49 protein-coding genes and 1 pseudogene are annotated in these 57,069 nt (G+C 65.3%); 28 read left to right on the top strand and 22 right to left on the bottom strand.

What is annotated here, in order from left to right:
• Positions 1-98: 98 nt before the first annotated feature.
• The 3 genes from U4Y90_RS06580 to U4Y90_RS06590 all read left to right on the top strand — a co-directional run bounded on the left by U4Y90_RS06580 (position 99) and on the right by U4Y90_RS06590 (position 3,162).
• A complete protein-coding gene (locus tag U4Y90_RS06580) occupies positions 99-1,631 on the top strand; it encodes a CoA-acylating methylmalonate-semialdehyde dehydrogenase (protein ID WP_321793473.1) in 1,533 nt (510 codons plus the stop codon).
• Between the two features lie 12 nt (positions 1,632-1,643).
• Entirely contained in the window at positions 1,644-2,528 is an 885-nt protein-coding gene (mmsB, locus tag U4Y90_RS06585; protein WP_321793475.1) for a 3-hydroxyisobutyrate dehydrogenase, read from the top strand.
• 277 nt (positions 2,529-2,805) lie between these two features.
• Entirely contained in the window at positions 2,806-3,162 is a 357-nt protein-coding gene (locus U4Y90_RS06590) for a hypothetical protein (protein WP_321793477.1), read from the top strand.
• A gap of 70 nt (positions 3,163-3,232) precedes the next feature.
• Here the strand turns inward: U4Y90_RS06590 and U4Y90_RS06595 are convergent, their stop codons facing one another.
• Genes U4Y90_RS06595 through glgC form a run of 4 tightly spaced genes read right to left on the bottom strand, consistent with a single transcriptional unit; the run spans position 3,233 to position 8,351 of the window.
• Entirely contained in the window at positions 3,233-4,669 is a 1,437-nt protein-coding gene (locus U4Y90_RS06595; protein WP_321793479.1) for a dihydrolipoyl dehydrogenase, read from the bottom strand.
• 32 nt (positions 4,670-4,701) lie between these two features.
• Positions 4,702-5,502: an SDR family oxidoreductase gene (locus U4Y90_RS06600; RefSeq protein WP_321793481.1), complete on the bottom strand. Its 801-nt coding sequence runs from the start codon at positions 5,500-5,502 to the stop codon at positions 4,702-4,704.
• Between the two features lie 56 nt (positions 5,503-5,558).
• Positions 5,559-7,022, bottom strand: a complete 1,464-nt coding sequence (gene glgA, locus U4Y90_RS06605) for a glycogen synthase GlgA (RefSeq protein WP_321793483.1) — start codon at positions 7,020-7,022, stop codon at positions 5,559-5,561.
• A gap of 54 nt (positions 7,023-7,076) precedes the next feature.
• A complete protein-coding gene (gene glgC / locus U4Y90_RS06610; protein WP_321793485.1) occupies positions 7,077-8,351 on the bottom strand; it encodes a glucose-1-phosphate adenylyltransferase in 1,275 nt (424 codons plus the stop codon).
• 484 nt (positions 8,352-8,835) lie between these two features.
• Between glgC and pdxY the strand changes: the two genes are divergently transcribed.
• A complete protein-coding gene (gene pdxY / locus U4Y90_RS06615; protein ID WP_321793487.1) occupies positions 8,836-9,717 on the top strand; it encodes a pyridoxal kinase PdxY in 882 nt (293 codons plus the stop codon).
• Here pdxY and U4Y90_RS06620 read toward each other — a convergent pair.
• Positions 9,714-11,263: pseudogene (locus U4Y90_RS06620) on the bottom strand (IclR family transcriptional regulator). The gene pdxY and the pseudogene U4Y90_RS06620 sit on opposite strands and share 4 nt — an antisense overlap.
• A 183-nt stretch (positions 11,264-11,446) precedes the next feature.
• Here U4Y90_RS06620 and U4Y90_RS06625 point away from each other — a divergent pair.
• Complete coding sequence (locus U4Y90_RS06625; protein WP_321793489.1) at positions 11,447-12,406, top strand: MBL fold metallo-hydrolase; 960 nt, start codon at positions 11,447-11,449, stop codon at positions 12,404-12,406.
• 104 nt (positions 12,407-12,510) lie between these two features.
• Positions 12,511-13,854 carry an MFS transporter gene (locus U4Y90_RS06630; protein ID WP_321793491.1) on the top strand — a complete coding sequence of 448 codons (1,344 nt, stop codon included), beginning with the start codon at positions 12,511-12,513 and terminating at the stop codon, positions 13,852-13,854.
• Here U4Y90_RS06630 and U4Y90_RS06635 read toward each other — a convergent pair.
• Positions 13,848-14,327, bottom strand: a complete 480-nt coding sequence (locus tag U4Y90_RS06635) for a hypothetical protein (protein ID WP_321793493.1) — start codon at positions 14,325-14,327, stop codon at positions 13,848-13,850. The genes U4Y90_RS06630 and U4Y90_RS06635 overlap by 7 nt on opposite strands.
• 202 nt (positions 14,328-14,529) lie before the next feature.
• Positions 14,530-15,387, bottom strand: a complete 858-nt coding sequence (locus tag U4Y90_RS06640) for an alpha/beta hydrolase (RefSeq protein WP_321793495.1) — start codon at positions 15,385-15,387, stop codon at positions 14,530-14,532.
• 384 nt (positions 15,388-15,771) lie between these two features.
• Here U4Y90_RS06640 and U4Y90_RS06645 point away from each other — a divergent pair, with 384 nt between their 5' ends.
• On the top strand, positions 15,772-17,091 hold the full coding sequence (locus U4Y90_RS06645; protein ID WP_321793497.1) for a tetratricopeptide repeat protein: 1,320 nt from the start codon (positions 15,772-15,774) through the stop codon (positions 17,089-17,091).
• On the opposite strand, the gene U4Y90_RS06650 is transcribed toward U4Y90_RS06645, so the two are convergent.
• From U4Y90_RS06650 to U4Y90_RS06665, 4 genes are all read right to left on the bottom strand, one after another.
• Entirely contained in the window at positions 17,058-17,522 is a 465-nt protein-coding gene (locus tag U4Y90_RS06650) for a hypothetical protein (RefSeq protein WP_321793499.1), read from the bottom strand. The two genes, U4Y90_RS06645 and U4Y90_RS06650, sit on opposite strands and share 34 nt — an antisense overlap.
• A gap of 269 nt (positions 17,523-17,791) precedes the next feature.
• A complete protein-coding gene (locus U4Y90_RS06655; protein ID WP_321793501.1) occupies positions 17,792-18,619 on the bottom strand; it encodes a shikimate dehydrogenase in 828 nt (275 codons plus the stop codon).
• A 180-nt stretch (positions 18,620-18,799) separates the two neighbouring features.
• Positions 18,800-20,518: a SulP family inorganic anion transporter gene (locus U4Y90_RS06660; protein ID WP_321793503.1), complete on the bottom strand. Its 1,719-nt coding sequence runs from the start codon at positions 20,516-20,518 to the stop codon at positions 18,800-18,802.
• Between the two features lie 69 nt (positions 20,519-20,587).
• Positions 20,588-21,475 carry an NAD(P)-dependent oxidoreductase gene (locus U4Y90_RS06665; protein WP_321793505.1) on the bottom strand — a complete coding sequence of 296 codons (888 nt, stop codon included), beginning with the start codon at positions 21,473-21,475 and terminating at the stop codon, positions 20,588-20,590.
• Between the two features lie 143 nt (positions 21,476-21,618).
• Here U4Y90_RS06665 and U4Y90_RS06670 point away from each other — a divergent pair, with 143 nt between their 5' ends.
• The 8 genes from U4Y90_RS06670 to U4Y90_RS06705 all read left to right on the top strand — a co-directional run bounded on the left by U4Y90_RS06670 (position 21,619) and on the right by U4Y90_RS06705 (position 29,676).
• Positions 21,619-23,418: an FAD-dependent oxidoreductase gene (locus U4Y90_RS06670; protein ID WP_321793507.1), complete on the top strand. Its 1,800-nt coding sequence runs from the start codon at positions 21,619-21,621 to the stop codon at positions 23,416-23,418.
• A complete protein-coding gene (locus U4Y90_RS06675; protein ID WP_321793509.1) occupies positions 23,415-25,154 on the top strand; it encodes an FAD-dependent oxidoreductase in 1,740 nt (579 codons plus the stop codon). Before U4Y90_RS06670 ends, U4Y90_RS06675 begins: the two co-directional genes overlap by 4 nt.
• A complete protein-coding gene (locus U4Y90_RS06680; RefSeq protein ID WP_321793511.1) occupies positions 25,151-25,762 on the top strand; it encodes an NIPSNAP family protein in 612 nt (203 codons plus the stop codon). The genes U4Y90_RS06675 and U4Y90_RS06680 overlap by 4 nt, the downstream gene beginning before the upstream one ends.
• Before the next feature lie 14 nt (positions 25,763-25,776).
• The gene (locus U4Y90_RS06685; protein ID WP_321793513.1) at positions 25,777-26,601 is read left to right on the top strand and encodes a sugar phosphate isomerase/epimerase family protein; all 825 of its coding nucleotides are present in this window, start codon (positions 25,777-25,779) and stop codon (positions 26,599-26,601) included.
• A gap of 69 nt (positions 26,602-26,670) precedes the next feature.
• A complete protein-coding gene (locus tag U4Y90_RS06690) occupies positions 26,671-27,525 on the top strand; it encodes an IclR family transcriptional regulator (protein ID WP_321793515.1) in 855 nt (284 codons plus the stop codon).
• Positions 27,526-27,591: 66 nt separating this feature from the next.
• Positions 27,592-27,807 (top strand): stability determinant, encoded by a 216-nt coding sequence (locus tag U4Y90_RS06695; protein WP_321793517.1) that lies wholly within the window; start codon positions 27,592-27,594, stop codon positions 27,805-27,807.
• The gene (locus U4Y90_RS06700) at positions 27,804-28,088 is read left to right on the top strand and encodes a type II toxin-antitoxin system RelE/ParE family toxin (RefSeq protein ID WP_321793519.1); all 285 of its coding nucleotides are present in this window, start codon (positions 27,804-27,806) and stop codon (positions 28,086-28,088) included. The genes U4Y90_RS06695 and U4Y90_RS06700 overlap by 4 nt, the downstream gene beginning before the upstream one ends.
• Before the next feature lie 106 nt (positions 28,089-28,194).
• Positions 28,195-29,676: a cytochrome P450 gene (locus U4Y90_RS06705; protein ID WP_321793521.1), complete on the top strand. Its 1,482-nt coding sequence runs from the start codon at positions 28,195-28,197 to the stop codon at positions 29,674-29,676.
• A gap of 5 nt (positions 29,677-29,681) precedes the next feature.
• Here the strand turns inward: U4Y90_RS06705 and U4Y90_RS06710 are convergent, their stop codons facing one another.
• A complete protein-coding gene (locus tag U4Y90_RS06710; RefSeq protein ID WP_321793523.1) occupies positions 29,682-30,320 on the bottom strand; it encodes an XRE family transcriptional regulator in 639 nt (212 codons plus the stop codon).
• Between the two features lie 244 nt (positions 30,321-30,564).
• On the opposite strand from U4Y90_RS06710, the gene U4Y90_RS06715 reads away from it, so the two are divergent.
• The 8 genes from U4Y90_RS06715 (at position 30,565) to U4Y90_RS06750 (ending at position 38,950) form a co-directional block, all read left to right on the top strand.
• Positions 30,565-32,064, top strand: coding sequence for an aldehyde dehydrogenase family protein (locus U4Y90_RS06715; RefSeq protein WP_321793524.1), 1,500 nt, complete (start codon positions 30,565-30,567; stop codon positions 32,062-32,064).
• Positions 32,065-32,071: 7 nt separating this feature from the next.
• Positions 32,072-33,244, top strand: coding sequence for an FAD-binding oxidoreductase (locus U4Y90_RS06720; protein WP_321793526.1), 1,173 nt, complete (start codon positions 32,072-32,074; stop codon positions 33,242-33,244).
• A 266-nt stretch (positions 33,245-33,510) separates the two neighbouring features.
• Positions 33,511-33,702 carry a hypothetical protein gene (locus U4Y90_RS06725; RefSeq protein ID WP_321793528.1) on the top strand — a complete coding sequence of 64 codons (192 nt, stop codon included), beginning with the start codon at positions 33,511-33,513 and terminating at the stop codon, positions 33,700-33,702.
• A gap of 301 nt (positions 33,703-34,003) precedes the next feature.
• Positions 34,004-34,390, top strand: a complete 387-nt coding sequence (locus U4Y90_RS06730) for a PaaI family thioesterase (protein ID WP_321793530.1) — start codon at positions 34,004-34,006, stop codon at positions 34,388-34,390.
• 17 nt (positions 34,391-34,407) lie between these two features.
• Positions 34,408-35,325, top strand: a complete 918-nt coding sequence (locus tag U4Y90_RS06735; RefSeq protein ID WP_321793532.1) for a LysR family transcriptional regulator — start codon at positions 34,408-34,410, stop codon at positions 35,323-35,325.
• 126 nt (positions 35,326-35,451) lie between these two features.
• The gene (locus U4Y90_RS06740) at positions 35,452-36,645 is read left to right on the top strand and encodes a CaiB/BaiF CoA-transferase family protein (protein ID WP_321793534.1); all 1,194 of its coding nucleotides are present in this window, start codon (positions 35,452-35,454) and stop codon (positions 36,643-36,645) included.
• Entirely contained in the window at positions 36,642-37,580 is a 939-nt protein-coding gene (locus tag U4Y90_RS06745; RefSeq protein WP_321793537.1) for a hydroxymethylglutaryl-CoA lyase, read from the top strand. The genes U4Y90_RS06740 and U4Y90_RS06745 overlap by 4 nt, the downstream gene beginning before the upstream one ends.
• 32 nt (positions 37,581-37,612) lie before the next feature.
• Positions 37,613-38,950: an MFS transporter gene (locus tag U4Y90_RS06750; protein WP_321793539.1), complete on the top strand. Its 1,338-nt coding sequence runs from the start codon at positions 37,613-37,615 to the stop codon at positions 38,948-38,950.
• Between the two features lie 68 nt (positions 38,951-39,018).
• Here U4Y90_RS06750 and U4Y90_RS06755 read toward each other — a convergent pair whose 3' ends face one another.
• On the bottom strand, positions 39,019-40,317 hold the full coding sequence (locus tag U4Y90_RS06755; RefSeq protein WP_321793540.1) for a hypothetical protein: 1,299 nt from the start codon (positions 40,315-40,317) through the stop codon (positions 39,019-39,021).
• A 172-nt stretch (positions 40,318-40,489) separates the two neighbouring features.
• Between U4Y90_RS06755 and U4Y90_RS06760 the strand changes: the two genes are divergently transcribed.
• Positions 40,490-44,887, top strand: coding sequence for a DEAD/DEAH box helicase (locus U4Y90_RS06760; protein WP_321793542.1), 4,398 nt, complete (start codon positions 40,490-40,492; stop codon positions 44,885-44,887).
• Between the two features lie 43 nt (positions 44,888-44,930).
• Here the strand turns inward: U4Y90_RS06760 and U4Y90_RS06765 are convergent, their stop codons facing one another.
• On the bottom strand, positions 44,931-45,152 hold the full coding sequence (locus U4Y90_RS06765; RefSeq protein WP_321793543.1) for a hypothetical protein: 222 nt from the start codon (positions 45,150-45,152) through the stop codon (positions 44,931-44,933).
• Between the two features lie 468 nt (positions 45,153-45,620).
• Between U4Y90_RS06765 and U4Y90_RS06770 the strand changes: the two genes are divergently transcribed.
• Positions 45,621-47,762: a protein kinase domain-containing protein gene (locus U4Y90_RS06770; RefSeq protein ID WP_321793545.1), complete on the top strand. Its 2,142-nt coding sequence runs from the start codon at positions 45,621-45,623 to the stop codon at positions 47,760-47,762.
• A gap of 7 nt (positions 47,763-47,769) precedes the next feature.
• Here the strand turns inward: U4Y90_RS06770 and U4Y90_RS06775 are convergent, their stop codons facing one another.
• Together U4Y90_RS06775 and U4Y90_RS06780 are read right to left on the bottom strand one after the other, a co-directional pair.
• On the bottom strand, positions 47,770-48,582 hold the full coding sequence (locus tag U4Y90_RS06775; RefSeq protein ID WP_321793547.1) for a class I SAM-dependent methyltransferase: 813 nt from the start codon (positions 48,580-48,582) through the stop codon (positions 47,770-47,772).
• A gap of 69 nt (positions 48,583-48,651) precedes the next feature.
• Complete coding sequence (locus tag U4Y90_RS06780) at positions 48,652-49,074, bottom strand: phasin family protein (protein WP_321793549.1); 423 nt, start codon at positions 49,072-49,074, stop codon at positions 48,652-48,654.
• Positions 49,075-49,405: 331 nt separating this feature from the next.
• Here U4Y90_RS06780 and U4Y90_RS06785 point away from each other — a divergent pair, with 331 nt between their 5' ends.
• Positions 49,406-49,597 (top strand): DUF2964 family protein, encoded by a 192-nt coding sequence (locus U4Y90_RS06785; protein WP_321793550.1) that lies wholly within the window; start codon positions 49,406-49,408, stop codon positions 49,595-49,597.
• 16 nt (positions 49,598-49,613) lie between these two features.
• On the opposite strand, the gene U4Y90_RS06790 is transcribed toward U4Y90_RS06785, so the two are convergent.
• On the bottom strand, positions 49,614-49,988 hold the full coding sequence (locus U4Y90_RS06790) for a DUF3564 family protein (RefSeq protein WP_321793552.1): 375 nt from the start codon (positions 49,986-49,988) through the stop codon (positions 49,614-49,616).
• A 613-nt stretch (positions 49,989-50,601) separates the two neighbouring features.
• Between U4Y90_RS06790 and U4Y90_RS06795 the strand changes: the two genes are divergently transcribed.
• Positions 50,602-51,591: a zinc-dependent alcohol dehydrogenase family protein gene (locus U4Y90_RS06795; protein WP_321793554.1), complete on the top strand. Its 990-nt coding sequence runs from the start codon at positions 50,602-50,604 to the stop codon at positions 51,589-51,591.
• Between the two features lies 1 nt (position 51,592).
• Here the strand turns inward: U4Y90_RS06795 and U4Y90_RS06800 are convergent, their stop codons facing one another.
• Both U4Y90_RS06800 and U4Y90_RS06805 read right to left on the bottom strand, forming a co-directional pair.
• On the bottom strand, positions 51,593-52,312 hold the full coding sequence (locus U4Y90_RS06800; RefSeq protein ID WP_321793556.1) for a helix-turn-helix domain-containing protein: 720 nt from the start codon (positions 52,310-52,312) through the stop codon (positions 51,593-51,595).
• Between the two features lie 76 nt (positions 52,313-52,388).
• Positions 52,389-53,042: a glutathione S-transferase family protein gene (locus U4Y90_RS06805; protein ID WP_321793559.1), complete on the bottom strand. Its 654-nt coding sequence runs from the start codon at positions 53,040-53,042 to the stop codon at positions 52,389-52,391.
• A 223-nt stretch (positions 53,043-53,265) separates the two neighbouring features.
• On the opposite strand from U4Y90_RS06805, the gene U4Y90_RS06810 reads away from it, so the two are divergent.
• Complete coding sequence (locus tag U4Y90_RS06810; RefSeq protein WP_321793561.1) at positions 53,266-54,663, top strand: polyhydroxyalkanoate depolymerase; 1,398 nt, start codon at positions 53,266-53,268, stop codon at positions 54,661-54,663.
• A 2-nt stretch (positions 54,664-54,665) separates the two neighbouring features.
• Here U4Y90_RS06810 and U4Y90_RS06815 read toward each other — a convergent pair whose 3' ends face one another.
• From U4Y90_RS06815 to U4Y90_RS06825, 3 genes are read right to left on the bottom strand one after another with little or no spacing between them, the layout of a single operon-like run.
• On the bottom strand, positions 54,666-56,030 hold the full coding sequence (locus tag U4Y90_RS06815; protein ID WP_321793563.1) for an ATP-binding protein: 1,365 nt from the start codon (positions 56,028-56,030) through the stop codon (positions 54,666-54,668).
• Positions 56,027-56,740 (bottom strand): response regulator, encoded by a 714-nt coding sequence (locus U4Y90_RS06820; RefSeq protein WP_321793565.1) that lies wholly within the window; start codon positions 56,738-56,740, stop codon positions 56,027-56,029. Before U4Y90_RS06820 ends, U4Y90_RS06815 begins: the two co-directional genes overlap by 4 nt.
• A gap of 12 nt (positions 56,741-56,752) precedes the next feature.
• Positions 56,753-57,055: an EF-hand domain-containing protein gene (locus tag U4Y90_RS06825; protein ID WP_321793567.1), complete on the bottom strand. Its 303-nt coding sequence runs from the start codon at positions 57,053-57,055 to the stop codon at positions 56,753-56,755.
• Between the last annotated feature and the right edge of the window lie 14 nt (positions 57,056-57,069).

Here is a 57,069-nt window from a genome sequence, read left to right on the forward strand (position 1 = left end):
GACATGCTTTTCCCCTCGGCGCCGCACCGGCGCTTCGTCCGCGCGTCTTCGCTTCCTCTCCCAAACCCGGCGTTTGCAACTTTCCAAAGGAGTGACTCGTGAATATCGCTGCTGAACATCCGGCGCAGAGTGCGTCCGTCCGTACGGCCAAGCTGCTCATCGACGGCCGGTTCGTCGATTCGAAGACAACGGAGTGGCGCGACATCGTCAATCCCGCGACGCAGGACGTGGTCGGCCGCGTGCCTTTCGCGACGGTGGACGAAGTGAACGCTGCCGTCGCCGCGGCGCACAAGGCGTTTCAGACGTGGCGCACGACGCCGCTCGGCACGCGCATGCGCCTGATGCTCAAGTTTCAGGATCTCGTGCGCCAGAACCAGAAGCGCATCGCGCAGACGTTGACGGCGGAGCAGGGCAAGACACTCGCCGATGCCGAAGGCGACATCTTCCGCGGGCTCGAAGTCGTCGAACATGCGTGCTCGATCAGCACGCTGCAGCAGGGCGAGTTCTCCGAGAACGTCGCGGGCGGCGTCGACACGTACACGTTGCGCCAGCCGATCGGCGTGTGCGCGGGCATCACGCCGTTCAATTTTCCCGCGATGATCCCGCTATGGATGTTCCCGATGGCGATCGTATGCGGCAACACCTTCGTGCTGAAGCCCTCGGAGCAGGATCCGCTTTCGACGATGGAACTCGTCGAACTCGCACTCGAAGCGGGCGTGCCGCCGGGCGTGCTGAACGTCGTGCACGGCGGCAAGGAAGTCGTCGATGCGATCTGCACGCATCCCGACATCAAGGCGATTTCGTTCGTCGGCTCGACGGCCGTCGGCACGCACGTCTACAACCTCGCGAGCCAGCACGGCAAGCGCGTGCAGTCGATGATGGGCGCGAAGAATCACGCCGTCGTGCTGCCCGACGCGAACAAGGAGCAGACGCTCAACGCGCTCGCGGGCGCGGGCTTCGGCGCGGCGGGCCAGCGTTGCATGGCGACGTCGGTGGCGGTATTCGTCGGGGCGTCGAAGGAATGGGTGCCCGAACTCGTCGAGAAGGCGAAGACGCTCAAGGTCAACGGCGGCACGGAGCCGAATACGGATGTGGGACCGGTCGTGTCGAAAGCGGCGAAGGAGCGCATTCTCGGGCTGATAGGCAAGGGCGTGGAAGAGGGCGCGACGCTCGCGCTCGATGGCCGCGATATCGACGTGAAGGGCTACGAGAGCGGCAACTTCATCGGCCCGACGATCTTCACGAACGTCGATACCGACATGACGATCTACAAGACCGAGATCTTCGGCCCCGTGCTGTGCGTGGTCGAAGCCGAGTCGCTCGACGACGCCATCGCGATCGTCAACCGCAATCCGATGGGCAACGGCGTCGGCCTCTTCACGCAGAGCGGGGCCGCGGCGCGCAAGTTCCAGAGCGAGATCGACATCGGTCAGGTCGGCATCAACATTCCGATTCCGGTGCCGGTGCCGGCGTTCAGCTTCACGGGCTCGCGCGGCTCGAAGCTCGGCGATCTCGGCCCGTACGGCAAGCAGGTCGTCCAGTTCTACACGCAGACGAAGACGGTCACCGCGCGCTGGTTCGACGACGCCACCGTGAACGACGGCGTCAACACGACCATCGCGCTTCGCTGAGGGAGATTTCTCATGCACATCGGCTTCATTGGTTTGGGGCACATGGGTGGCCCGATGGCCGCCAATCTCCTGAAGGCGGGGCACGCGGTCACGGCGTTCGATCTCGTGCCCGCCGCGCTCGAAGCGGCTAAGGCGGCGGGCGCGACGCTCGCCGCGTCGCCGCGCGCGGCGGCCGAAGGCGCGGAAGTCGTCATCACGATGCTGCCCGCGGCGCAGCATGTGAAAACGGTCTATCTGAGCGATGACGGCGTGCTTGCGGGCGTCGCGAAAGGCGTGCCGCTCGTCGACAGCAGCACGATCGATCCGGCCAGCGCGAGGTTCATCGGCGAAGCGGCGGCGAAGCAGGGCAATCCGTTCGCGGATGCCCCCGTTTCCGGCGGCGTCGTCGGCGCGCAGGCGGGCACGCTGACCTTCATGGTCGGCGCGGACGAAACGCTGTTTGAAACGCTGCGCCCTGTTTTGTCCGGCATGGGCAAGAATATGGTGCGTTGCGGCGAAACCGGAACCGGCCAGATCGCGAAAATCTGCAATAACCTGCTGCTAGGGATTTCCATGATCGGCGTCGCCGAAGCGATGAAACTCGGCGAAACGCTCGGCATCGACCCGGCGAAACTCGCGAGCATCGTCAATACGTCGACGGGACGTTGCTGGAGTTCGGATACGTGTAATCCCTATCCGGGCATCGTCGAAACGGCGCCGGCTTCGCGCGGATATTCGGGCGGATTCGGCGCCGATCTGATGCTGAAGGATCTCGGGCTCGCCGTCGATGCCGCGCGCGGCGCGAAGCAGCCGGTTTTCATGGGCGCGCTGGCACAACAGTTGTATCAGTCGATGAGCCAGCAAGGACTCGGCGGACTCGATTTTTCGGGCATTATCAAGCTGTACGCGAAGAACTGAAGGCATTAAGCGGCACTCCAATACTTTAGGAAATCGGCACGCACGCGCGTGCCGATTTTAGGGCCGGGAAATAGCTGCTTTATTCAGTTGCACTGCACAAAGCGACGCGTAATCCCATACTGGGCGCGATCATCGGGAATACGATGATTCGCTTTCCAGAAAATTGTCCTATTCTGAAAGCACGACGCCCGTCTGCCGTTCAATCAGAACGCTCCGGTTGCGCCACGGTGCAGGTAGAACGCCCGTCGTTTTCGGGCAATCAGATGAGGAGTACGCGATGCAAGTAACACGTCACTTAAATATGGAATTGCGGCACGCCACGGTGCCGACTTATGTAGCCAGCTATTTCTTCCCGTTGCTGCTATTGGCATACGAAGTCTGGCGAGTGGGGTCTTGGGTCGCGGTGAACGGCTTCAACTTCATGAACTTTAACTCGATGGGTTATGAGTTCGCATTGATGATCGCCGTGTTTTGCATGCAGGTCATCGTGGAAATCGCGTTCCTCGCGGGTGCCGTTCTGACAAAGCACAAGGACGTCGGCCATCGGCTGGCGAATCTGCTGCTGGGGCTTTTCTGCTCGATGGTCGTGCTGGGTTTCGACCTTGCGCTGCAATATGGCCTGAGCGGAAGCTGATCGAAAACGGTTTTCATATCTGATTCGGAAGACGAAACGCCGGTTGCACGCAACCGGCGTTTTCTTTTAACTAGTAACCTGCGGCGCTCGGCAATGCGGGCGGCGTCTCCGACCGTTCCTCATAGCATTTTCTGTCCGCATCCTTCAGCGCGCTGCGCAAGCCTTCCTCCACGACCGGATGATAGAACGGCAGACTGAGCGCTTCATCGAGCGTCAATTCGAGTTGCAGCGCCCACGCGAGCAGATGCCCCAGATGTTCCATCGCCGGGCCGCAGCCTTGGGCGCCACGCAGCTTGCCGGTCTTCGCGTCGGCGTAGACATGCAGCAGGCCGCGATTCTGGCGCAACACGCGGCTTCTGCCCTGAGTCTCGAACGATGCTTGCCCGGTCACCGTCATCTGCTTGTCGAGATCGTCGTACGATGCGCCGACGCTCACCACCTGCGGCTCGCAAAACACGATCGAGAACGGCACCTTGCGCCGGATCGACCGCACGTCGGGAAAGCGCGCGGCGTTGTCGCCGGCGAGCTTGCCTTCGTCGGCGGCGTCGTGAAGCCACGGGCGCGTGCCGTCGCAATCGCCGGCGATGAAGATCGTGCTCTTGCCGCATTGCATCGTGGATTCGTCGAATAACGGCACGCCCTTTTCGTTCAGTTCGATGCCCGCGTTCTCGAGCGCGAGCGGCCTCAGGTTCGGCGCACGGCCCGTTGCGGCGAGCACGAGATCGAAGCGCTCCACGTGCGCCTGGCCATCCAGCGAAGTGAAGCGCAGCGTCGGCTGGCCGTCGTCGAGCGTCATCGCTTCGAAGTTGGCGTCAGGATCGAAATAAAACTCGTCGGCAAGTGCGGCGGCGAGCGCGTCGCGCACGGGCTTGTCGGTGAGCGCCGCAACGTGGCCGCCCCTGCCGAACATGAAGAGGTCGACGTCGAGCCGCGCAAGCGCCTGCCCGAGCTCAAGCGCGATCGGCCCCGCGCCGAACACGGCGATGCGCTTCGGCAGCGTGCGAAGCTCGAAGAGATCGTCGCTCGTGATGAGCTTGTCGCCGAACACCTTCAGCTCGTCGGGCACGTGCGGCGCCGTGCCCGTCGCGATCACGACACGTTTCGCTTCGACGCGCGTAGCGTTGCCGATCTGCAAACGCGTCGGCGTTTCGAAGCGCGCCTGGCCGCGCAGCAGCGCGCCGGCGGGCAAGGTTTCGACTTCGTCGAGCACGCTCCTGACGAAGTAATCGCGCTCGCGCCGCACGTAGTCGAGCACGTGGGCGTAGTCGGCTTCGAGCGCGTGCGTGCCTTCGATTCCGCGCGCGGCCAGCGCACGCGCGTCGTGAAGTCCGTTCGCCGCCGCGAGCAACAGCTTGGACGGCATGCAGCCGACGCGCGCGCAGGTGGTGCCCAATTCGCCGCTCTCGATCAGCACCGCGCTCACGCCCGCGAGCCGCGCCGCGCGAAACGCGGCCATGCCCGCGGTGCCGGCCCCGATCACGGCGACATCCACTTCGATATCGTTCATTCCGATTCCCGTCGTTGCGTGTCGATGCGCTATCAGCCGTTATCCGCGAATCCCGGATAGAGCGTCATGCCGCCATCGACGAAGAGCGTCGTGCCGACGACGTAATCGCTTTCGTCGGACGCGAGCCAGATCGCCGCGCGGCCGATATCCTCGACCTCGCCGACACGCCCGTACGGAATCAGCGTCAGCAATCGATCGAGCTTCTCCTGTGTATCCCACGCGTCCTTGTTGATCGGCGTGCGGATCGCGCCGGGCGCGATGCCGTTCACGCGGATGCGCTGCGGCGCGACTTCCTGCGCGATCGTTTTCATCATCATCTGGATGCCGCCTTTGGACGCCGCGTAATTCACGTGACCCGCCCACGGAATGACCTCGTGCACGGAGCTCATGCAGATGATCTTCCCGAGCGCCTTCGATACGTCGCGCATGCCGCGCCGCTCGAATTCGCGCACGGCGCGCTGCGCGGTGAGGAACTGACCGGTGAGATTCGTTTCGATCACCGTTCTCCAGTCCGCGAGCGTCAGTGCGGTGAACGGCGCGTCCTTCTGCAAGCCCGAATTCGCGACGACGATATCGACGGTGCCGTAGCGCGTCACCACGGCGTCGAACATCGCGTCGACCTGGGTTTCGTCGGACACGTCCGCGCCGACTGCGAACGCTTCGCCGCCTTTCGCCCGGATCGCGGCGGCGAGCTTCTCGGCGGGTTCCGCATGCGAGTGATAGTTGATGGCGACGTGCGCGCCCGCATCGGCGAGCGCGGTCGCGACGCCTGTGCCGATGCCCGAGCTCGCGCCCGTCACGAGCGCGATCTGTCCTGCGAGGGGTAAGTGCATTTGCGTTCTCGTGTGAGGTTCGCCGTGCGCGACGCAAATTGCGCGCCCGACGACCGTCACGTGCCGAGCAGCTTCCGATAAACCTCCGCGTACTGGAGCGCCGCGGCTTCCCAACTGAAGTTCTGGCCCATCGCGCGCTTGACGACGGCTTTCCAGTCCGTGCGCCGCGCCTTGAGTGCGAACGCGCGCCGGATCGCGCCGACGATGCCCGCGCGGTCGAAGGTATCGAACACGAAGCCGGTCGCGAGGTCGTCGGCGAGATTTTCGAGCGAACTGTCGACGACGGTGTCGGCGAGCCCGCCCACGCGATGCACGAGCGGCGGCGAGCCGTACGCGAGCGCGTAGAGCTGGGTGAGGCCGCACGGCTCGAAGCGCGACGGCACCATCACCACGTCGCTGCCGGCGATGATCGAATGCGACAGCGTCTCGTCGAAACCGAGTTCGACCGCCACGACGCCCGGATGCGCCGCCGCCGCGTTCTTCATGCCGGTCTCGAGCGCCGGGTCGCCCGTGCCGAGCACGACGAGCTGGCCGCCCCGCTGCACGATGTCGGGCACGGCCGAGAGCAGCAGGTCGAGGCCCTTCTGCTCGGTGAGCCGGCTGACGACGCCGAAGAGCAGGGCGTCGTCGTCGCGCGCGAGTCCCATGCGCTCCTGCAGCGCGGCCTTGCACTTCGACTTTCCGGACGGTTTCGCGGCCGTGTATTTCGACGCGATCGATTCATCCGTCGACGGGCCCCAGATCGAATAATCGACGCCGTTCAGAATGCCGGTGATGTCGTGCGTGCGCGTCTGCAACAGGCCGTGCAGGCCGGCGCCTTGCCCCTGTGTCTGGATTTCGCGCGCGTAGGTCGGGCTGACGGTCGTGATGCAATCGGCGTAATAGAGCCCCGCCTTGAGAAACGAGACGTGGCCGTAGAATTCGACGCCTTCCATCGCGTAGAAATCGCCCGGCAACTGCAGCGCGCCGAACTCCGACGCCGGAAACGTGCCCTGATACGCGAGATTGTGCACGGTCATCACGCTCGCGACTCGCGCCGCGCCGCCGCGCTCGAATGCGCGCAAATAAGCGGGCGCGAGACCCGCGTGCCAGTCGTGCGCGTGGACGATATGCGGCTTCCATGCCGGATCGGCGCCCGTCGCGATGCGCGCGGCGGCCCAACTGAGCAACGCGAAGCGGCGATCGTTATCGCCGTACGGGCGATGCGCGGCGTCGAGATACGGATTGCCCGGACGATCGTAGAACTGATCGGCGCGCACCACATACACGATTACGTCGTGCGGCTGCAGCACGCCGCGTTCGAGCCGGATGTTGCCCGCGCCGAACGCGCTGCCCAGATCGGCGACGGGCTGGAGGTCGTCGAGACCCGCCAGCACCGCGGGAAAGCCCGGCAGCACGACGCGCGCGTGCGTGCCCAGTTGAGATTGCGCGGGCGGCAGCGCGCCGACCACGTCGGCGAGGCCGCCCGTCTTCAACAGCGGAAACATTTCTGCTGCGGCATGCAGCACGCATACGGTCATCGGCGCTCCCGTCGATTGGATTCTTGTCGTCGTGTTCGTGCGGCGCGCCGCCGGCTAACCCTGCGGGAGACGCGCCAGCGCTTCTCGCGTGATCAGCGTGACGCCGGATTCCGTGCGGAAGAAACGCGCGGCGTCGTCATCCGGGTCCTCGCCCACCACGAGGCCTTCGGGCACCGTGCAGCCGCGGTCGATCACGACGCGCTGCAAGCGGCAACTCGGCCCGATGGTCACCTGCGGCAACAAGACTGCCTCATTGATGTTACAGAACGAGTGCACCCGCACCGCCGACGAAAACACCGACTTCGACACCTGCGATCCCGAGATCACGCAGCCGCCGCACACCAGCAGATTGGTGATCGCGCCTTGCTGGCCGTTCAGGTCGCGCACGAACTTGCCTGGCGGGAGCTGCTCCTGATTGGTCCAGATCGGCCATTTGCGGTCATACAAATCGAGTTCGGGAATCGTCGATGCGAGATCGAGATTCGCGGCCCAGTACGCGTCGACGGTGCCGACGTCGCGCCAGTAGGCGGGCGCCTCCGGATCGCTGCTCGAAGTCACGCACGACATGCCGAACGGATGCGCGATCGCCTTGCCCGTCGTGACGACGCGCGGAATGATGTCCTTGCCGAAGTCGTGATCCGTGTTCGACGTTTCGATGTTCTCCTGCAGCATGTCGTAGAGATACTTCGCGCTGAACACGTAGATGCCCATGCTCGCGAGCGCGATGTCGGGCTTGCCGGGCATCGCGGGCGGATCGGCGGGCTTTTCGAGGAAGTCGGTGACACGGCGGTTCTCGTCGACGTGCATCACGCCGAACGCGACGGCATCCATGCGCGGCACCTCGATGCAGCCGACCGTGCAGTCGGCGCCGCTCTCCACGTGATCCAGCACCATGCGCGTGTAATCCATCTTGTAGATGTGATCGCCCGCCAGCACGATCACGAACTCCGGCCCGATCGAGCGGACGATGTCGAGGTTCTGGTACACCGCATCGGCCGTACCGCGATACCAGCTCGAATCGACGCGCTGCTGCGCCGGCCAGATATCGATGAACTCGTTGAACTCGCCGCGCAGGAAACCCCAGCCGCGCTGCAGGTGGCGAATGAGCGAGTGCGCCTTGTACTGCGTGACGACGGCGATGCGGCGGATGCCGGAATTGAGGCAGTTGGACAGCGCGAAGTCGATGATGCGGTACTTGCCGCCAAAGTGGACGGCCGGCTTCACGCGCTTGTCGGTGAGCGGACCGAGCCGGGTGCCACGCCCGCCGGCGAGGACGATTGCGAGGGTCGACTTCTGCAAATCGGTGCGATTCTTAGCCAGCGTCTCCATGTCAGCCTCCTGATTTGACCTGCGACTATTGATGTCTTGCCGTGTGTTCGTCCTCGTATTTTCGATGTATGCATCGATGAAGCATTATCGGGCGCGTCGTCGAATTCGTGTGCTGAAGTCGCTCGTTTTTTTGTCGTGCGCGGGAGCGCCGAAGTGGCCGGTGGGTCGAGCAAGCGGCGTGCCGAACGCCGCACGGGCGTGCTGCGCGCGGCGCACTGGGCGTGACGGTGTCGCGGCGGCGCGACCTTTTGGGCTTCTGATCGATTGCATCGCTCGACAAAACGCGTCCGCGCAATTTATAACGGGCACGCCATGCCGCAGTGCGTCGAGGCACGGCACAATACGATGATTGCAATGCCCGCGCGCGCCCGCAACCGGCGTTCACGGGTGTTCTCCCTGTAGCCGGGCGTCGCGCTGCGCTGCACGACCGCCCGAGCGACACACGTTTCACCTGACCGGACACGATCAATCGGGAAATCAGAACATGAACAACGTCCTGAGCATTCAGTCGCATGTGGTGTTCGGCCATGCGGGCAACAGCGCGGCGGTTTTCCCGATGCGGCGTCTCGGCGTCAACGTCTGGCCGCTCAATACCGTGCAGTTCTCCAATCACACGCAGTACGGACGCTGGACCGGCAGCGCATTCGACGCCGAGGAACTGCAGAGCGTGATCGAGGGCATCGGCGCGATCGGCGTGCTGGCGCGCTGCAACGCGGTTCTGTCGGGCTATCTCGGCGCGCCCGAGCAGGGCCGGGCGGTCGTCGAAATCGTGAAGATGGTGAAGGCGGTGAACCCCCGCGCACTTTATTTCTGCGATCCGGTCATGGGCCAGACGGGCGGCTGCACGGTCGCGCCCGGCATCGAAGATTTCCTCGTCACGACTATGCCCGAGATCGCCGACGCGATCATGCCCAATCATGTCGAGCTGGAAAAGCTTGTCGGGCGCGCGATCGAGACAGTGGAGGAAGCCGTCGACGCATGCCGCGAAGTCATCGCGCGCGGTCCGCGCATCGTGCTGGTCAAGCATCTGCTGGATCGCAACAGCCGCGCCGACACTTTCAACATGCTCGCCGTGACGCCGACCGAAGCCTGGTTCGCGCAGCGCCCGCTTTATCCGTTCGCGCGTCAGCCGGTGGGCGTCGGCGATCTCACGAGCGCGGTGTTCGTCGCACGCACCTTGCAGGGCGATTCGCTGCGCACCGCGCTGGAGCACACGCTCGCGGCGGTCAATGCCGTCGTCAAGGCGACTTACGACGCGGGGCGCTACGAGCTGGAGATCGTCGCGTCGCAGGACGAGATCGCGAAGCCGACCGACCGTTTTCCCGCCATTCGCGTGACCGGCACGGAGATTCTCAGGCGCGGCTAAGTCGCCTCCATCAGTCCGAAGCGCCACGACAAGCGCCGCGTCGCGGCCAGCAGCGCGCGTGCGAGCGGGCCGTCCGGGGCGCTGTCGAAGCCGCCCGATGAGCCGATCAGCGCGATCACGAGACACACGCTGCCAGTGTGATCGAACACCGGCGCGGCCAGCGTGTGGATGCCGGGCACCGGCGCGCCGAGCGCCGTGTCGAGGCCGCGTTCCCTGATTTCGCCGAGTCGTGCACGATACGCGGCGTCCCGTCCCGCATCCGCTTGCGCGCCCGCGAGGCGGATGCCGTCCTGCGTCATCAGGCTCGCGAGCACGTCGGCGGGCAGATGCGCGGCGTAGACCCGCCCGATCGCCGTATTGACGAGCGACATCACCGTGCCGACCCGCAAGCTCACGTGCTGCGGCCGCGCCGATTCTTCCAGCCGGATCACGGTCGGCCCGAGCGGTCCGAGCGCGGCCGCGGCGACCGTCATCGACGTGCTCGCGGCGAGCGCGACGATCTCGCTTTCCGCGTCGCGGATCGGCGACAGGCGCTGCAGGGCAATCAGTCCGAGTTCGCGGCTCAATGGACCCGAGTGGAAGAGTCCCGCGTCGTCGCGCGCGAGCAGGCCGACTTTCACGAGACTGACCAGATGCGCGAACGCCTTCGCGGGCGGCATCCCGGCTGCGGCTGCGAGATCGCGCAGCGCGAGCGGCTTGCCTGCCGCGACCAGCGCGCGCAGCAGATCGCCTGTTGCATCGAGCGCGTTGATGCCGCGTTGCGGCTTGGCGTCTTCGTCGAATATCGTCATGAAAGCAAGCCGGTGATGTCGCGCGCCGCATCCCTCAGCGCGCGCGCGAGCGGACCGTCCCAGTCGACGTCGGCGAGTCCCGTCGGGCCGATCGCCGTCAGCGCGAGCTGCATGCGATGCGCGCCGTCGAACACCGGCACGCTCATGCTGCTGACGCCTGGGCTCGGCGCATCGACGCTGCGTTCGATCCCGCGCGCCCTGATTTCGGCAATGCGCGCGGCCAGTTCGGGGGCGTCGGCCTCGGCTTGCTGCGTGCGCATCGCGGCGACGCGGGCGTCATCGTCGAAGGCGCGGAACACGCGTCCCGTGGACGTCGCCGACAGCGACATCACCGTGCCCACATGCAGATTCACGTGCAGCGGATAGCCGCCGCGCTCGTAGCGCACGATCGTCGGACCCTGCGGCCCGGCCACGCTGACCGCGACGCTCATACCGGTTGCGAGCGCGAGCGCCGACACGCGCGGCGCGGCCGCCCGATACGCCGGCTGATGTTCCAGATTCAACAGACCGAGCCTGAGCGAGAGCGGACCGGGCTCGTAGTTGCCGGTGAGCGCGTCGCGCTTGACGAGCCCGAGACGCGCGAGGCTCACCAGATAGGTATGCGCCTGCGCGCTGGAAAGTTCGGCTGCTTCGGCCAGCGCGCTCAGCCCGAGCGGCTCGCGCCGCGCGACGAGCGCCTCGAGCAGACGCGCCCCGACTTCGACGCTCTGGATGCCGCGCTGCTTTTTTTCTTCGCCGATTTCAGAACGGGCCAAAAGAGACTCCGCGATCTATAAAGGTTCAACGAACCGCAGATGTTAGCCGACGACGAATCATCCGATGAAGCGATTCGGTATTTACCCGTAATTTGTAAATAGCAAGTTTGCTTGCTGTTGACAAAAATCAGCCGCAGGCCGATCATCCACCCATCCCCACGAGAATGGAAGCGAGACACGACCATGGCAAAAGCATTCGCATCGCAGGCCGATCTGGAAGAGAAGAAGATCAGCTTCACGCAGCTTTCCGAGAACGCGTACGCGTATACGGCGGAAGGCGATCCCAACTCCGGCGTGATCATCGGCGACGACGGCGTGCTGATCGTCGACACGACCGCCACGCCCGCGATGGCGCAGGATCTCATCGAGAAAATCCGCGGCGTCACGGACAAGCCGATCAAGTATGTCGTGCTGTCGCATTACCACGCGGTGCGCGTGCTCGGCGCGTCGGCGTATTTCGCGGAAGGCGCGCAGCAGATCATCGCGAGCCGCGGCACGTACGAAATGATCGTCGAGCGCGGCGAGCAGGACATGAAATCGGAGATCGAGCGCTTTCCGCGCCTCTTCGCCGGCGTCGAGACGGTTCCCGGTCTCACATGGCCGACGCTCGTCTTCGAGAAAGAGATCACGCTGTTCCTCGGCAAGCTCGAAGTGAAGATCGCGCATCTCGGTTCGGGTCACACGAAGGGCGATACGGTCGTCTGGCTGCCGTCGCAGAAGGTGCTGTTCTCGGGCGATCTCGTCGAGTACGACGCCGCCTGCTATTGCGGCGACGCGCAACTCGAAGAATGGCCGGCGACGCTCGAAGCGCTGCGCGCGCTGAAGGCGGAAAAGCTCGTGCCGGGACGCGGACCCGCGCTGCTGTCGCCGGCGGAGGTCGACAAGGGCCTCGACTATACGAAGGATTTCGTCACGACGCTGTTGCAGGCGGGCCGCGAAGCCGTCGCCGACAAGCTCGACCTGAAGGGCTCGATGGCGCACACCCGTAAAGCGATGGACCCGAAGTTCGGCCACGTCTTCATCTACGAGCACTGCCTGCCGTTCGACGTGTCGCGCGCCTACGACGAAGCGAGCGGCATCAAGCATCCGCGCATCTGGACGGCCCAGCGCGACAAGGACATGTGGGCCGCGTTGCAGGACTGACCGCCATTCTGTGCGGCGCGCACTGACGCGCGCCGCTTCTCCCTCTCTCAAGGCAAAAGGCGCGTGCAAGACGCCGGCCTACTCACGCCCATCTGGAGCGAGACATGTCGAAGTCGATCAGCACGGCGGCGCTCAGCCCGAGCGCCGCCGCGGAAGCGCACGCCCTTTCGGACGATGCGCTGTTCCGCAAAATCGCGTGGCGGATCATCCCTTTTCTGTTCCTGTGTTACGTCGTGTCGTTTCTGGACCGCATCAATATCGGCTTCGCGCAGTTACAGATGAAGCACGATCTCGGCTTCTCCGATGCGATGTACGGCCTCGGCGCCGCCGTGTTCTACGTCGGCTACGTGCTCTTCGAAGTGCCGAGCAACCTGCTGCTCGCGAAGTTCGGCGCGCGCCGCACTTTCACGCGGATCATGCTACTGTGGGGCGCGGCGTCGGTCGGCATGATGTTCGTGTCGACGCCGGGGCATTTCTATCTGCTGCGCTTTCTGCTGGGCGTGTTCGAAGCGGGCTTCTTTCCCGGCATCGTGCTTTATCTGACCTACTGGTTCCCGGCGAAACGTCGCGCGGGCGTGATGTCGGTATTCTTCGCCGGCGTGGCGGTCGCGGGCGTGTTCGGCGGACTCGTCTCCGGCTGGATCATGCGCGACATGGCGGGCGTGATGGGCCTGCACGGCTGGCAGTGGATGTTCGCGATCGAAGGCGCGCCCGCGGTGCTGCTCGGGCTGATCGCCCTGCGTCTGCTGGTGGACACGCCGCGCGACGCGCGCTGGCTCGCGCAAACGGAGCGGGATCGGCTCGCGGCATTGTGCGGCGCCGAAAATCACGACAAGCACGATCGCAGCGGCATGCTCGATGCGTTGCGCAACCCGCGCGTCTATCTCTTCGCGTTCATCTATTTCTCGCTGACGTGCGCATCGCTGACGCTGAGTTTCTGGATGCCGCTGATGATCCGCGATTTCGGCATCACCGATGTCATGTCGGTCAGCCTCTACACCGTCGTGCCGAACGCGATCGGCGCAGTGGGACTGATTCTGATCGCGCGCCATTCGGATCGCGTCGCGGAGCGGCGCAAGCACTTCGCGTGCTGCACGATCGGCGGCGGCATCGCGCTCGCGGCGCTGACGCTGCATTTCCCGAGCTTTCCGCTGATGCTCGCGATTCTTTCGCTCGCCGCGACGCTGATTTTCGCCGCGCTGCCGATATTCTGGGCCGTGCCCGCGAGCCATTTGCCGGGCAAGAGCGCGGCGGCGGGCATCGCGTTCATCAGCAGTATCGGCATCACGAGCGGGATCGTGAGTCCGTGGGTGATCGGCCAGATCCGCACCGCGACGGGCAGCATGGATCTCGCCGTGCACCTGCTTTCGTTGCTGCTCTTCGCGAGCGGCGCCGCGCTGATGTTCGGGCTGCGTGGCGATCAGGCGTCAGCGGCGAGCGATCATTGAGGCATGGCGGCGGCCATCGCCTTGAAGTTTTCGGGCGTCGCGAACGCGAGATATTCGGCCTGCATCTCGGGCGTGAGGAATTCGAGCATCGTCGAGTTTTCGATCCAGAATTCGATCACGTGGAAAAAGTTGTCGCCGCGCGTGCAGCGTACCGCGCGCCAGCCTTCGCGTTCGCCGATCGCGATGACCTCATCGCTGCTCAGCTTCGTCGCGATGGCCATGTGGAACGCGCTGTACTGCGGGCGCCTGATCGTATCCGCGCCGTAGCTCACGCTTTCGTCGTGGCCGCCACCGGGCGTGATCACCTGATCGCTCGGATAGACCTCGATGATGCTGCCGCGATCGTCGCCCGCGACCGCCATCCACGCGTCGGGAAAGGGCGAGAAGGGCGCGGCGAAGCCGTCCCACAGTTCGGCCAGTACGTGCGCGACGTGTTTCGGATCGTTGGCGGGGATGGAGGCATGGAAGATCATCGCGATGGACTCCGGTGGACGCGAGAAGGACCGCGCGGCGATGCTTTCATGGCGTGCGCGGTGGTGTCAATTCGCAGTGCTACGATGTGCGGGATTCTTCCAGAGTCTATTGTTAAGAATATTTTCAAACGCGTCAGGACTCAGCGCTTATCCGACAAACGCCGATCCCGAATCTTTTTAAGCGATTAGCGCACGCAACGAATCATTCCGCTGACGCAAACGCGCCGATATCAGCCGCCAAACGCGCCGCGTCGCTCAGAAAGACGCCATGCGGCGCGCCTTCGTAGACGACGAGACGCGCATTCGGAATCAGGCGCGCCGTGCGTTGCGAAGTCAGCTCCAGCGGATTCGACACGTCGCGATCGCCTTGTACGATGAGCGTCGGCACGTCGATGTCGCGCAACTCGTTGCGGAAATCGCCGCTACTGACCGTTTCGTTGCACGCGAAAAGCGCCTGATGCGACGTGCGCAATGCCATTTCCCGGATCCAGTCGATCATGGCCTGCGATGCGCCCGGCCCCGCGAACGGACGAGCGTTGTCCGCGAGCCACTGCGGATAATCCGTCATCAAGTCTTGCTGGAAGGCATCGACATGGGCGCGGTCGATGCCATCGGGATTGTCGGGCGCTTTAGCGAGTATCGGCAGGGTCGACGCGATCAACGCAAGTCTCGCGACGCGCGCGCTGCCGTGACGCGTCAGATAACGCACCGCTTCCGCGCCGCCCATCGAATAGCCGACGAGCGTGACGTCCGACAGATCGAGCGCCTCGATGACGGCGGCGAGATCGTCCGCGAGCGTGTCGTAGTCGTAGCCGCGACCCGGGTCGCTCGAGCGACCGTGGCCGCGCCGGTCGTAGGTGATGCAGCGAAAGCCCTGTCGCGCGAGCGGCAGCATCTGATACGCCCACATGTCGCCGGGCAACGAATAGCTGGGTACGAAGACGATCGTCCTGCCGCTGCCGCGCGTGCCTTCGGGCTGCCAGTCGCGATAGAACAGTTCGACGCCGTCCGTGCTTGCGATGAAACCCGGGCGGGCGATTCCGGCATGCGTCGCTTTCATTGCATTCTCCTGGTCGATGAGCAGTGTGATTGCATCGTCGCAGGAGAAAGTGAGGCCGGCAATTACGTCAGAGGTAATAGGCCGCAAGCAAAAAAAAACGCCGCCTGGAGAGGCGGCGCGAGCACGTCCGCTTGTGGGCTCGAAAATCGAGAGCGGACGCTTGAGGAGACAGGGCGACGCGACTCAGTATGACAAAGCGCCAGCCTCCGCACAATCGCCGATTCGAACCACTGCATTTCAGGAAGACTCACACGGATGATTCGACCTGCGAATGAATCGAATCGATGCCGTATTTCGGATTTGTCTCGTGTTTTAAAGCATTCTTAGACGGCTTGATTGATATAAACTCAGCAAGCGTTTCAAGACTTCTGCCTTCCGTTATTCATGTATTTCGAAGCCGACCAGGCTCTATCCATTGCACTCGATATGCGCCGCTCGGGCGACTGGCTTGCCCTCGAGCGTTTTTGCATCGAAGCCTTGCAGCGATTTCCGCGAGACTATGAGCTTCGATGGCAACTGAGTCACTGCCATTGGCTGCGTCACGATAGCGTGTCGGCCGAAGCGGTCATGCGCGAGGCCGCGCTGCATCATCCTGACAACGGCCAGGTGACCGGCGCGATCGCCATGTATCTCAACGAGCAGTCGCGCTACGACGAAGCCGAAGAGATGTACCACCGGGCGCTCTCGCAGGCGCCGGATTCGAGCTGGCTCGCGGTCGATCTCGCGGACCTCGAACTGCGCCGCGGTGAGTGGCGCGGCGGCTGGACGCGCTTCGGCCGCCGCGTTTCGGCACACCGTGAGAACGGCGTGGTCGCGCGCATGGAGCGGGTCGCCCCGCGCTGGCGCGGACAGCCGCTCGATGGCAAGCGCGTCGTCGTCTACCGCGAGCTAGGCCTTGGCGATGACATTCAATTCGTGCGGTACTTTCCACGGTTCGCGGAAGGCGTGCGCAGAAACGGCGGCGTGGCCCTATTGGCGGTGCGTTCGCCGTTACATCCACTGATCCGGCGGTTCGTGCCGGATTGCATCGCGCTCGAAACGCACGAATTCGGTACCGTCGACTACACCTTCGGCATGATGAGCATGCCGCTATCGATCGGCCTGTTGCCCGATCAGGTCGATGGCCGCGCCTATCTCGACGCCGCGCCGCAACGCATCGACATGTGGCGACGCATGCTGGCGTCCGACGGCACGAATGCGCTGCGCGTCGGCCTCGTATGGGCGGGCAGCCCGACGCATCGCCGCGATGCCCAGCGAAGCGTGCCTATCGAGGCACTCGCGCCGCTGTGGAGCTTGCCGAACGTCGCGTTTTATCCCGTCGCGCCGGGTCGCGATGGCGACATCGCAGCGATGCGTTCGGCGGGGGCGCGCATCGCAGGGCTATCCGAATATCGTGAGCATTTTCACGACTCGGCCGCGCTCGTCAGCGCGCTCGACGTGCTGGTGACCGTCGACAGCTCGCCACTGCATCTCGCGGGCGCGCTCGGCAAGCCGGTACTGGCGATGATCGATCGCGCGTCGCATTGGTGTTGGGGAACAGGCGAGACGCAGCCGTGGTACGACTCGGTGCGGCTCATTCGCCAGCGCGCGCCGGGCGAATGGGCGCCCGCGGTTGCGCGCGTCGCCGCGGCGCTGTCGGGGCGGCTTGCCGGGGGCGCGGCGCCGGAAGATCAGCAGGCGTCGGCGCCCGTCAGTCTCGGATAGCCGGGCTGGCTGGAATCGATCGTCGTCACGCACGCGCCGTCATTGAGATCGAGTGTGCTGTCGATGTCGCGCTTCGAGCCGTCCTTCATCTGCACGCTGTAACGGTAAACCTTCGTGGTCTGCTCCGGGCTCTTCTGGAACAGGCTCGTCAGGTCGAAACTCAGGCCCGCGCCGCCGCCCGCGCCATTCCATCCATTGCCGCCGATGCCACCGCCGCCCACGCCGACCGTCGGACCGGAGGGCGAAGCCGTGCCCGCCGACACGGTCGTCAGATATTGCTTGCCGACGATGCGGCCGGTGCCGAGCGTGCTGTCCGCCGGCAGCGGCGCCGATGCGCCGGGTCCGCTCGCACATGCCGCGAGCATCGCAAATGCGATGGCCGCGAAGCCTGCTCGCGCAGCGCGTTGAACTGCTTGTTGATCCGATTTCATTCCAGCCTCTTACGTGCGCCCGCACGCTCTATTTGCCCTCGAAGCGAGCGCGGCGCATGGGGATCGCACGCTCATGCCGGCGCGGCTGGAAACATCGCGAAAAAAACGCCGCCCTGAATCGGACGGCGCTTGTCGTGGAATCGCTCTGGGACCAGCGGACCGGCGCGCCTCGCGAGGGACGCGAATGCGCGGCCGGAATGTTGAACGAATGTGTGCCGCGATTGAACCAGATTGCTCCGATTCATCACGCGGCGAACGGTCGCGCGTGCTTAGTCCTGCAGCAGATACGCGACGATCGCGTCGCACACGCGGCCGAACATCTGCGTGCCGGTGACCGTCGTGCAGCCGCGCGCGCGGGCCGCTTCGATGAACGGCGTGAGCGGCGGCTTGGTCACCACGTCGCCGACGAACGTCGTCGGCGACAGGCGCGAGGTGTCGATCGGCAGCGGATCGCCCGGACGCATGCCCGCCGGCGACGCGTTCACGATGAGTTCGTAGGTTTCCGCCGGCGCGTCGTCGGCGACGCTCACCGCGCCACGGCCCAATGCGGCGAGCCGCGAGGCGAGGGCGCCCGTGCGCGTGGCATCGAAATCGCGAATCGCGAGCGACGCCACGCCTGCATTGACGAGCGCATGGCCGATCGCCGAACCCGCGCCACCCGCGCCGATCAGCAGCGCGCGCTTGCCCTTCGGGTCGCAACCTGCCTCCCTCAACGCGGCGACCATGCCGATGCCGTCGGATGCACCGCCGTGCCAGGTGCCGTCGGTGTTGCGCCGGAGCATATTGACCGCGCCGAGGAACGCGCCTTCATCGGTCAGCGTGCTGCAGTATTGCGTCGCGCTGAACTTGTGCGGCACGGTGATGATCACGCCGTCGCAATTGCGCAGCGGCGCGATTCCCGCGAAGAACGCGCCGAGATCGTCGGGCGCGACGTGCGCCGGAATCACGATCGCGTCGCGCCCCGCCGCGCGCAGCGCCGCGGTCACACCCGATGGCGAGCGCACCTGCGCAATCGGATCGCCGACGATGAAATAGACGCGTGTCGCGCCGCTCAAGCCCGCATCGAGCGATGCGGAAAAAGAAGTGTCCTGCGCCATGCCTCGATTGCCTCCTGAACCCTGATCGAAAAATTTTGCGTCAACTCGTGATGTGAATGCTAGTCTAAAATGGAATACTGTTCAATAAAATTATTGTGCTCGAATCAAGGCAACTAACCGTCGAATATTTGAGTAACCATACAATCGAAAGCAGCGGCGCTCCGGCCTGGCAAGCAAGTCTCACAGCGCGTTCGGCTCGTGCGTGCCAGGACTCACGCCCGCCGCGGCCAGCGCCTCGTGCAGCGTGTCGAACACGTTCGACGCGCCGAGCACTTTTGTGAGCCCGTGCCGGTCCATGTCATTGCGCAAGAAAGGATTGACGCGACCGAAGATCACGGCGATGCCCCGTGCGCGAAGCGTTTCGACCAAATCGCCGATCGTGCGGGCGGCCGAGTAATCGAGATCGGTGATTGCGCCGGCATCGGCGACGAGATAGCGCAATCCGTCGGGTGCGGTGTCGACCAGCTTCGTTACTTCCGACGTGAAGAAATGATCGTTCGCGTAGAACAGATCCGCGCCGAAGCGGTAGACGATGAGGTCCGGCGCGGTCATCGCGCCGGGCGCCGTCGGCACGTATTGCCAGGGTTTGCCGGGCGCGACGGGGGTGAGCACCATCGTGTGCGGATGATAGCTGTGACGCACGTGCCGCAGCAGCGACAGCGCGACCGCCAGCAGGATGCCGTGCTCGACGCCCGCCAGCACCACCGCGCCCGCCGTGATGAGCGCGAGCGCGAATTCGCCGGGGCTTTCCGCGCGGATGTCCTTCAGGCTTTGCACGTTGATGAGGCCGATCGCGATCGTGAACACGATGCCCGCGAGCACGCAATGCGGCAGATAGCGCAGATAGCCGCTCAGGAACAGTAGCACGACCGCGACGACCGCCGCGAACGCGAGCTGTCCGAGCTGGCTGCGCGTGCCGGCGCGCTCGGCCATCGCGGTCTGCGTCGGGCTGCCGTTGACGACGAAGGTGCCGCTCACGGCGGCCGCCGCATTGGCTGCGGCGAGTCCCAGGATGTCGCTGTTGGTATCGACATCCTCGTGATACTGCTGCGCGAAGACGCGCGCCGCGGCGGCGCTCTGCGCGATGATCATCACGAAACACGACGCCGCCACGGGCACGAGATCGAGCGCTTGCTGCCAGGTGACTTCGGGGAAGCGGAGCGCGGGCAGGCCGCCATCGACGGGGCCGAGCACCGAGATGCCGCGCGCCGCGAAATCGAAAGCCTTGCTCGCCGCGATGCTGCCGATCACCACGATGAGCGGCATCGGCAGACGCGGCGCGAAGCGCTTGCAGCCGAGAATCGCGACGATCACGACGAGCGCGAGCACGAACGTCGGCCCATGCGCCTGCAGGAGATGCCCGATTACATAGACGAGCTGGGCGAGACTGCGCGAGGACGGATACGGCACCGTCATGCCGAAGAGATCGCCGAGCATCGCGATCGACACCTGCACGCCGACGCCCGCGAGAAAACCCGTCAGCACCGTGCGCGACAGAAAATCGGCGAGAAAGCCCAGCTTGAAGAGCCGCGCGAGCAGAAGCAGCGCGGCGGTCTGCAACGCGACCATGCCCGCGAGCGCGACGTATTCAGGACTGCCCATCGCGGCCATCGACGAAAGCCTGCTCGCGAAAATCGTCGCGGTCGCGGAATCGGCCGCGACCACGAGATGCCGCGACGCGCCGAAGAGCGCGAACGCAACGAGCGGCAGGAACGCGGTGTAGAGGCCCGTCACCGCGGGCATGCCGGCGATGCGCGCATAGCCGAGCACTTGCGGGATGTCCATCGACGCGAGCGAGATGCCGGCGAGCATGTCGCGCAACGCGGCGGCGCGGTTGATCGGGACAATGCCTTTGAAGAGCGCCGTGCGCGCCGCGGGCGTTCGGGTCGTGTCTTGCATGCGTGGCCCCGTGTTTCTGACGAAGCGAATCGTGCCCCAAGGAACGTGCGGTGCCAAGCCCCGGTTCGCCTACCGATAAAACGCCACCGTCTGCCGCAATCCTTCGACGAGCGGCGTTCTCGGCATGCCGGGCAGCATCCGGGCGAGTTCGGGATCGTCTGGAAATGCGGTCGCGATGGGCAAGGGCGCGCCTTGCGCATCGATGCGCGCGTCCGGGGCGATTCGCCGTAGCGTTTCGATCACGCTTTGCATCGGCGTGATATCGCCCGCGAGCGTGAACGCGTGTGCCCCGTCGAACTGGCGCACGAGCGCGAGTTCGTAGGCGGCGGCGACGTCGTCGGCATAGACGAGGCCGGTCGCGCCGGTGAACGGAATCGTGTATGGCTCGCGGCGCGCGGCCGCTCGGCACGCGAGGCTCGGGCCCGCGCTCGAGCCGGTCTCGCGCCCCGCGCCGTACACGACGAGCGGCCGGAAGCCGATGCTCGCGATCCCATGATCGTGCCAGTACGCGCGCGCCGATCCCTCGCAGGCCAGTTTGAACGCGCCGTAGTGGGTCGTGGGACACGGTGTTGCGCCGTCGTCGGGGCCGAAGACGCCCGCGCTGCTCGCGTACAGCACCGAGCGCAGGCCGCACGCGATGGCCGCATCGAACACATTGAGCGAGCCGATCAGGTTGATGCGCGCGCCGCGCACCGGATCGGCGGTGCAGGCGGGCGTAAGCACGCCCGCGAGATGGATCACGGCATCGCAGCCGTCGAGCGCGGCCGCGACATCGCGCGCCTCGCCGATATCGCCGATGTGCCACTGGACTTCATCGGCCCGTTCGGGCGCGAGCGCGCGCAACAGCCGCGCGTCCTCGCGCACGTCGAAGGCGCGCACGTCCATGCCCCGCGCGAGCAGCCGCCGCATCACCCAGGCCGCCAGAAAACCGCTTCCACCTGTCACCAGCACGCTCATACCGTTTTCTCCTTCATCTCAAAAAGAACTTGGCTTCGCTTCTATTTGTGGAATACTATTCCAATATCAAAGTTGGTTCTACAGCAAACATGCGTTTCGAATCGTCAGAAATTTGACGGCGCGAATCGCGACGGAGCGGACGAATGGTGGAGACACTGGACAAACTGGCGCAGAACGAAACATTCGATGTCGTGGTGGCCGGCGCGGGCGGCGCGGGCATGTCGGCGGCGCTCGTCGCGGCGATCGATGGCGCGCGCGTGCTGCTCGTCGAGAGCACGGAATACGTCGGCGGCACGACCGCGTACTCGGCCGGGACGACGTGGATTCCCGCGTCGATGCACGCGGCGAGCGTCAATCGCGACGATACCGCCGCGACTGCCGAAAGCTTTTTGAATCGGGCGGTCGGCGAGCGCAGCAGCGCTGCGATGCGCCGCGCGTTCCTCGATGCCGGTCCGAAGGCCGTCGCGCATATCGAAGCGAATTCCGACGTGAAATATCGGGCGCGCCCGTTTCATCCGGACTATCTGTCGGAGGTCGAAGGCTCGACCTTGCGCGGCCGTGCACTGGAGCCGCTGCCCTTCGACGGCCGCAAGCTCGGCAGCGCGTTTTCGCTGATTCGTCCGCCGATTCCCGAATTCACCGTGCTCGGCGGGATGATGGTGGACCGCGACGACGTCGGGCACCTTCTGAACATGACGAAGTCGTTCGCGTCGTTTCGCCATGCGGCGAAGCTGCTCACGCGTCATGCGCGCGACCGCCTGAACTCGCCGCGCGGCACGCGCCTCGTGATGGGCAACGCGCTGATCGGCCGGTTGCTGTATTCGCTGCTTCAGCGCGGCGTGACCGTGTTGACGAACACGAAGATCGAAGCCTTGCATACGGGCGAGAACGGCATCGAAGCCGTGACGCTGAGCCAGGTCGACGAGCGGCGGCGCGTCGGCGTGACGGGCGGCGTGATCCTCGCGAGCGGCGGCTTCAACCGTCATCCGAAGCGTCGCGGCGAGATGCTGCCCGGCGCCGATCCGACGTGGTGCCCCGGCGCGCCCGGCCACGCGGGCGGCGCGCAGGATCTCGCGCTCACGGCCGGCGCGCGATTCGGCGAGGGCGCGCTGTCGAACGCTTTCTGGGCGCCGGTCTCGGTGCGCAAGCGGGCCGACGGCACGACCGCCGTTTTCCCGCACTTCATCATGGATCGCGGCAAGCCGGGCATGATCACCGTCGACAAGTCGGGCAAGCGCTTCCTCAACGAGAACACGTCGTATCACCTGTTCGGTGTTGCGATGCAGGAGGCGAACAAGACGACGCCTTCGGTGCCCGCCTATCTCATCACGGATGCCGAAGGATTGCGCAAGTACGGTCTCGGCATGGTGCGTCCGGGTGGCAAAGGGCTCGCGCCGTTTCTCGAAGACGGCTACCTCGTCGAAGGCAGGACGCTCGACGAACTCGCGACCCGGCTCGATATCGACAAGGCCGGGCTCGCGGACAGCGTCGCGCGCATCAATCGCTACGCGCAAACCGGCGTCGATCCGGATTTTCAGCGCGGCACGACCGATTATCAGAACGCCAACGGCGACGCCAACTGGACCGGCCCGAACAAGTGCCTCGGTCCAATCGGTCAGGCGCCGTTCTACGCGGTGCGGCTGTATCCGGGCGATATCGGCGCGGCGACGGGCCTCGTCATCGATACCGACGCGCGCGTGCTCGATCGCGGCGACCGGCCGATCGGCGGCCTTTACGCATGCGGCAACGACGCGCAATCGGTGATGGGCGGCGTGTATCCCGGCCCTGGCATCACGCTCGGTCCCGGTCTCGCGTTCGGCTATCTCGCCGCGCGACACGCAACGCTGCGCGCGCGACAGCCGGCGGGCGCGGCGCTGAAAGACGCACGCGACGAAGCGCTCACGCTGCCTGTCGATCTCCACACGCACGCTCACGCCAAATGAAACTCGATCCGATTCTCGAATGCGACGTCCTCGTGCTGGGTTCCGGCGCGGGCGGCCTGTCGACGGCCGTGACCGCGGCGACGCGCGGCCTGTCCGTGCTCGTCTGCGAAAAGGAAGGCGTGTTCGGCGGCACGACCGCGTGGTCAGGCGGGTGGATGTGGATTCCGCGCAATCCGCTCGCGACGCGCGCGGGCATCGTCGAAGACGAAAGCGTGCCGCGCACGTACCTTAAGAGCGAGCTCGGCGCGCACTTCGATGCCGCGAAAGCCGATGCGCTCATCGAGCACGGCCCGCGCATGGTCGAATTCTTCGAGCGCAATACGTCGATGCGTTTCATCGACGGCAACAAAATCCCCGATTTCCACACGACGCAGGGCGCGGCCACCGGCGGCCGCTCGGTCTGCGCGATGCCGTTCGATGGACGCGAGCTCGGCCCGCTCATCGACAAGCTTCGTCCGCCGCTCGCCGAAGTGACGATCAAGGGCATGGCGATCGCCTCGGGACAGGATCTCGCGCATTTCCTGAACGCGACGCGCAGCGCGAAGTCTGCGTGGCACGTCACGAAGCGCTTCGCCGCGTTCGCGTGGCACCTGCTGCGTCATCGGCGTTCGATGCATCTCGTGAACGGCAATGCGCTCGTCGCGCGGCTGTTGAAGTCGGCGGCGGATCGCGGCGTCGATCTGCGCACGCGGGCGAAGGCGGTGTCGCTCACGCGGGCGGGCGATCGCGTGACGGGGGCGCGCGTCGAGATCGAAGGCGTCATGCACGAAGTGCGCGCGCGGCGCGGTGTCGTGCTCGCGTGCGGCGGCTATCCGCACGACGCACAACGCCAGGCGCAGACGTTTCCGACCATGCCGCACTGGTCGGCCGCGCCGAAGAGCAATACCGGCGACGGCATTCGCCTGGGCGTAGCGGCAGGCGCGCATTTCGATGCGTCGCTCGAAGCGCCCGCAGCGTGGGCGCCGGTGTCGCTCGTGCCGAAATCGAACGGTCAGGAGGTTGCGTTTCCGCATCTGATCGAGCGCGCCAAGCCGGGCGTGATCGCGGTGACGCGCGCGGGCAGGCGCTTCACGAACGAGGCGTCGTCGTATTACGACTTCATCTCCGCGCTCATCGGCACGACGCGGCCGGGCGAAGAAGCGTGCGCGTGGCTCGTCTGCGATCATCGGTTTCAGCGCAGGTATGGCCTCGGCTTCGCGAAGCCGTTTCCGTTTCCGCTCGGGCCTTACGAGCGCTCGGGTTATCTGCAATCCGCGCCGACGCTCGAAGCGCTGGCGCAGCAGTGCGGCATCGATGCGCGCGGACTCGCCGACACCGTCGCCACGTATAACGGCTACGCGAAAGACGGCTTCGATCCGCAGTTCCACAAAGGCTCGACGCCTTACAACCGCGTGCAGGGCGATGCGTCGCACCAGCCCAATCCGTGTCTCGCGCCGATCGTCGACGGCCCGTTTCATGCGGTGAAGCTCGTGCCGGGCAGCCTCGGCACTTTTGCCGGCTTGTCGACGGATGCGCGCTCGCGGGTGCTCGACGAGGCACGCGCGCCGATTCCCGGCCTCTACGGGGTCGGCAACGATGCCGCGAGCATGATGGGCGGGCACTATCCGGCGGGCGGCATCACGCTCGGACCGGCGATGACTTTCGGCTATCTCGCGGGCCTCGAACTGGCTGAACCGGCACGCGAAGACGGCATCACGTCTCTCTCCAACTTCAAACAGGCAAGGACTCTGCAATGACTCTGTACGAAACGGTCACGTTGACGGTGAAGATCGGCGCGAACGCGCAGGTCTTCGAGAACATCAAGGCAAGCGGCGCTGCGCCCGGCTCGAAGCTGCTCGGTTGCTGGTACTCGGATATCGGCGCGCTCGGCAAGGTCATGGTGCTGCGCGGCTTCGAATCGGAAGCGGCATTGATCAAGGAGCGCCAGCGGCTGCTGCTCGAAGGCAATCCGTTCGGTTGCGGCGAATTCATCACCGATGTCGAAGTGAACAGCTACGCGCTCTTTCCGTTCCTGCCGCCGATCGAGCCGGCCGAGCACGGCGGCGTCTACGAGATGCGCGTCTACGGCACGAAGCTCGCGAGCCTGCAGCACACGATCGATGCATGGCAGAACGCCGTGCCGGAGCGCACGAAGCGCTCGCCGCTCATCGGCGCGATGTACGCGCTCGACGGCACCGTGCCGCGCTTTCTCAACATCTGGCCGTACAAGAGCGTGGACGAGCGCTCGCGGATTCGCGCGGAAGCCGTGAAGGACGGCATCTGGCCGCCGAAGGGCGGGCCCGCGCATCTGACGACGATGGAATCGACCATCTACATGCCGGCGCCGTTCTCGCCGCTGCGCTAACCGGAGACTTTTCGATGTCACGACGCAAGCTATCCCTGTCCGCGCTGACGATCCTCGAATTGACGCCGCCGCAGATGGTCGAATGCGCGGCGCGGGCGGGCTACGATTTCGTCGGTTTGCGGCTCGTGCCCGCGACCGATACGGAAGTGCGCCACGAGATCATCGGCGCGACGCCCTTGAAGCGCGAAACGCTCGCGGCGCTGAAAGACACCGGCATCGGCGTGCTCGATGCCGAAATCCTGCGCCTCAAGCCCGATACGAATGTCGCCGATTACGAGCCGATGCTCGAAACCGCCGCCGAACTGGGTGCGCGCTACGTGCTCGTCGCGGGCAACGATCCCGACGAGGCGCGCACGGCCGAGCGGCTCGCCGCGTTGTGCGATCTCGCGCAACCGTACGGGCTGTCGCCGTCGCTCGAGCCGATGCCCTGGACGGATGCGAAAGACATCGTGCAGGGCGCGCGTATCGTGAAGGCGGCGCGGCGGGCGAATACAGGCCTGATCGTCGACCCGATCCATTTCGACCGCGCGGGATCGTCGACTGAAACGCTGCGCGAGCTGCCGCGCGAATGGTTCGGCTACGTGCAGTTCTGCGACGCACCCGCCGAGCGTCCCGCCGATCTCGACACGCTGCTGTATCAGGCGCGCGCCGAGCGCATGATTCCGGGCGAGGGCGGCATCGACCTCGCGGGCATCTTGCGCGCGCTGCCCGATGATCTCCCGCTGTCGATCGAAGTGCCGATGAATCAATGGGCGAAGAGCGCGAGCGCGCTCACGCGTGCGACACGTCTGCGCGAGGCGACGCTCGCGGTGCTCGAGGAGACCTACGCCGGACATTGACACATGCCAGTTGAATTCCGAGGTGGAATCATGTTCTCATTCCGAATCGGAACTTCGAGAGACTGAAAGATGGCAGGAAACCTGGAGCGGGCGTTGTCGATCATCGAACTGCTGGCGAAGAACGGCGGGCGGATGCAGCTCGCCGCCATCGCCGACACGCTCAATATTCCGCGCAGCGGCACGCACCGTCTGCTCGCGATGCTGATCGAGGAAGGCTACGTGCGGCAGGACGAGGATCACGGCGAATACATGCTCGCGCTGAAGCTCGTGTCGCTCGCGCTGATCTATCTGTCGACGGGCGGCGTGCTCGACGTGTCGCAGCCGGTGCTCGACCGGCTCGCAGCGCAGTCGGGCGAACTGGCGCGTCTGGGCGTCGTCGAGGACGACCACATCACGTTCGTCGGCAAGGCGCAGGGCGCGAAGTCGGGTTTGCGCTACGACCCGGACATGGGCAGCCAGCCGCCGTTGCATTGCACCGCGAGCGGGCAGGCGTGGCTGTCGTCGCTGACGGACGAGGAAGCGCTCGAACTCGTGTCGAAACAGGGCGGCCTCGGCAAGCCGGGCGCGGGCGGACCGAAGGCGCCGAAGACCATTCAGCAGTTTCTCGCGGACTTGCAGGCGGCGCGCAAACGCGGCTACGGCATCGCGAGCGAGACCTACGAGGCCGGCATGACGTCGATGGCCGCGCCGATCCATCATCCGGTGACGGGCGTCGTCGTGGGCGTCGTGAGTCTCGCCGGGCCGACGAGCCGTTTGCCGGAAGCGCGCCTGAAGGCGCTTGCGCCGGCGCTGCTCGAAGCGGCGTCGGACATGGGCGCGGCAACTCTGAGTTCGCCTTATTTCAAGCGGTCGGTGGGGAACGCGGAGGCGCCTGCCGAGAAGGTTTCGAAGAAGGCGACGGCGAGGAATTTCAGCGCCGGTTGACGGGGGAATTTGGCCGAATGGACGAGGTGACGAGGCTCGAACGCCTGCGTTATCATCGATTTCATCATGAAACGAGAAATTGAAATGCCTACTCCACTCGATCCGATCGTGTCTGAATTCGCCACTGTCGAAGAAGCCGAAGCTCATGACAAGTGGTTCCGCGAGAAAGTACGGCGCTCGATGGCGGATACGCGGCCGCGTATCCCGCATGATCAGGTGATGGCCGAAGTGGATGACATCATCGCGGACGCCGAGAAACGTCACAAATCGAGGGCCGCTTGACGCTGCAAGTTGTCTGGACACAAAACGCGCGCCTCGACCTGCGGGAGATCATCCGATACATCGCTGAACGCAGTCCTGCTTCCGCGCGTGCGCTCAAAAACGCAATCGAATCCGCGCCGCTATCCGCTGCCATCGATCCTTATATTTATCGCAATGGACGTACGCCGGGGACGCGCGAAATCGTAGTTCATCCCAATTATATTGTGATCTACAGGGTATTGACGGACTGCGTCGAGGTCCTCGGGGTGCTGCACGCGCGGCAGTGCTATCCGCTCGAATGACAGGCAGGCGCGGATTCCATCGTCTGCGCGCTCCTTCAACTGATCAACAACCTGATTTTTCCCTCCTGCACTATCCTGCTCAGATCAAGCCTTCGCGAGGCCGATCATGAACGCAGCATCCGTCAGCGCGTCCCTGCGCGAAGTCGATGATTTGCCGGCGCCGCGCGGCCTGCCTCTCTTCGGCAATCTGCATCAGCTTCCGCCCGCCACGCACCATCTGACGCTCGAGCGCTGGGCCGCCGAACTCGGCACGCCTTACGTGTTCCGCTTCGCGACGACGCCGGTCACCGTCTGGAACGACATCGAACTGTCGCACGCCGTGATGCGCGAGCGGCCGCACCGCTACCGCCGCTACGCGCCCATCGAAAACATCCTGAAGGAATTCGGCTGCAACGGCCTGTTCTCGATCGAAGGCGCCGCGTGGGAGCCGCAGCGCCGGCTCGTGATGCAGGCGCTGTCGATTCCCCACATCAAGGCGTTCTATCCGACGCTTGCCGCGATCACCGAGCGGTTGCGGCGGCGCTGGGAAGCCGCGGCGCGCGCCGGCCGCGTCGTCGACATGATCGAGGATCTGAAGCGTTTCACCGTCGACGTGACGAGCGCGCTGGCATTCGGCGAAGATCCGAACACGCTGGAAAACGAGCACGTGCTGATCCAGGAGCAACTGTCGATGCTTTTGCCGATGTTGATGGCGCGAGTGAACGCGCCGTTCGCGTACTGGCACTACGTCAGGTTTCCGCGCGACCGCAAGTTCGATGAAGCGATGATCGACGTGCACCGCCATATCCGCGAACTGATGGCGCGAGCGCGCGCACGCATGCGCGAGGAAGCGGCGATCGAGGCGTGCGAGACGCCGCTCGCCGAGCCCGCCCGCGCGCCGCGCAATCTGCTCGAAGCGATGCTCGCGATGCGCGATGCGCCCGGCTCGGACATCACCGACGACGAAGTCGCCGCCAATGTGCTGACGATGCTCGTCGCGGGGGAAGAGACGACCGCGACGAGCATTGCGTGGGCGCTGCTCTTTCTCGGCACCGATGACGCGTTGCAGGCGCGCGTCGCCGCCGATGCGCGGCGCGTGCTCGGTGATCTGGCCGTGTGCCCGAGCTATGGCGCGATGCGCGAGCTCGACCTGTGCGAGGCCATATGCACGGAAGCGGGCCGGCTGCATCCGGTCGCGCCGTACATGTCGCTGGAGCCGCTCGAGGAAGTGCGCTTGCAGGGCGTGCGCCTGCCTGCCGGCACGAAAATGTTCATGCTGCATCGACCGGCGATGATGGACCCGAAAAACTATGCCGATCCCGAGCGCTACGACCCGGACCGATGGCTGCATGAACATTGGCATGAGAGCCGATCGCCGGAGGTTTCGCCGCCGCGCGGTGCGCACGAACCGCGCGCTTATCTGCAATTCGGCGCGGGGCCGCGCGTGTGCCCGGGGCGGCATCTGGCGGCGGTGGAGATGCGGCTCGTCGTGTCGATGCTGACGGCGAACTTCACCGCGCAACTCGCCACGAACCCCGCGGATATTCACGAAGTCTGCACGTTCACCGTGGGGCCGAGCGAAATGCCGATGCGCCTCTCCCTGCGATAGCGTCGTCAGCCGGCGTCCACTGAGTCGGGCGCGGCGGAGAGCGCGGGGGCAGCGCCGCCCGTCGCCATCCACAGTACTTCGGCGTCTTCCGCGCTCGTCGAAATGGCCGCATGGCCGGTGCGGCTGTCGAAGTAGATGCTGTCGCCGGCATTCAGGTGCGTCGGCGCGTAGAGTTCCGAGTAGAGACATACGCTGCCGCTGATCACGTAGAGAAATTCTTCGCCTTCGTGACGGCCCCAATCGTCGAACGCATCGAGCGTGTGCGCCGAAATGCGGATGCGGAACGGCAGCATGGCCTTGTGCGCGAGATCGGTGGCGAGCAGTTCCATCTGATAGCCGCGATATGCGTGGCGCTGTCCTTCGTTGCGGCGCGTGAGCGCGCGCCGGCCGCTCGCGTTCGGCGCGGGCGCGGTGCCGAACAGCTCCGCGAGATCGATCTGCAGGCCGCGTACGATTTTCTGCAGCACGTCGAAAGTCGGCGACATCAACCCGTTCTCGATTTTCGACAGCGCCGAACGCGACACACCGCACAGCCGGCTCGCGGTTTCGAGCGTCAGGTCATGCGCGAGCCGTGCGCGTTTCACCCGGCGACCGAGATCGGACGCGGATTGATCGGGCGAATTTTTCGTGCTGAGGCTGGGCATGGGGACGCGTGTCCGAGGCTTGGTGTTTCCGATAATAACATCGGGCGATCAGCCGGAAGAGGCTGCCGCAGCGCCCGAACCAGGCCGAATCTACCGCTGCCGAAGGCCGTGCGCATTGGTGACAACCCCAATATTGTCCGCTGTTGTGAGGGGCAGCGGCAGCGCGTATAGTCTCCTGACTTACGAAAGTTTCTTATCAGAAACTTCGCTCTGACGAACGAACCCGCTTCGAAAGGACTTCACCGTGAACGCACAATCCATTCTTTCCGACCTCGGCATCGCGAGCCTCGTCACCGACGGAGACATCGCCGTCACTTCTCCGATCACGGGTGAAGTCATCGGCCGGGTGAAACAGAACACCACCGCCAATGTCGACGCCGCGCTCGCTTCGGCGCGCAGCGCGTTCGCGACGTGGCGCAACGTGCCCGCGCCGCGCCGTGGCGAGCTGGTGCGTCTGCTCGGCAACCGCCTGCGCGAGAAGAAGGAGGCGCTCGGCCGACTGGTGTCGCTCGAAGCGGGCAAGATTCTTCAGGAAGGCCTGGGCGAAGTGCAGGAAATGATCGACATCTGCGATTTCGCCGTCGGCCTGTCGCGCCAGTTGTACGGCTTGACGATCGCGTCCGAGCGCCCCGGCCATCGCATGGCGGAAACGTGGCATCCGTTCGGCGTGTGCACGATCATCTCGGCGTTCAATTTCCCGGTCGCGGTGTGGTCGTGGAACGCGGCGCTCGCGCTCGTGTGCGGCAACGCAGTCGTGTGGAAGCCCTCGGAAAAGACGCCGCTCACCGCGCTCGCCGTGGATCGCATTCTGCGCGACGCCATCGATGAATTCGGCTCCGCGCCCGCGGGCCTCGCCTCGGTGATCATCGGCGGGCGGGATGTCGGCGCGGCGCTCGTCGCGGACAAGCGCTCCGATATCGTCAGCGCGACAGGCAGCACGGAAATGGGCCGCAAGGTCGGCGTCGCAGTCGCGGAGCGCTTCGGCCGCTCGATTCTCGAACTCGGCGGCAACAACGCGGGCATCGTCTCGCAGAGCGCCAACCGCGACCTCGCGCTGCGCGGCATCCTGTTCTCGGCGGTCGGCACGGCGGGGCAGCGCTGCACGTCGCTGCGGCGTCTTTTCGTGCACGAAAGCATCTACGACGAGACCGTCGCGCGCCTGAAAGATCTTTACGCGAAAGTGCCGGTCGGCAATCCGCTGGAGCAGGGCGTGCTGATGGGCCCGCTCATCGACGTTCAGGCGTTCGCGCGCATGCAGGACGCGCTGGAACAGGCGAAAGGCGAAGGCGGCAAGGTGACGGGCGGCGAGCGCATCACCGTGAAAGGCCACGAAAACGGCTACTACGTGCGCCCGGCGCTGGTCGAAATGCCGTCGCAAACGGAGGTCGTGCTGAAGGAAACCTTCGCGCCGATTCTCTACGTGATGCGCTATGCCGACTTCGACGAAGCCATCGCCGCGAACAACGCCGCCGCGCATGGTCTGTCGTCGTGCGCGTTCACGACCGATCTGCGCGAGGCCGAACGCTTCCTGTCCGCATCGGGCAGCGACTGCGGCATCGCCAACGTGAACATCGGGCCGAGCGGCGCGGAGATCGGCGGCGCTTTCGGCGGCGAGAAGGAAACCGGCGGCGGACGTGAATCGGGCTCGGATGCGTGGAAGGCCTACATGCGCCGCGCGACCAACACGATCAACTACTCGTCGGAATTGCCGCTCGCGCAGGGCATCGACTTCAATCTGAGCTGAGGCCGACGTGACTTCGAGCGTTGTCATCGTAGGCGGAGGTGTGATCGGCAGCTCAGTCGCGTATTTTCTGCGCGCGTCGGACCCGACGGTGCGCGTCACGGTGATCGAGCGCGATCCGACTTACGCGCGCTCGTCGTCGGCGCTGTCGGCGGCGTCGATCCGGCAGCAGTTCTCCACGCCGCTTTCCGTGCGCATGTCGCTCTTCGGCATCGAGTTTCTGCGCTCGATCGGCGAGCGGCTCGAAGTGAACGGCGAGCGTCCGTCGATCGATCTGCATGAAGGCGGCTATCTCTTCCTCGCGACTGCGCCGGGCGCATCGACGCTGCGCGAGAATCACGCGTTGCAGGTCGAACTCGGCGCGCACATCAGCCTGCTCGATGCCGCGCAATTGCGCGCGCGCTTTCCGTGGCTCAACACGGACGACCTCGCGGCGGGCGCGTTCGGCGAAAGCGGAGAAGGCTGGTTCGACGGCTACGGTCTCGTGCAGGCGCTGCGTCGCAAGGCGCAATCGCTCGGCGTGCGCTATGTGACGACGGAAGTCACCGGCATCGAGCGCGAAGGGCGGCGCGCAACGGCCGTGCGCGCGGCCAACGGCGAAACGTATGCGTGCGATACCGTCGTGAACGCGGCGGGCGCGTGGTCGCGTCCGGTCGCGGCGATGCTCGGCATCGACATTCCCGTTTTCGCGCGGCGGCGCAGCATCTTCAACGTGTCATCGCCGGCGAAGCTCGAACGCGCGCCCTTGCTGATCGATCCGTCCGGCGTCTATTTCCGTCCCGAAGGGCGCACGTTCATCTGCGGCACGTCGCCCGCGGCGGACAACGATCCGGACGACCTGCCCCTCGATGAAGTCGATCACGCGCTGTTCGACGATGTGATCTGGCCGACGCTCGCGCATCGCGTGCCGCAATTCGAGGCGCTGCGCGTCGAGCGTTGCTGGTCGGGCTATTACGAGTACAACGTGCTCGATCAGAACGCGATCATTGGCCGTCACCCGGATGTCGATAATTGCATCTTCGCGAATGGTTTCAGCGGACACGGCCTGCAGCAAGGCCCCGCGACGGGGCGCGGCGTGAGCGAACTGATTTTGCGCGGCCGCTACGAGACGCTCGATTTATCGCCGCTCGACTGGACGCGCGTACTGGAAGGACGGCCGATCGTCGAAAAGAATGTCGTATAACTGATATAGGACTGAAAACGCCCGATTTCCATAACCGATGATTTAAGCCCGCCCGGTCTCGCACCGGGCATTTTTTTCGCTACCGAAATAGACAGGCGGATTGGAAGCGGTCCGGTATGCGTTTCGAACGGGCATTCTTATCATCATCGTCAGGCCGGCGCGCTGCGTCCATTAATGAAATCCACTAGGGCGAGCCGCTCGGGATAAGCGCATTCTGGAATCGCCAAAACGCTTTTTTTTCGCGCTTTATAGACAGGAGACAAAACATGGAAGCGAATACGAGCGCGCATTTTTATGCCTGGATCGACGACGGCGAACTGCCGCCCGACACGAGCGTTCCCGTGTCGCATCGTTCCAGTCAGGTTGCCGCGGAGCCCGAATATGTCGCCGAGATTTGCGGACGTTTCGCAAAGACGGAAGAGGAAAAAAATTCCTGTGTGATTCGTGGTTATAACTGACGCCCTCTAATGCAGTGTGTTGCGCGCGTGACACGGTTTGTCACGGCGCAAATAAACGCGCACAAAGATGCGCAATCGCGGAATTCATGACGGGATTTCATGAAACACGCGTGGCGGATATTTGTGTGCGTTGTCAAACGGAAACCGGTCTGAGTTTTCGGTTAATCGGTGCCGTGTAAATCGAACCCGCCGCGCGCGGGTTTTTTCATGGATGGCCCAATTGGAGCATGCCCGTTGCGCTCGGCAGCCTGCGCCCGGCGATGGCACAATCGCTCGCAACGAAGGTCTATCAGGAGCAAAGGTGGCGAACCTGGATCTGGACAATCCGTTTCTCGAAGCGCTCGGTGCGATGTTCACGGAATGGCGCGCAGGCTATGCCGAATTCACGATGCCGATACAAGCCGGGCATCTGAACCGCCAACGCATCCTGCAAGGCGGCGCGATCGCCACGCTGCTCGACGCGGCTTGCGGCTATGCGGGCCTGTTCACGACGGGCGCCGCACCCGTGCACGGCTTCACGCTTTCGCTGACGGTGAACTATCTCGATCGCGGCATCGGCGATAAGGTCGTCGCGAAAGGATTTCTCGAGCGGCAGGGACGCTCCGTGTATTTTGCGCGCGGCGAGGCGTGGGTCGACGATCGCGTGATGATCGCGAGCGCGCAGGGCACCTTCAAGTACGCGCGCTGATCGCGGCCGCACCGACGATGGCCACCCGAAATCTCCTCAGACGTCTCGATCTCACGACACTGCAACTCTTTCTCGCGGTATTCGAGGAGGGCACGCTCACGCGGGCCGCCGAGCGCGAAGCGATCGCGGTGTCGGCGGCGAGCAAGCGTCTGCTCGAACTGGAGCAGGCGGTCGGCGCGGTGCTCTTCGAGCGCAAGGCGCGCGGCATGGAACTGACGCCGGCGGGCGAAACGCTGTTGCACCACGCGCGACGCGTGCTGCGCGATGTCGAGAACATCGGTATCGAACTGGCGGAGCACGCGAGCGGCGTGCGCGGCTATGTGCGGATGATGGCGAATCTCTCGGCCATCGTCGAGTTCCTGCCGGAAGACTTGCGCGCGTTTTCGTCCGTGCATGACCAGATCAAGATCGATCTCGAAGAGCGGCCGAGCGGCGGCATCGTGGAAGGCGTGGCGGACAGCCTCGTCGAACTGGGCATCTGCTCCGGCGACGCCGACACGCGCGGACTCGAAACCGCGCATTACCGGCACGACCGGCTCGCGATCGTCATGCCCGGCGATCATCCGCTTGCGTCGGCCGCGAGCGTCGCGTTCGCGCAGACGCTCGATTTCGACCACATCGGCCTGCATTCGGCGAGCTCGATCAACATGCGCACGCATCTCGCGGCGCGTCAGGCGGGCCGCGCGCTGCGACTGCGCATCCACGTGCCCGGCTTCGATGCCGTGTGCCGCATGGTGCAGGCGGGCATGGGCGTGGGCGTCCTGCCGATGCAGGTCTTCGAGGCGATGGGCCGGCAGCTCGGTCTCGCCGCTGTCGCGCTGGAAGACGAATGGGCGGCGCGCAGTCTCGTGATCGTCGTGCGCGATTCGGACGCGCTTTCGCCCGTGAGCCGCCTGTTGTTCGATCATCTGCGGACCGTCGAAGCGCGCGGATAGCGCGCAGCAAGGACCGCGAGCGTTCGCGTTTGACGAACGGTCCTTGCCGAAATGCGGTTGGACGCAGTCGAGCGTTCGCCAATAAGCTTGTCTCCATCAAAAGCACATCATCAGGAGACGAGCAGCATGAGCGGACCTCTTCAGGGCATTCGCGTCATCGAAATCGGCACGCTCATCGCGGCGCCTTTCGCCGCGCGGATGCTGGCCGAATTCGGCGCGGAAGTCATCAAGATCGAAGCGCCGGATAGCGGCGATCCCCTTCGCAAATGGCGCAAGCTCCACGAGGGCACATCGCTCTGGTGGTATCTGCAATCGCGCAACAAGAAGTCGGTGTGCGTGAACCTCAAGTCGCCGGAGGGCGCGGACGTGATCAAGCGTCTCGCCGCCGACGCCGACATCGTCATCGAGAACATGCGTCCCGGCGCGCTCGAAAAGCTCGGCCTCGGCTGGGACGTGCTGCACGGAATCAACCCGAAGCTCACGATGGTTCGCATCTCCGGCTACGGCCAGACGGGCCCGTACCGCGATCGGCCGGGCTTCGGCGCGATCGGCGAGGCGATGGGCGGCATCCGCTACACGACCGGCGACGCCGAAGGACTGCCCGCGCGCGTCGGCGTGAGTCTCGGCGATTCGCTGGCATCGTTGCATGGCGTGATCGGCGCGCTGATGTCGGTGCTGCGCGTGAAGACCGGTCAGGGCGATGGACAGGTGGTCGATGTCTCGCTCGTCGAAAGCGTCTTCAACCTGATGGAAAGCCTCGTGCCCGAATACGATCTGCTCGGCCATGTGCGCGAGCGCAGCGGCGGGGCGCTGCCGGGCATCGCGCCGTCGAACACGTATCGCACGGAAGACGGCGGCTTCGTCGTGATCGCGGGCAACAGCGATCCGATCTACAAGCGCCTGATGAACGTGATCGGCCGTCCCGATCTCGCCGACGATCCCGCGCTCGCCCGCAACGACGGCCGCGTGCGTCACAGCGCGATGCTCGACGAAGCGATCACCGCGTGGACCTCGCATCACGCGATGGAAGAAGTGCTCGCGACGCTCGAACGCGAGGACGTGCCGTCGGGCCGCATCTACTCGGTCGCGGACATCGTGAACGACGCGCATTATCAGGCGCGCGACATGCTCTTGCAGGCGAATTTGCCCGGCGGCGCATCGGTGAAGATGCCGGGCATCGTACCCAAGCTCTCCGACACGCCGGGTGAAGTGCGCTGGTCGGGCCCGGCGCTCGGCGAGCACACGCAAGCGGTGCTCGAATCGCTCGGCTTCGACGCCGATGAAGTGGAACGACTGCGCGTCGAAGGAGCCGTGCAATGAACTACGAATACAGCGAAGCGCTGATCGTGCAGGAAGTCGCGCCGCGCGACGGCCTGCAGATCGAAAAGCAGTGGGTCGGGACCGAAGACAAGATCGCGCTGATCGACGGACTTTCGACGTGCGGCTTCACGCGTATCGAGGCGGGCTCGTTCGTGTCGCCGAAAGCGATTCCCGCGCTGCGCGACGGCGACGCGGTCTTCAACGGCATCGGGCGCGTGGCGGGCGTGATCTACGTCGCGCTCGTGCCGAACGTCAAGGGCGCGGAACGCGCGCTCGCCGCGCATGCCGGCGAACTGAATCTCGTGATGTCCGCGAGCCAGACGCACAACCGCGCGAACATGCGCATGAGTTGCGAGTCGTCGCTGGCGGGTTTCGGCGATGTCGTGCGGCTCGCGTCGGCCGAGGTTTCACTGAACGCGACGGTCGCGACCGCGTTCGGCTGCCCGTTCGAAGGGCGCATCGACGAAGACCGCGTCGTGTCGATTGCGCGGACGTATCGCGAAATGGGCATCGCCGGCATCACGCTCGCCGATACGACCGGCATGGCGAATCCGCGTCAGGTCGCGCGTCTCGTCGCACGCGTGCTCGAACACGTGCCCGCCGCCGACCTGACGCTGCACTTCCACAACACGCGCGGCCTGGGCCTCGCCAACGTCCTCGCCGCGTACGACGCGGGCGCGCGCCGTTTCGATGCCGCGCTCGGCGGTCTCGGCGGCTGTCCGTTTGCGCCCGGCGCATCGGGAAACATCTGCACCGAAGACCTCGTGAACATGTGCGACGAGATGGGCATTCCGACGGGCATCGATCTGCGCAAGCTGATTGCGCTGTCGCGCACGCTGCCCGCGCTCGTCGGACACGAAGTGTCGGGCCAGGTCGCCAAGGCGGGCCGCAACGGCGATCTGCATCCGGCTCCCGACTACGTGAAGACCATCTGAATCATGAGACCAAAACAATACTGGAGACAAACATGAGCGATCTAAGCGTCAACCCGGCCGATGAGCCGCACATTCTCGGAAACACCTCGGACATCATTCGCAAGGTGGCCTTGCGGCTCATGCCGCTCATCATGCTGTGCTATTTCTTCGCGTTCTTCGACCGCATCAACATCAGCTTCGCGAAGTTCCAGATGCAAAGCTCGCTCGGTCTGTCCGACACCGCGTACGGTCTCGGGGCGAGTCTTTTCGTGATCGGCTATGTGCTCTTCGAAGTGCCGAGCAACATGCTGCTCTACAAGGTCGGCGCGCGCCGCTGGATCGCGCGCATCATGATTTCGTGGGGCATCGCGACCGCGCTCATGGTATTCGTGCAGACGGAGTGGCAGTTCTACGGGCTGCGCTTCATCATCGGCGCGATGGAAGCGGGCTTCGCGCCGGGCGTGCTGTACTACCTGACGCTGTGGTTTCCGGCGAGCTATCGCGGCCGCATCACGTCGATGCTGTTCCTCGCGTCGGCATTCTCGGGCCTTTTCGGCGCGCCGCTGTCGGGGCTGGTGCTCGGGCATCTGAATGGCGTGGCGGGCATCGCCGGATGGCACTGGTTGTTCCTGCTCGGCGGCCTGCCGTGCGTGCTGCTGGGCATTCTCGTGCTGAACGTTCTGAAGGATCGCGTCGATGATGCGGCGTGGCTCACGACCGCGGAGAAGACGTACCTGAAAAGCCAGATCTCGACGCAAAGCCAGCACACGGACACCGGCCACTCGCTCTTCGGCGCGATCAGGACGCCCGGCTTCCTGATGCTCGGCCTGATCTACTTCCTGATCCAGATCGCGTCGTATGGGCTGAACTTCTGGGCGCCGCATCTGATCCGCGCGGCGGGCACGCAAAATCCGACGATCATCGGTCTACTCACGGCGGTGCCGTATATCTGCGGCGCGATCTGCATGGTCGTGGTCGGCCGCATGTCGGATCGTTCGGGGGAGCGCCGCAAGTTCGTCGCGACGCTGCTCGTGATGGCGGCGATCGGCTTCTTCGCGGCAGGCATCTTCGACAAGCAGACGGCGCTGCTCATCGTCGCGCTCGGTGTGATGGGCGCGGGCGTGATCGCTTCGATCCCGGCGTTCTGGGCGCTGCCGCCGAAGCTCCTGACCGGCGCGGGCGCGGCGGGCGGGATCGCGCTGATCAACACGCTGGGGCAACTGGGCGGCATCGTGAGCCCGGTGATGGTCGGCCGTATCCGCGACACGATGGGCAGCACGACGCCCGCGCTGTATGCGATCGGCGCGATGAGCGTGGTGTGCGCGCTGCTGCTGTTGTTCGGTTTGCCGCAATCGCTCAGGCAGCTCGATCATTCGGAGCACAAGGCCTGACACGAGCGATTGCTCGAACGTGAAAACGCCCGGCGGATTCTTTCGCGCCGGGCGTTTGTCTCTGCACGTCATGCCATCGCGGAGTGCCGCAGGTCGTAATCCATCAGGAGCGCACGGTTGTCTTCCCACATGCCGAAATAGTGGACCATGAAGCTGTCGGGACGGCGGTAGACCCAGGGCGTGTTCAGATCGATGAAATCGAGAATGCGCGTCGCATCGAACTCCGGCATCGACTCGAATGCGCGGATGAAATAATGCTGATCGCCCTGGCTCGCGTACACGTGGGCCTTGTCTTCCAGATTCCGGCACTCTTCGATCACCCGTGCCAGGGCGTCATAGTTGGGCTGATTGCGCTGGAAGCCCATGATGCCGGCGTTGAAAGCCCACGTTCCCACATCGCGGGCAAGCACCGTTTCGCGGCCGTGCGTGAACGGTTCGAGGCGCCGGTTCATGTCGTTGATGAGGACGTCGGCGTCGAGCCAGAACACCCATTGATGATTCGGAAGATATTCGCGCAGTAGCGCAGCCTTGTGCCAGTTGGCCGAGGTCTTGCCGTCGTTCAGGTGCGGGGGAATTTCGCGATGCACGTACAGCGTGTAGCCGTGGCGCTCGCAATAACGCCTGAAATTGGTTTCTGCGAGACGCCCGTACTTGGCGACGTTCGGCGTATAGAGCATGACGATCGCGATGGCGCGATTCGGCTCATAAACGCTGTGCGCGGACGTCTCGCGCACGCCGGTATCCGCAAGCGTGAGATAAGGGAGACCGCGTGCCATGCATTCGTTGATGTGCTCGAAAACCGCCGCCCGATAACGCCGATGATGCTTAGCGTCGCGGACGCTGAGCGAGAAGGCATTCCAGTCCGCCCAGACGGATTGCGTGTTCGCCGCCCCAGGCACCACCACACATACGTCGCCTTCTCGATGTTGCGGCGGGCAAGCGGGGAAATCCTGCAGCATGTCGGCTTCGTGTTCTGGCAGCACGATGCCGTAGCGGCAGCGGCCGACCAGATGCGCAATCCGCGTCCGGACGGATTCGGTGTTGCGGAATATGAGGATGTCCGTTTGCGGCCGCTCGGAATCCGTGCAGGTGAGAAGCCAGTCCCGGCCGGCCATCAACTGCGGCAATTCGACGGGACGGAGAATCGCCGCGTTCTCGCTCAGAAGAAGGACGATCTCGTTGCTCGCGGCCTGATTGAGACAGCGCAGAAGCGTTTCGTATTTATAGACCCAGCGCGCGTGGTCGTCGCTTCCCGACAAATCCGGCAATTCCAGTACTTCATGGCGATAACCCTGCGCGCGCGCGTAGGCGCGATGGTTGGCGAGTGCGCCTGGCGCGCGGTCGAACAGGAGGCTTACGACGATCATGAGGTGATGAGCAGGTAAAGGCGCGATTCTTCGAGCAGCGCGAGACGGCACGAATGGAACCGACTGAAAAGACGAGCCGCTTAGCATCGCCGCTAACGGGATTCGATCGGATGGGAATACTCCTAAAACCACGCGCAATACGTCATTTCTCAACGGCTCTTAGAATGTCCGGATGACCCGACCACCCACTTCCGCGACCGACGCGCTGCGCGGCTTTCATCCCGCCGTCGTCGACTGGTTTCGCTCGCGCTTTCCCGCGCCGACCGCCGCGCAGGCGCGCGCGTGGCCGCTGGTGCACGCGCGCCGCTCGACCCTCGTCGCCGCGCCGACAGGCTCGGGCAAGACGCTCACCGCGTTTCTCGCCGCCATCGACGAACTGGTGCGCGACGGCGTCGCGGGCGGCGGGACGCTGCCGGACGAGACGCGGGTCGTGTACGTGTCGCCGCTGAAGGCGCTGTCGAACGACATCCATGTGAATCTGGATGAGCCGCTCGCGGGGATCGCGCGGACCTTGCGCGAGTCCGGCGTGGCCGCGCCGGAAATCCGCGCGGCCGTGCGCACCGGCGACACGACCCAGCAAGAGCGCAACGCGATGAAGAAGCGCCCGCCGCACATTCTCGTGACGACGCCCGAATCCCTCTACGTGCTGCTGTCGTCCGATTCGGGCCGCGCGATGCTTTCGACCGCGCGCACGGTCATCATCGATGAAATCCATGCGGTCGCCGGGGCCAAGCGCGGCTCGCATCTGAGCCTGTCGCTGGTGCGGCTCGACGCACTGTGCGAGCAGGCGAGCGGACAGCGCCCGGTGCGCGTCGGTTTGTCGGCGACGCAAAAGCCGATCGAACGCGTCGCGAAGTTTCTCGTCGGCGCAAGCGAGCCGTGCGAAATCGTCGATGTCGGTCATGTCCGCGCGCGCGATCTCGCGCTGGAAATTCCGCCGATGCCGCTCGAAGCCATCATGTCCAACGACATCTGGGAGCGCGTTTACGACCGCCTCGCCGAGCTCGCCGGGCTGCATCGCACGACGCTCGTTTTCGTCAACACGCGCCGCATGGCCGAGCGCGCGGCGCGGCATCTGACCGAGCGGCTCGGCAAAGAGGCCGTGGCGGCGCATCACGGCAGCCTCGCGCGCGAGCATCGTCTGGAGGCGGAGCAGCGCCTGAAGCGCGGCGACTTGCGCGTGCTGATCGCCACCGCGTCGCTGGAGCTGGGCATCGATATCGGCGATGTCGATCTCGTCTGCCAGATCGGCTCGCCCGGTTCGATCGGCGCGTTCCTGCAGCGCGTCGGGCGCTCGGGGCATCACGTCGGCGGCACGCCGAAAGGGCGGCTCTTTCCGACTTCCCGCGACGATCTGATCGAATGCACGGCGCTCCTCGACTGCGTGCGGCGCGGCGAGCTCGATGCGCTGACGATTCCGCGCGCACCGCTCGACGTGCTCGCGCAGCAGATCACCGCCGAAGTCGCGTGCCGCGAATGGAGCGAGGACGAATTCTTCGAGCGGATCACGCGCGCGTATCCGTACGCGACGCTCGATCGCGCGCACTACGAAGCCGTGCTGCGCACGCTCGCGGAAGGCTATACCGGGCGGCAGGGCGTGCGCGCGGCGTATGTGCATCGCGACGCGGTCTCGCGCACGCTGCGCGGGCGGCGCGGCGGCAAGCTGACGGCGGTGACTTCGGGCGGCGCGATTCCCGACAATGCCGATTTCGCCGTGATCCTCGAGCCGCAAGGCTTGCAGATCGGCACGGTGAATGAGGATTTCGCGGTCGAGAGCCTCGCGGGCGATATCTTTCAGCTCGGCAATACGTCGTACCGGATCGTGCGCGTGGAAGGCGGGCGCGTGCGTGTCGAGAACGCCAACGGCCAGCCGCCGAACATCCCGTTCTGGCTGGGCGAAGCGCCGGGCCGCAGCAACGAGCTTTCGCACGCGATCGCGCGGCTGCGCGCGGAGATCGATGCGAGGCTCGCGCAAGACAGCGTCGATGTAACCGTCGCGTGGCTCGCGCAGCGGACGGGCATCGACATCGAAGCGGCGCGGCAGATCGTCGATTATCTGGCGCGCTCGCGCGCCGCGCTCACGGTGCTGCCGACGCAGGACACGCTCGTCATGGAGCGCTTCTTCGACGAGTCCGGCGGCATGCAGCTCGTCATCCACGCGCCGTTCGGCAGCCGCGTGAATCGCGCGTGGGGCCTCGCGCTGAGAAAGCGTTTCTGCCGCACGTTCAACTTCGAGCTCCAGGCGGCGGCGACCGAGGACGCGATCGTGCTGTCGCTGACCGGCAGCCACAGCTTCGTGCTCGACGAAGTGTGGCGCTATCTGAAATCCGCGACGGCGGAACACGTGCTGATCCAGGCGCTGCTCGACGCGCCGCTGTTCGGCGTGCGCTGGCGCTGGAACGCGACCAACGCGCTCGCGCTGCCGCGCTACACCGGCGGGCGCAAGGTCGCGCCGCAATTGCAGCGCATGAAAAGCGAAGATCTGCTCGCGGCCGTATTTCCGGACCAGGTCGCGTGCGTGGAGAACATCGCGGGCGAGCGCGAGGTGCCGGCGCATCCGCTCGTCGAGCAGACCATCGACGATTGCCTGCACGACGCGATGGACAGCGACGCGTGGCTCGCGCTCCTGCGGCGCATCGAGACGGGCGCCGTGCGGCTCGTCACGCGCGAGCTGCCCGCGCCGTCGCCGCTCGCAGCCGAGATTCTGTCCGCGCGGCCGTACGCGTTCCTCGACGATGCGCCGCTCGAAGAACGCCGCACGCAGGCCGTGCTTGCGCGCCGTTGGACCGATCCGCAATCGGTGGACGATCTCGGCGCGCTCGATCCCGAAGCCATCGCGAGCGTGCGCGAGGAGGCGTGGCCCGATGTCACGAGCGCCGATGAGATGCACGAGGCGTTATCGATGCTCGCGTGCATCGCCGAGGCGGAGGCGCAGCGCAACCCGCAATGGATCGCGTGGCTCGACGCGCTCGCGCACTCGGGGCGTGCGACGCGCGTGCAGATCGCGGAGCACGATGCGCTGTGGACGCCCGTCGGGCGGCTCGCGTGCATGCGGGCCGTCTACGAGCACGCGCCGATGCAGCCGTCGCTGCAACCGCCGCCCGGCTTCGACGACGTCTGGGCGCCGGACGACGCGCTCGTCGAAATCGTGCGTGCGCGCTTGTCGGGCTTCGGTCCGCTGAGCGTGCCGGAGATCGCGCGTCCGCTCGCGCTGCCCGCATCGGCGATCGCGCTCGCGTTGACGCGGCTCGAAGCACAAGGCTACGTGATGCGCGGGCGATTCACGCCGGGCGCGCAGGCCGAGGAATGGTGCGAGCGCCATCTGCTCGCGCGGATTCATCGGTACACGGTGCGCCGGCTGCGTCGCGAGATCGAGCCGGTCGAGCGGCAGGATTTCATGCGCTTTCTGCTCGAATGGCAGCGCGTCGCGCCTGAATCGCGCGGCGCGGGCCGTGACGCGCTCGGCGCCGTGCTCGAGCAACTCGAAGGATTCGAGGCGCCCGCCGTCGCATGGGAAGACGAAATCCTGCCGGCGCGCATCGCCGATTATTCGGGCATGTGGCTCGACGATCTCTGCCGCGCGGGCAAGCTCGTGTGGACGCGCCCCGCGGGACGCTCGCGCGCGTCGGGCGGCCCGGTGCGCGGCACGCCGATCGTGCTGTTGCCGCGCCGTCATCTGAATGCATGGAACGCGCTCATGTCTTCGAGAGGAGCGTCTTCCGGGACGCCTCAGGACGAAGCGCCGCACCTCTCGTCGCGCGCCGAACGCGTGTTCGATGCGCTGAACGCGCACGGCGCGATGTTCTTCGACGAACTCCTCTCCGATGTGCGCCTGCTGCGCACGGAACTGGAAGACGCGCTCGGCGAACTCGTCGCGCTCGGACTCGTCAGCGCCGACAGCTTCGCCGGTCTGCGCGCACTGCTCGCGCCGGCGGCGAAGCGCAATGCGTTCGCGCGTCGGCCGAGGCGCGGCGGCTTGTTCATCGGCGGGATGGACGATGCGGGGCGCTGGGCGCTGCTGCGTCGCGCGAAGCCGGAAGACGCGCGCGACGACGGCGATCTCGAGCATGTCGCGCTGACGCTATTGCGGCGCTACGGCGTCGTGTTCTGGCGTCTGCTGGAACGCGAGGCGCAATGGCTGCCGCCCTGGCGCGACTTGCTGCGTGTCTATCACCGGCTGGAGGCGCGCGGCGAGATTCGCGGCGGGCGCTTCGTCGCGGGGCTCGCTGGCGAGCAGTTCGCGTTGCCCGAAGCGGTGCCGCTACTGCGCGACATGCGCAAGCGGCCGAAGGACGGCGCACTCGTCGCGCTCTCGGCGGTCGATCCGCTCAATCTCGTCGGCTCGCTGTTGCCGGGCGAGAAAGTGCCTGCGCTCGCGGGCAATCGCGTGCTGTATCTCGACGGCGTGCCGGCCGGCGCGGTGATCGCGGGCAAGACGCGCTATTTCGGTGATTTCGATGGCGAAGGGCGCGAGCGCGTGCGTCTCGCGCTCGTCAAGCGCTCGGCGCGTTCGCTCAGTCGCTCAGTCGGAGGTGCGGTGGCGGGCACCGGCATGCCGGTGCGTCATTGAAGCCGAAGCAGCGAGGGATGCGATCCCTCGCTGAATATCGGCGTTATTCCTTCGTGACGATCTTGGTGGTGAACGGTCCGGCCTGTGCGGCGGGCACGTCCTTCACCTGCACGCCCGGATAGTCGACGACGCGATTCGTGTTCGACGCCGGCCGGATGCGAAACAAGGGCCGCACGCCATCGCGCGCGCCGCCGACGATCGTATGCATCGCCTGCCGGTCGAGTTCGACGCTGTCGGCGAGGTCTCTGATTTTGATGACGGCCATGGATGCTTCCTCCAAAGTGGGGAGTCGCAGTTGAGTATAGACAATCCGGCCCGGCGCACCGCACCGACTCCTCAATCCGGTGCGCCGTTGGTCGGCCGGTGGAACGACATTGAACGCCAATGGCGGCAAAAGGCGCATGCCTTCTGCCGCAAAAGCGTTCGCGTGAAGTGATGCGAATCGCGTGCCAGTAGCGGCCGTACTTCCGGGTTGGTCGCGCAACGTATTGATTCGTCGAATATTTATGCCGTTCGGCCCAGGCTGCGCGTAGCCGGAAAACGGCCGCTTTGACGTCGCGACGCCAACATACGCACCCGATGTGTCGGTCTCCGAACGACATGTGCGCGATACCGCTCATGATCGAAAACGCCATTTGCGAAAGCGCCATGCGAAGGCTAGTATCGAACGAGCACCGGGGATTTGTTACGACAAGTCGTTGTCGATCGATTGGAGCCGCGTCGCGTCGGACAGATGACAAGTTTTGCGCAAGCAATTCGCACATATCGGGGCGACGGCGGGTCGCGCGACGAGTTCTTTGCGGGAGTGGACGGCGCACTGGCGACCGAGCAGACTCCGGCAAAACGGCTCATGGAGATCCTCGAAGAGGAGCATGCGGCACGGCCTTTGCCACCCGACATCTATGCGGCCATCCGCCGCCGCATCGAGCATGCGGCGCGCATTCGTCCCGAAGCCGATTCCCCCACTGGCCCCGCTAACCGCGACGAGACCCGTCTGCAAACCTCGCCGGGCTTCCCGCCGCCGCCTTCGCGCGATCCGAGCAGCGGCACCGGCAGCCAGGCGACGCAGGTGATCGTCGACCACGACCAGACGATGAAGGGCGTCGGCGACACGCTCAATGGCCGCTTCGTGCTGGAAGAGTGTCTCGGCATCGGCGGCATGGGCACGGTGTACAAGGCGCTCGATCTGCGCAAGCTCGAGGCGTCGGATCGACGGCCTTACGTCGCGATCAAGGTGCTCAATCTCCAGTTCCGCGGCAATCCGAAGTCGCTGATCGCGCTGCAGCGCGAGGCGCGCAAGGCGCAGCAGCTCGCGCACCGGAATATCGTCACCGTGTATGACTTCGACCGCGACGGTCAGGTCGTCTACCTCACGATGGAATACCTGTCCGGCCAGCCGCTGTCCCGATTGCTTCGGAACCCGAATTTCAAGGGCATGCCGTTCGCCGAAGTCTTCCCGATCTTCAAGGGCATGGCCAACGCGCTTGCCTACGCGCACGAGCGCGGCTTCGTGCACTGCGATTTCAAGCCCGCGAACGTGTTTCTGACGGACACGTCGGAAGTAAAGGTGATCGATTTCGGCATTTCGCGCGTGATTCAGCGGCCCGAGGAAGAGACCGAGGCGACCGTCTTCGATCCCGGCAGTCTCGGCGCGCTGACCCCCGCGTACGCGAGCCCGGAGATGCTGGAGCACCGCGAGCCCGATCCGCGCGACGACATCTACGCGCTCGGCTGCATCACGTACGAATTGCTCACCGGCAAACATCCGTTCGACCGCGTGCCCGCGTTGCAGGCGAAGAGCGCGGGCATGAAGCCGCAGCGTCCCGAGCGACTCGGCAACAAGGAGTGGAAAGCCCTGAAGGCCGCACTCGCGTTCGAGCGCGAGTCGCGGACGCCGACCGTCGCGCAGTTTCTGGACGAAATCGGCGAGAATCATGCCGCTTCGCCGGCGGGCCGCAAGGCGAAAAAGCGCGGCGCGTCGAAGCTCGCGATCGGCGGGGCGGTGCTCGCGGCAGTAATGGCCGCGGGCGCGGGATATTACTTCTACGATCAGTCGAAAGGCGGCGAGGAAACCGCGCACGAAGCGCCGCCACGCCCATCCGAAGGAAGCGTCACGGGTGCGGTGACGGCGCACGGGCCCGGCGCGCCGCCGGCTTCCGCGGTGACGATCGCCCCCGCGGTGCCCGCGACGCCGCTGCCCGAACTCACGATGGCCGCCGTCACGCCCGTGCTCGGAAGCGTGCCGTGCTCGGCGCTCGTCGCATCGGTGCACGATCAGACCGTCGACGTGCAGGGCTTCGTGTCGCAGAAGTACGGTCTCGCGCGACTGAAGGAAGCGCTCGGTCGCGTGCCGGGCGTGAAGACGACGAACTTCGGCGTGCAGCAGGTCGCCGACGACAAATGCGATCTGCTCAAGGTGTTCGGCTCGTACTGGACGGCCAACCGGCAGTCGGGCAGGCCGGCGTCGGTGCACACGCGCTCGCGCGCGACCCGTCTTACCGAGGGCGATCCGTTGATCATCGATTTGATGACGCCCGCGTTCGAATCCTACGTCAATGTGGACTACTTCATGCTCGATGGCAGCGTCGTGCATCTGGTGCCCAACGCCCGCTCGCGCGACAACCAGGCGCCGGCGAACTACACGGCGACGATCGGCACGATGGGCGATTGGGTCGTCGGCAAGCCGTTCGGCTCGGAGATGATCGTGCTGACGGTCACGCCCGCGCCGCTCTTCGACTCGCCGCGCCCCGACAGCGAGGCGAAGCCCGAATATCTGCGCGCCGTCGAAAAACGGCTCTCCGCGCTCGCGGGCAAGTACGGCCGAGACCACGTGGCCGTCGACATCTTCCAGATCACGACGCAGGCAAAAAAGTAAAACCGGTTCAGCGCTTGATGGCGCAGGCCAGCACGCAAGGCATCGGCACGAGCAGCTCGCCGTGCTGCGCATAGGCCTTCAGGCGTGTGCGCACTTCCTGCTCGATCGAGACGAGCGCACTTTTCGATTGCGCGCGCAACAGTGCGGCCATGCGCACGCCGCCGTGCATCAGACCGTCGAGCGGAGTTTCTGGCAGCACGAAATGCCAGGTCTGCTCGACTTCGTCGGCGCGGGCGTCCGCGAAGCCCGCTTCGGTCAGCACGCGCACACATTCCTCGGGATCGCCGAAGCGAAAGAAGGGCGGGGCGGGCGGCAGTCCGATGTCGAGCTTGCCGTGCAGCCGGATCGCGTCGAGCACCATGCCGAAGCCGACCGCGCGCTCGGGCACGGCCCACGAAGTGAACGCGATGCGGCCGCCATGTCGCAGCACGCGCGCCGCTTCGACGAGCGCCCGTTCCGGTTCGGGAAAATGCAGCATGCCGAAGTTGATGCCGACGGCGTCGAAGCTTTCTTCGCCGAACGGCAAATGCTCGGCGCCCGCTATCTGGAATTCGATCTCGGGATGAAGCTGGCGCGCATGCGCGATCATCGATGCGGAGAAATCGATGGCCGCCGCAGTCGCGCCGCGCTCGATCGCCGCCGCGGCGAAATTGCCGGGTCCGGCCGCGACATCGAGCAGGCGAATGCCCGGACCGACCGCGAGCGCATCGAGCAGCGCGGAATGCGACTGCGCGGTGAGTCTTCCGAAATAATCCTCATACGAAGGGACGACGTGTTCCCAGCCGTTCTTCTCGAACGCCGCGAATTCATCGAATTGCATGACGCACCTCCCGCTCGCCGCACACGCGGCGCGCCGTTGCCGGAGGCCGGGCCTCGTCAGCCTGCGAGGCTAGGTCCTGGGCTTGTCGATCGACGCTTTCAGTTCCTTCAACGCGTCTTCCATGCGCTTGCTGACGAGCGCATAGGCTTCGGCCTGAGTCTGCTGGGTCGTGCGCGCGATGTCCTGCATGTCGGCGAGCGCATTATGCAGCGCGCGCTGGACGACTTCATTGGCGTTGAACGGCGGCTGGGTCGACGTATTGGCGAATTGCTTTGCGATGGTTTCTAGATCGCTCAAAGTCCTGCGCAGAATTTCGAGTTGTTTGTCGCGCAGCGCCTCCATGCCCCCGAACGCGACGCGATTGGTCGCCGCGAGCGCTTCGACATCCTTGCGCCGCGATTCCATGATCGCGGTGACGTCGAATCCTGGAAGCTGGTACTGCTGGAACATGGCTGCAAACTGGCTGAACGGATCGCTGAAATTTTGATTCATCGTGCCTCCCCAGATTTTCTGTCGGTCGAATGCGAGCCATTCTTGCGGGCAAACGCGAGCATGGCCCGGGCAGCATGCGCCGTGCGCGAAATCATGCCAACGCGCAGCCAGCACCTGATACTACCAATATAAACCCTGGAAATGGGGCAAGGGAAAACACCAGAACGAGCGGTCTGCTGTTGCAGTCGCCGGATGGCGGTAGAGGTTGATGCAGGTCAAATCGTGCCGCGCCGCGCAAGCGAACATGAATTCATGGCGACGCAATATCGGCACGATGCCGTGCCGCGACCACGCAAGGGGCCGAAGCCCGCGTCACGGTCGGGAGAACATCATGATCAGGGGTGAAGGGCGCATCGTGGCGGCTTTGGGCGCCGTGTTCGTGACGCTGGGCGGCATCGACGCGGCGCTGCGGGGCCTGCTCTTCGACAAGACGGCCGTGATGTACTACGGCGTGCTCGCGATCCTGATCGGGGCTGCGTCGTTCGTCGTGATGCTTACTCCGTTGCCGAGCGACGAGCCCTGACCATTCCGCGTTTCGATCAGATTCCTTCTTCTCCGGCGAAGACGCCGTGCTCCGCCTTGATCTGCTCGCGGTCGATGCACTGCACGTGCCAGCGGCCGGTGCTCGTCACGCTTGCGCCGTCCGCATACCACAGCACGCGTCCCGCGAGCCCCTCGGGCGGGCCGTCGGGAGCGTCGACGTCGAGGCGCTCCAGCACGCAGATCGGATCTCCGACCTGCTGGCCGCAGATCATCGTGCCGTTCGATCCTGAACGCAAGCCTCCCCAATCCGGCACTTCCACCGACTGGTGTCCCTCGCGAGACCATCGGCGGGTTTCCTTGTCGAGCCACAGGATGGCGTAGGCCGCCGATTGAGCGCCTTCGAAGCCATCCAGCTTGACCGTGATACGCATGTCATCCTCCATGAAACGATTTCGATGGACGAGACGCCCAGCACTTTCGCACTGGCCATGAGCGTCGTCGCTTGAATGGCGGCTTGCGCCGCGCGTATTGTTAAGGCGTTACGACGCGGCCCTTGCGGACCGCGATGAAAGATTCGAACGGCGCGCGGCGGATAAGTTTAAACGCCACGCATGTAATGGGTTCCATCGCCGAAGCGTCGTTGAGCGAGCCTTGAATCGCGTGCTCGCTTGCCGCGCCGCAACAGCCATGACGTCCGAAATCGATCAAGCAAGACCGATGCCGAGATGTGTCTTCAACCCATGTCCGCCTCGTGCCTGCATGATTCAAGTTTAGTATGACAATCTGACGCTTTGGGGGCAAGCTTCGGAGGCATATCGTCGCAGAGACGCGCGGTCCATGGCTCGATGGAAGCGCTGCATCAGCGTGCGTTATCGCACTGGGTCGACGCTCGCTGAGCGTGCACGGGTGCACCACGTCGGCAGCGCGCGCCCCAAGGCACTGCGCGAAGCGTGTGCGGTGCTCATCCGTTCGGAGCGCAAAATATTGCGCCGCAATACAGGCGCGTCAGGCGTTCTCGCAGTATCGAACTCAGGAGACATTTCGATGCGCGCAATGGTCTTCGACGGCACCGCCCCCGTTCTGCACGCGCGCGACTTGCCCGATCCGACGCCGCGCGCGGGCGAACTCCTCATCGACGTGCATGCGTGCGGCGTCTGCCGTACCGATCTCCACGTGGTCGACGGCGAACTCGCCCATCCGAAGCGTCCGGTGATTCCGGGGCACGAAATCGTCGGGACGGTCGCGCGGCTCGGCGCGGGCGTGACGGACTTCGCGCCCGGCGATCGCGTGGGCGTGCCGTGGCTCGGTCATACATGCGGCCATTGCCGCTATTGCGCGGCGGGCCGCGAGAACCTGTGCGACGCGCCGGGCTTCACGGGCTATACGATCGATGGCGGTTATGCGGAACGGGTCGTCGCCGATGCACGGTACTGTCTGCATCTGCCGCAGCGGTATTCGGACGTGGAAGCGGCGCCGCTCCTGTGCGCGGGGCTCATCGGCTATCGCACGCTCGCGATGGCGGGCGACGCGAAGCGCATCGGCATCTATGGCTTCGGCGCGGCCGCGCATATCGTCGCGCAGGTGGCGAGGCATCAGGGGCGCGCGGTCTACGCGTTCACGCGTCCGGGCGATGGCGCCGCGCAACGGCTCGCGCTCAGCCTGAAGGCGCATTGGGCGGGCGGAAGCGACGAGACGCCGCCCGACGCGCTCGATGCCGCGCTCATTTTCGCGCCGGCCGGCGCGCTCGTGCCGGCTGCGCTCAAGGCAGTCGCCAAGGGTGGCGCGGTGGTGTGCGGCGGCATCCACATGAGCGACATTCCTTCGTTTCCGTATGACCTGCTCTGGGGCGAGCGGCGCGTGATGTCGGTGGCCAATCTCACGCGCGAAGACGGGCGCGCGTTCATGCGCCTCGCCGGGCAGTTTCATCTGGATCTGCACACAACGTCTTATCAGCTCGATGAAGCGAACCGCGCGCTCGCCGATCTGCGCGAAGGCAAGCTGACGGGCGCGGCCGTGCTGACGACCGGCGCGTGACTCAGGAATGCGCGAGCAACGCGCGATCGACGATCCGCACCTGCCGTCCGTTGAGCCCGATCGCGCCCTCGCGCTGCAGCTTCGAGAGCGTGCGGCTCACGGTTTCGAGTTCGAGTCCAAGGTAACTGCCGATATCCGCGCGCGTCATGGGCAGAAGCAGTTCGCGCGCGTGATCGCCGGATGACGCCGCGCGCGTGTCGAGCCGCTCAGAGAAATCGAGCAGGAATGCGGCGACGCGCTCGCGCGCGGGCATCGTGCCGAGCATCAGCGCGAGACGCGACGCGCGCACGATCTCCGCGCTCATGATCGCGAGCAATTCGTGCTGCATTGCCGCGTACTCTCGACACAGCGGTTCGAGGATGCCGACCGGCATGATGCGCACCACGCTCGGCTCGAGCGCGATGGCGTCGCTTTCGTGCCGATTGGTGCACACGCCGTCCAGGCCGAGCGTTTCATCCGCGAACTGAAAACCCGTGACCTGTGCGTGCGGGGCGCTGTCGTCGTCGGTGCTGGGATAGGTCGCGACCGTCTTGAAGCAGCCGCTTTGCACCGTATAGAGGCTGCGCAGCGGTTCGCCCGCGCAGTACAGCGCGTCGCCGCGCTCGACGGTGCGGGTCGGAAACGGGATGGCGTCGGTGTCCGAGAAGCGGACGTGCAGCGTGGGCGCTCCATTGAGCGCTGCGCGCCGGGCCGCAGCGCCTCGTTCGAGTGACGTTTCCATTTGCGGTTTCCTCCTACAGACCAGTATGGTTCACGAATGGAGGAAAGGAAAATCCATCGGAGCCGCGGGACGGCGGTCAGAACTCGATGTCCAGTTCGTCGATTTCCTCGGCTTCCTGTTGCGCGTCCGCGATCCACTGGCGCATCTCCGGCATCGCGAGAATACGCTCGCCGTACGCGACGATATCCGCGTCGAGCTTCACGTCGTAGGTCACGAAGCGCGTGACGACGGGCGCGAACATCGCATCTGCGCACGTTCGTTCGCCGAACAGATACGGGCCGCCATATTGCGCGAGACACTCGTGCCAGATCGTCACGATGCGGTCGATGTCGGTCTGCGCGCGCGCCCACACCTTGAAGCCGGGAAAGTGCGCTTTCAGATTCATCGGCAAGGCCGAGCGCAGTGCGGCGAAGCCCGAATGCATCTCGCCGCAGATCGCGCGGCAATGGGCGCGCTCGGCGCGTTCCGGCGGCAAAAGGCCCGCATCGGGCCGCACTTCGTTCAGATACTCCGCAATCGCGAGCGTGTCCCATACCTTGATGCCGTCATGAAAGAGGCACGGGACGAGAATCGACGGCGAAAGCAGGAGCAGTTCGGCGCGCGCGCCGGGATCGTCGGCGGGCATCACGACTTCCTCGAACGGCAATCCGCTGAATTTCGTGAGCAGCCAGCCGCGCAGCGACCAGGACGAATAGTTCTTGCTGCTGATGGTGAGCGTGGCATTCGCCATGAGTCGTTCCTCGCGCGTCGTGCACCAAGACGGATCGAGCGCGGGGCATGCAGGCACCGAAGTGTGGCAAATCCCGCTCGTGGATGGCATCGGTGCAAAGCCTATGCCAATTGCGGCCTAATATAAACGCAGCCCCACGCACTATGTGGCGATAGATTGGCATAGCTATTGCCTTCCCTCAGAGCTTCAATGTCGACGCATGCGCGGCCCGCGTGCAAGAGAGATGAATCCGTTTGCTTACGCGGGCTATCAGGCCTGGTCCGATTCGATGCTGCCGATGCGCCATGCCGCCGCGCTTGTCGAAGGCGCATTGCGCGTCTGGAAAGAGATGGGCGAGACGCCGCAGGGCCGGGTGCTCACGGCGTTCTGCGAGCAGATCGCGCTCGCGGGGCTCACGCATGCGCGCCCGGCGTTCGATATTCCGGAAGTTGACGTCGAAGGCAAGACAGTGCGCGTCGTGGAAGAAGTCACGGCATCGACGCCGTTCTGCGATCTGCTCCATTTCCGCAAGGACGATGCGTCCATCGCGCAGCCGCGCGTGCTCGTCGTCGCGCCGATGTCCGGCCACTTCGCGACCTTGCTGCGCGGCACCGTGCAAACGATGCTCGCCGACCACGATGTCTATATCACCGACTGGCGCAATCCTCGCGACATCTCGCTGATTCACGGCCGCTTCGGCTTCGACGAATATGTGCAGCACATCATCGATTTCATCGAGACGATCGGGCCCGGCGCGCATCTGCTCGCAGTGTGCCAGCCCACGGTCGCGGCGCTGTCGGCCGTTGCGCTGATGGCCGAGGACCGGCATCCCGCCGAGCCCGCGAGCATGACGCTGATGGCGGGGCCGATCGACACGCGCGTCAACCCGACGCGCGTGAACGAGCTCGCGAAGAGCAAGCCGATCGACTGGTTCGAGCGCAATCTGATCAGCATGGTGCCCTTCGGCTTCGCGGGCGCGATGCGGCGCGTCTATCCGGGCTTCGTGCAACTGGGCGCGTTCATGTCGATGAACCTCTCGCGCCATATCGAATCGTTCGAGGAGATGCATCATCAGCGCGCGAAGGGCGATCCCGCGAAAGCGGACGCGATCCGCGTTTTCTACGAGGAATACTTCGCGACGATGGACCTCACCGCGGAGTTCTATCTGGAGACCGTCGACACGGTGTTCCAGCGCCACGCGCTGCCGCTCAGGCAACTCGAAGTGCGCGGCCGCAAGGTCGATCCTTCGGCGATCCGGCGCACTGCGCTCTTTACGGTCGAGGGCGAGCGCGACGATATCTGCGCCGTCGGCCAGACGCTCGCGGCGCAGGATTTGTGCGACAAGCTGCGTCCGTATCTGAAGGCGCATCACGTGCAAACGGGCGTCGGGCACTATGGCGTGTTCAACGGCAAGCGCTGGGAGCGCCAGATCTACCCGCGCATCCGCGCATTGATCCACGACAACGAACCCAGCCCGGCGGGCGTGAACGCGCGTGCGCAGCCCATGGTGCCGATGCAGGCGATCGCGCCGCTCGCGCGCGAATCGACGGTCGCGGAGGAGCAGGCGCAAGCGGCCAGGACCGGGCCGGGCGACGGCAAGCAGGCGATCGCCGATCCCGACGACGCTCACGCAACCGAATAGCGCTAGCCCGCGGCTTCGCCGGACAGCGGCAAGACGATGCGCGACTCGGCGCCGCCGCCTTCGCGCGCGCGCAGTTCCAGCGTGCCGCCGTGCAGCCGCGCGATGCGCTCGACGATTGCGAGACCGAGCCCCGTGCCCTTCGGCTGGCCTTCACCGCCACCGCGCTTGAACGGCTGCTTGAGCGCCTCAGGATCCTGACCGGCGAGCCCTTTGCCGCGATCGGCGATCACGACGCACGCGGTCTTCGCCTGACGGTCGGTCCACGTCCGCACTTCCAGTCCGACCACGCCGTACAGCACCGCGTTCTGCATCAGGTTCATCAGCATGCGCAACATGCTGATCGGGCGGAACGGGAAGGGCTCGATTTCGCCGAGATCGAGCGCGAACTCGTGTCCCAGTCCGGCGAAATCGGCTGCGAGATTGGCGACCAGCTCGTTGAGATCGCCGACGACGGGCGTCTCCTTCGCGCCGCTTCCGGCGTAGTCCATGAACTGCTGAAGAATCGTGTCGATGGTGTCGAGATAGCCTTCCGCCGATGCCGCGAACGCCGCGTCCGTCGAGGGCACCGACGACATCGCCATCGCGAGGCGCAGCTTGGTCATCGGCGTGCGGATGTCGTGCGAGATGCCCGCGAGCATCAACGCGCGCGTGGCTTCGGCTTCCTTCAGCGCGGCCGTCATGCGGTTGAAGGCGCCGCTGACCTGCGCGATTTCGGTCGGGCCGTCGGTCGGCAGGACGCCGGGCTCGCCGCCGGCGGAAACGAGCCGCGCGGCATCGGCGAGATGCGCGAGCGGGCGGTTCAGGTGGCGCTGGATCAAGTAGGCCGTCGCGAACGCGAGCGCGCCGAGCCCGAGCGAAAGGAAGAGGGCCGTCGCGAGGCCGTCGTCGTGCGCGGCTTCCGGCACCGGCAGCGCGAGCCAGCGCGGCTCGCCCGCCAGATGCGCGCGTATCCACAAACGCTGCTGGCCGTCGTCGGCCGTGTCGCCGCCTTGCCAGCGCACCAGCATGTCGGCGGGCAAGTGCTCGCGCAGGCTCTCGACGAATGTCCGCCGCTGATAGGTTTGATAGAAGCGCAGCCGCGATCCCGGCGCCGTCTCGCTCGCGCCGGCAGGCAAGTCGCGGCGCAGGTCGAGATGCGCGGCGACCGTTGGCGCGGCCTCGGGCGGCGACGTTTTCAGGAGCGTGTCGAGCGTGACGATATAGCTCGCGAACGTCGCCGCCGCACGCTCGATGCGTGGTGTCTGGATGAAGTGCAGCAGCACCGCGATCGCGCAAACCTGGCTCACCGCGACGAGCGCGACGAGCAGCAGGATATTGCGTGCGAACAGCGAGCGCGGCACGAGGTACGCGCGGGGCACGGCGCTCACGACTCGATTTCGGCGAGCAGCATATAGCCGACGCCCCATACGGTCTTGATGAAGCGCGGCTTGCCGGGATCTTGCTCGACGATCTGACGCAGCCGCAGCACCTGCACGTCGATGCTGCGATCGAGCGCGTCGTGGTCGCGGCCGCGCGTGCGGGCGATGAGATTGTCGCGGCTCACCGCGCGGTTCGGCGACGAGCCGAGCGCGCTCAGCAACTGCATCTGCGCGGAGTGAATGTCGAACGGCTCGCCGTTGCGATAGAGCTTCTGGCGGGCGAGATCGAGGCGGAAATCGCCGAAGCGGATGATCTGCTGCGTATGCGTCGGATCGCCGGCCGCGATCTTCTGGCGGCGCAGCAACGCGCGCACGCGAGCGACGAGTTCCTGAGGCAGGAAGGGCTTGGCGAGGTAGTCGTCGGCGCCGGTTTCGAGACCGATCACCTTGTCGACCGGATCGCCTTTCGCCGTGAGCATCAGGATCGGCAGTGTCTGGCCTTCGGCGCGCAGGCGCTTGCAGACCGACAGACCGTCTTCGGGCTCCATCATCCAGTCGAGCACGAGCAGGTCGTAAGGCTCGCGCTGCAGATAGCGGTCGAGCCGCTTGCCGTTCTCGACGACGCGCACCTCGAAACCCTGCGAACTCAGAAAACGCTGCAGCATGTTGCGCAACTCGGCTTCGTCGTCGAGCACGATGATCTTCGGCAGGGTTTCCATGGGGGCTCCGGATCAGCGTTGCGCGGCGTGCTCGTGCATGAAGGCTTCGATCTGCGGCAGGGTTACGTAGCCGTTCTTCTGCGTGTCGATTTCGTCGAAATGTTTGGCGACCATCGGCATGCCGGTGGATGCCTGCTCGCGGGTGAGCTTGCCGTCGTGCGTGGTGTTGGCGCTCGAGAAGCGGGTCTGAAGCTGGCCGAGCGCGCGTTCGACACGAGGGCTCGCGCCCATCGGCTGAGTGGCGGTTTGCGCGAACGCCGCGCCCGACGTGGCGCACGCCGCGCAGGCTGCAAGGATGACAAGGATCTTTCGCATGGCTCTCTCCCTGA

Origin of the sequence: Caballeronia sp. J97, assembly GCF_905220305.1 — a bacterium.
Taxonomy (GTDB): Bacteria; Pseudomonadota; Gammaproteobacteria; order Burkholderiales; family Burkholderiaceae; genus Caballeronia.

What these genes read in the sequence shown, in the direction of transcription:
- mmsB (WP_321793475.1), top strand. Translation starts at nt 1,644, where the DNA reads ATGCACATCGGCTTCATTGGTTTGGGGCACATGGGTGGCCCGATGGCC.
- U4Y90_RS06590 (WP_321793477.1), top strand. Translation starts at nt 2,806, where the DNA reads ATGCAAGTAACACGTCACTTAAATATGGAATTGCGGCACGCCACGGTG.
- U4Y90_RS06595 (WP_321793479.1), bottom strand. Translation starts at nt 4,669, where the DNA reads ATGAACGATATCGAAGTGGATGTCGCCGTGATCGGGGCCGGCACCGCG.
- U4Y90_RS06600 (WP_321793481.1), bottom strand. Translation starts at nt 5,502, where the DNA reads ATGCACTTACCCCTCGCAGGACAGATCGCGCTCGTGACGGGCGCGAGC.
- glgA (WP_321793483.1), bottom strand. Translation starts at nt 7,022, where the DNA reads ATGACCGTATGCGTGCTGCATGCCGCAGCAGAAATGTTTCCGCTGTTG.
- glgC (WP_321793485.1), bottom strand. Translation starts at nt 8,351, where the DNA reads ATGGAGACGCTGGCTAAGAATCGCACCGATTTGCAGAAGTCGACCCTC.
- pdxY (WP_321793487.1), top strand. Translation starts at nt 8,836, where the DNA reads ATGAACAACGTCCTGAGCATTCAGTCGCATGTGGTGTTCGGCCATGCG.
- U4Y90_RS06625 (WP_321793489.1), top strand. Translation starts at nt 11,447, where the DNA reads ATGGCAAAAGCATTCGCATCGCAGGCCGATCTGGAAGAGAAGAAGATC.
- U4Y90_RS06630 (WP_321793491.1), top strand. Translation starts at nt 12,511, where the DNA reads ATGTCGAAGTCGATCAGCACGGCGGCGCTCAGCCCGAGCGCCGCCGCG.
- U4Y90_RS06635 (WP_321793493.1), bottom strand. Translation starts at nt 14,327, where the DNA reads ATGATCTTCCATGCCTCCATCCCCGCCAACGATCCGAAACACGTCGCG.
- U4Y90_RS06640 (WP_321793495.1), bottom strand. Translation starts at nt 15,387, where the DNA reads ATGAAAGCGACGCATGCCGGAATCGCCCGCCCGGGTTTCATCGCAAGC.
- U4Y90_RS06645 (WP_321793497.1), top strand. Translation starts at nt 15,772, where the DNA reads ATGTATTTCGAAGCCGACCAGGCTCTATCCATTGCACTCGATATGCGC.
- U4Y90_RS06650 (WP_321793499.1), bottom strand. Translation starts at nt 17,522, where the DNA reads ATGAAATCGGATCAACAAGCAGTTCAACGCGCTGCGCGAGCAGGCTTC.
- U4Y90_RS06655 (WP_321793501.1), bottom strand. Translation starts at nt 18,619, where the DNA reads ATGGCGCAGGACACTTCTTTTTCCGCATCGCTCGATGCGGGCTTGAGC.
- U4Y90_RS06660 (WP_321793503.1), bottom strand. Translation starts at nt 20,518, where the DNA reads ATGCAAGACACGACCCGAACGCCCGCGGCGCGCACGGCGCTCTTCAAA.
- U4Y90_RS06665 (WP_321793505.1), bottom strand. Translation starts at nt 21,475, where the DNA reads ATGAGCGTGCTGGTGACAGGTGGAAGCGGTTTTCTGGCGGCCTGGGTG.
- U4Y90_RS06670 (WP_321793507.1), top strand. Translation starts at nt 21,619, where the DNA reads ATGGTGGAGACACTGGACAAACTGGCGCAGAACGAAACATTCGATGTC.
- U4Y90_RS06675 (WP_321793509.1), top strand. Translation starts at nt 23,415, where the DNA reads ATGAAACTCGATCCGATTCTCGAATGCGACGTCCTCGTGCTGGGTTCC.
- U4Y90_RS06680 (WP_321793511.1), top strand. Translation starts at nt 25,151, where the DNA reads ATGACTCTGTACGAAACGGTCACGTTGACGGTGAAGATCGGCGCGAAC.
- U4Y90_RS06685 (WP_321793513.1), top strand. Translation starts at nt 25,777, where the DNA reads ATGTCACGACGCAAGCTATCCCTGTCCGCGCTGACGATCCTCGAATTG.
- U4Y90_RS06690 (WP_321793515.1), top strand. Translation starts at nt 26,671, where the DNA reads ATGGCAGGAAACCTGGAGCGGGCGTTGTCGATCATCGAACTGCTGGCG.
- U4Y90_RS06695 (WP_321793517.1), top strand. Translation starts at nt 27,592, where the DNA reads ATGAAACGAGAAATTGAAATGCCTACTCCACTCGATCCGATCGTGTCT.
- U4Y90_RS06705 (WP_321793521.1), top strand. Translation starts at nt 28,195, where the DNA reads ATGAACGCAGCATCCGTCAGCGCGTCCCTGCGCGAAGTCGATGATTTG.
- U4Y90_RS06710 (WP_321793523.1), bottom strand. Translation starts at nt 30,320, where the DNA reads ATGCCCAGCCTCAGCACGAAAAATTCGCCCGATCAATCCGCGTCCGAT.
- U4Y90_RS06725 (WP_321793528.1), top strand. Translation starts at nt 33,511, where the DNA reads ATGGAAGCGAATACGAGCGCGCATTTTTATGCCTGGATCGACGACGGC.
- U4Y90_RS06735 (WP_321793532.1), top strand. Translation starts at nt 34,408, where the DNA reads ATGGCCACCCGAAATCTCCTCAGACGTCTCGATCTCACGACACTGCAA.
- U4Y90_RS06740 (WP_321793534.1), top strand. Translation starts at nt 35,452, where the DNA reads ATGAGCGGACCTCTTCAGGGCATTCGCGTCATCGAAATCGGCACGCTC.
- U4Y90_RS06745 (WP_321793537.1), top strand. Translation starts at nt 36,642, where the DNA reads ATGAACTACGAATACAGCGAAGCGCTGATCGTGCAGGAAGTCGCGCCG.
- U4Y90_RS06750 (WP_321793539.1), top strand. Translation starts at nt 37,613, where the DNA reads ATGAGCGATCTAAGCGTCAACCCGGCCGATGAGCCGCACATTCTCGGA.
- U4Y90_RS06755 (WP_321793540.1), bottom strand. Translation starts at nt 40,317, where the DNA reads ATGATCGTCGTAAGCCTCCTGTTCGACCGCGCGCCAGGCGCACTCGCC.
- U4Y90_RS06760 (WP_321793542.1), top strand. Translation starts at nt 40,490, where the DNA reads ATGACCCGACCACCCACTTCCGCGACCGACGCGCTGCGCGGCTTTCAT.
- U4Y90_RS06765 (WP_321793543.1), bottom strand. Translation starts at nt 45,152, where the DNA reads ATGGCCGTCATCAAAATCAGAGACCTCGCCGACAGCGTCGAACTCGAC.
- U4Y90_RS06770 (WP_321793545.1), top strand. Translation starts at nt 45,621, where the DNA reads ATGACAAGTTTTGCGCAAGCAATTCGCACATATCGGGGCGACGGCGGG.
- U4Y90_RS06775 (WP_321793547.1), bottom strand. Translation starts at nt 48,582, where the DNA reads ATGCAATTCGATGAATTCGCGGCGTTCGAGAAGAACGGCTGGGAACAC.
- U4Y90_RS06780 (WP_321793549.1), bottom strand. Translation starts at nt 49,074, where the DNA reads ATGAATCAAAATTTCAGCGATCCGTTCAGCCAGTTTGCAGCCATGTTC.
- U4Y90_RS06785 (WP_321793550.1), top strand. Translation starts at nt 49,406, where the DNA reads ATGATCAGGGGTGAAGGGCGCATCGTGGCGGCTTTGGGCGCCGTGTTC.
- U4Y90_RS06790 (WP_321793552.1), bottom strand. Translation starts at nt 49,988, where the DNA reads ATGCGTATCACGGTCAAGCTGGATGGCTTCGAAGGCGCTCAATCGGCG.
- U4Y90_RS06795 (WP_321793554.1), top strand. Translation starts at nt 50,602, where the DNA reads ATGCGCGCAATGGTCTTCGACGGCACCGCCCCCGTTCTGCACGCGCGC.
- U4Y90_RS06800 (WP_321793556.1), bottom strand. Translation starts at nt 52,312, where the DNA reads ATGGAAACGTCACTCGAACGAGGCGCTGCGGCCCGGCGCGCAGCGCTC.
- U4Y90_RS06805 (WP_321793559.1), bottom strand. Translation starts at nt 53,042, where the DNA reads ATGGCGAATGCCACGCTCACCATCAGCAGCAAGAACTATTCGTCCTGG.
- U4Y90_RS06810 (WP_321793561.1), top strand. Translation starts at nt 53,266, where the DNA reads ATGAATCCGTTTGCTTACGCGGGCTATCAGGCCTGGTCCGATTCGATG.
- U4Y90_RS06820 (WP_321793565.1), bottom strand. Translation starts at nt 56,740, where the DNA reads ATGGAAACCCTGCCGAAGATCATCGTGCTCGACGACGAAGCCGAGTTG.
- U4Y90_RS06825 (WP_321793567.1), bottom strand. Translation starts at nt 57,055, where the DNA reads ATGCGAAAGATCCTTGTCATCCTTGCAGCCTGCGCGGCGTGCGCCACG.